General features: G+C 73.7%; 45 protein-coding genes and 2 pseudogenes. 16 read left to right on the top strand and 31 right to left on the bottom strand.

Annotated features, from left to right (window positions below):
* The first annotated feature begins 106 nt into the window (after positions 1 to 106).
* Positions 107 to 946, top strand: coding sequence for a GntR family transcriptional regulator (locus tag HCJ92_RS03690; protein WP_167931930.1), 840 nt, complete (start codon positions 107 to 109; stop codon positions 944 to 946).
* A gap of 44 nt (positions 947 to 990) precedes the next feature.
* Here the strand turns inward: HCJ92_RS03690 and HCJ92_RS03685 are convergent, their stop codons facing one another.
* The 7 genes from HCJ92_RS03685 to HCJ92_RS03655 all read right to left on the bottom strand — a co-directional run bounded on the left by HCJ92_RS03685 (position 991) and on the right by HCJ92_RS03655 (position 6,852).
* Positions 991 to 1,425, bottom strand: a complete 435-nt coding sequence (locus tag HCJ92_RS03685) for a DUF6278 family protein (protein ID WP_245240546.1) — start codon at positions 1,423 to 1,425, stop codon at positions 991 to 993.
* A gap of 63 nt (positions 1,426 to 1,488) precedes the next feature.
* A complete protein-coding gene (locus tag HCJ92_RS03680) occupies positions 1,489 to 2,280 on the bottom strand; it encodes an exodeoxyribonuclease III (RefSeq protein ID WP_167931929.1) in 792 nt (263 codons plus the stop codon).
* 73 nt (positions 2,281 to 2,353) lie between these two features.
* Positions 2,354 to 2,998 (bottom strand): MBL fold metallo-hydrolase, encoded by a 645-nt coding sequence (locus HCJ92_RS03675; protein ID WP_167931928.1) that lies wholly within the window; start codon positions 2,996 to 2,998, stop codon positions 2,354 to 2,356.
* Positions 2,999 to 3,167: 169 nt separating this feature from the next.
* Complete coding sequence (gene pssA, locus HCJ92_RS03670) at positions 3,168 to 4,016, bottom strand: CDP-diacylglycerol--serine O-phosphatidyltransferase (RefSeq protein WP_209310682.1); 849 nt, start codon at positions 4,014 to 4,016, stop codon at positions 3,168 to 3,170.
* On the bottom strand, positions 4,003 to 4,650 hold the full coding sequence (locus HCJ92_RS03665) for a phosphatidylserine decarboxylase (protein ID WP_167931927.1): 648 nt from the start codon (positions 4,648 to 4,650) through the stop codon (positions 4,003 to 4,005). The genes pssA and HCJ92_RS03665 overlap by 14 nt, the downstream gene beginning before the upstream one ends.
* A 337-nt stretch (positions 4,651 to 4,987) precedes the next feature.
* On the bottom strand, positions 4,988 to 5,980 hold the full coding sequence (locus tag HCJ92_RS03660) for an aldolase/citrate lyase family protein (protein ID WP_167931926.1): 993 nt from the start codon (positions 5,978 to 5,980) through the stop codon (positions 4,988 to 4,990).
* A 107-nt stretch (positions 5,981 to 6,087) separates the two neighbouring features.
* Positions 6,088 to 6,852, bottom strand: a complete 765-nt coding sequence (locus HCJ92_RS03655) for a TetR family transcriptional regulator (RefSeq protein ID WP_209310681.1) — start codon at positions 6,850 to 6,852, stop codon at positions 6,088 to 6,090.
* A 191-nt stretch (positions 6,853 to 7,043) separates the two neighbouring features.
* Between HCJ92_RS03655 and HCJ92_RS03650 the strand changes: the two genes are divergently transcribed.
* The gene (locus tag HCJ92_RS03650) at positions 7,044 to 8,687 is read left to right on the top strand and encodes a peptide chain release factor 3 (protein WP_338054001.1); all 1,644 of its coding nucleotides are present in this window, start codon (positions 7,044 to 7,046) and stop codon (positions 8,685 to 8,687) included.
* A 42-nt stretch (positions 8,688 to 8,729) separates the two neighbouring features.
* Here the strand turns inward: HCJ92_RS03650 and HCJ92_RS03645 are convergent, their stop codons facing one another.
* From HCJ92_RS03645 to HCJ92_RS03635, 3 genes are all read right to left on the bottom strand, one after another.
* A complete protein-coding gene (locus HCJ92_RS03645; protein WP_167931924.1) occupies positions 8,730 to 9,269 on the bottom strand; it encodes a GNAT family N-acetyltransferase in 540 nt (179 codons plus the stop codon).
* A 91-nt stretch (positions 9,270 to 9,360) separates the two neighbouring features.
* Positions 9,361 to 10,191, bottom strand: a complete 831-nt coding sequence (locus HCJ92_RS03640) for an endonuclease/exonuclease/phosphatase family protein (protein WP_338054000.1) — start codon at positions 10,189 to 10,191, stop codon at positions 9,361 to 9,363.
* Positions 10,192 to 10,275: 84 nt separating this feature from the next.
* Positions 10,276 to 11,340 (bottom strand): Rv2578c family radical SAM protein, encoded by a 1,065-nt coding sequence (locus HCJ92_RS03635; RefSeq protein ID WP_167931923.1) that lies wholly within the window; start codon positions 11,338 to 11,340, stop codon positions 10,276 to 10,278.
* A gap of 434 nt (positions 11,341 to 11,774) precedes the next feature.
* Between HCJ92_RS03635 and HCJ92_RS03630 the strand changes: the two genes are divergently transcribed.
* The 8 genes from HCJ92_RS03630 (at position 11,775) to HCJ92_RS03595 (ending at position 20,848) form a co-directional block, all read left to right on the top strand.
* Complete coding sequence (locus HCJ92_RS03630; protein WP_167931922.1) at positions 11,775 to 13,049, top strand: carboxypeptidase regulatory-like domain-containing protein; 1,275 nt, start codon at positions 11,775 to 11,777, stop codon at positions 13,047 to 13,049.
* A gap of 397 nt (positions 13,050 to 13,446) precedes the next feature.
* On the top strand, positions 13,447 to 14,088 hold the full coding sequence (locus tag HCJ92_RS03625; RefSeq protein ID WP_167931921.1) for a hypothetical protein: 642 nt from the start codon (positions 13,447 to 13,449) through the stop codon (positions 14,086 to 14,088).
* Positions 14,089 to 14,098: 10 nt separating this feature from the next.
* Positions 14,099 to 14,932, top strand: a complete 834-nt coding sequence (locus HCJ92_RS03620; protein ID WP_167931920.1) for a M55 family metallopeptidase — start codon at positions 14,099 to 14,101, stop codon at positions 14,930 to 14,932.
* 263 nt (positions 14,933 to 15,195) lie between these two features.
* On the top strand, positions 15,196 to 16,575 hold the full coding sequence (locus tag HCJ92_RS03615) for a M20/M25/M40 family metallo-hydrolase (protein WP_167931919.1): 1,380 nt from the start codon (positions 15,196 to 15,198) through the stop codon (positions 16,573 to 16,575).
* 74 nt (positions 16,576 to 16,649) lie between these two features.
* Positions 16,650 to 18,686 carry a prolyl oligopeptidase family serine peptidase gene (locus HCJ92_RS03610; protein WP_167931918.1) on the top strand — a complete coding sequence of 679 codons (2,037 nt, stop codon included), beginning with the start codon at positions 16,650 to 16,652 and terminating at the stop codon, positions 18,684 to 18,686.
* Positions 18,683 to 19,672 (top strand): S66 peptidase family protein, encoded by a 990-nt coding sequence (locus tag HCJ92_RS03605; protein WP_167931917.1) that lies wholly within the window; start codon positions 18,683 to 18,685, stop codon positions 19,670 to 19,672. The genes HCJ92_RS03610 and HCJ92_RS03605 overlap by 4 nt, the downstream gene beginning before the upstream one ends.
* Before the next feature lie 161 nt (positions 19,673 to 19,833).
* Positions 19,834 to 20,262: a CBS domain-containing protein gene (locus HCJ92_RS03600; protein WP_167931916.1), complete on the top strand. Its 429-nt coding sequence runs from the start codon at positions 19,834 to 19,836 to the stop codon at positions 20,260 to 20,262.
* 331 nt (positions 20,263 to 20,593) lie between these two features.
* Positions 20,594 to 20,848 (top strand): DUF1049 domain-containing protein, encoded by a 255-nt coding sequence (locus HCJ92_RS03595; RefSeq protein WP_167931915.1) that lies wholly within the window; start codon positions 20,594 to 20,596, stop codon positions 20,846 to 20,848.
* Positions 20,849 to 20,875: 27 nt separating this feature from the next.
* Here the strand turns inward: HCJ92_RS03595 and HCJ92_RS03590 are convergent, their stop codons facing one another.
* The 6 genes from HCJ92_RS03590 to HCJ92_RS03565 form a co-directional block, all read right to left on the bottom strand.
* Positions 20,876 to 21,691 carry a class I SAM-dependent methyltransferase gene (locus HCJ92_RS03590; RefSeq protein ID WP_167931914.1) on the bottom strand — a complete coding sequence of 272 codons (816 nt, stop codon included), beginning with the start codon at positions 21,689 to 21,691 and terminating at the stop codon, positions 20,876 to 20,878.
* Positions 21,692 to 21,912: 221 nt separating this feature from the next.
* On the bottom strand, positions 21,913 to 23,061 hold the full coding sequence (locus tag HCJ92_RS03585; RefSeq protein WP_167931913.1) for a S1 family peptidase: 1,149 nt from the start codon (positions 23,059 to 23,061) through the stop codon (positions 21,913 to 21,915).
* Positions 23,062 to 23,562: 501 nt separating this feature from the next.
* A complete protein-coding gene (locus HCJ92_RS03580; RefSeq protein ID WP_167931912.1) occupies positions 23,563 to 24,729 on the bottom strand; it encodes a S1 family peptidase in 1,167 nt (388 codons plus the stop codon).
* A gap of 116 nt (positions 24,730 to 24,845) precedes the next feature.
* Positions 24,846 to 25,820, bottom strand: a complete 975-nt coding sequence (locus HCJ92_RS03575) for a LysR family transcriptional regulator (protein WP_167931911.1) — start codon at positions 25,818 to 25,820, stop codon at positions 24,846 to 24,848.
* Between the two features lie 391 nt (positions 25,821 to 26,211).
* The gene (locus HCJ92_RS03570; protein ID WP_167931910.1) at positions 26,212 to 26,898 is read right to left on the bottom strand and encodes a fasciclin domain-containing protein; all 687 of its coding nucleotides are present in this window, start codon (positions 26,896 to 26,898) and stop codon (positions 26,212 to 26,214) included.
* A gap of 88 nt (positions 26,899 to 26,986) precedes the next feature.
* Complete coding sequence (locus tag HCJ92_RS03565) at positions 26,987 to 28,621, bottom strand: molybdopterin-dependent oxidoreductase (protein WP_420824667.1); 1,635 nt, start codon at positions 28,619 to 28,621, stop codon at positions 26,987 to 26,989.
* Between the two features lie 185 nt (positions 28,622 to 28,806).
* Here HCJ92_RS03565 and HCJ92_RS03560 point away from each other — a divergent pair, with 185 nt between their 5' ends.
* From HCJ92_RS03560 to HCJ92_RS03540, 5 genes are all read left to right on the top strand, one after another.
* The gene (locus tag HCJ92_RS03560) at positions 28,807 to 30,084 is read left to right on the top strand and encodes an NAD(P)/FAD-dependent oxidoreductase (protein WP_167931908.1); all 1,278 of its coding nucleotides are present in this window, start codon (positions 28,807 to 28,809) and stop codon (positions 30,082 to 30,084) included.
* Positions 30,085 to 30,152: 68 nt separating this feature from the next.
* Positions 30,153 to 30,875, top strand: a complete 723-nt coding sequence (locus HCJ92_RS03555) for a DUF1365 domain-containing protein (protein WP_338054002.1) — start codon at positions 30,153 to 30,155, stop codon at positions 30,873 to 30,875.
* A 113-nt stretch (positions 30,876 to 30,988) separates the two neighbouring features.
* On the top strand, positions 30,989 to 32,260 hold the full coding sequence (locus HCJ92_RS03550; RefSeq protein WP_167931932.1) for a class I SAM-dependent methyltransferase: 1,272 nt from the start codon (positions 30,989 to 30,991) through the stop codon (positions 32,258 to 32,260).
* Entirely contained in the window at positions 32,257 to 33,576 is a 1,320-nt protein-coding gene (locus HCJ92_RS03545) for a class I SAM-dependent methyltransferase (protein WP_338053999.1), read from the top strand. Before HCJ92_RS03550 ends, HCJ92_RS03545 begins: the two co-directional genes overlap by 4 nt.
* Positions 33,573 to 34,406 (top strand): DUF1295 domain-containing protein, encoded by an 834-nt coding sequence (locus HCJ92_RS03540; RefSeq protein ID WP_167931907.1) that lies wholly within the window; start codon positions 33,573 to 33,575, stop codon positions 34,404 to 34,406. Before HCJ92_RS03545 ends, HCJ92_RS03540 begins: the two co-directional genes overlap by 4 nt.
* A gap of 33 nt (positions 34,407 to 34,439) precedes the next feature.
* On the opposite strand, the gene HCJ92_RS03535 is transcribed toward HCJ92_RS03540, so the two are convergent.
* The 3 genes from HCJ92_RS03535 to HCJ92_RS03525 form a co-directional block, all read right to left on the bottom strand.
* Entirely contained in the window at positions 34,440 to 35,204 is a 765-nt protein-coding gene (locus HCJ92_RS03535; RefSeq protein ID WP_167931906.1) for an anti-sigma factor, read from the bottom strand.
* Positions 35,201 to 35,785, bottom strand: a complete 585-nt coding sequence (locus HCJ92_RS03530) for a sigma-70 family RNA polymerase sigma factor (protein WP_167931905.1) — start codon at positions 35,783 to 35,785, stop codon at positions 35,201 to 35,203. The genes HCJ92_RS03535 and HCJ92_RS03530 overlap by 4 nt, the downstream gene beginning before the upstream one ends.
* A 381-nt stretch (positions 35,786 to 36,166) precedes the next feature.
* The gene (locus tag HCJ92_RS03525) at positions 36,167 to 36,997 is read right to left on the bottom strand and encodes an aldo/keto reductase (protein ID WP_167931904.1); all 831 of its coding nucleotides are present in this window, start codon (positions 36,995 to 36,997) and stop codon (positions 36,167 to 36,169) included.
* Positions 36,998 to 37,443: 446 nt separating this feature from the next.
* Between HCJ92_RS03525 and HCJ92_RS03520 the strand changes: the two genes are divergently transcribed.
* Positions 37,444 to 38,382, top strand: coding sequence for a bile acid:sodium symporter family protein (locus HCJ92_RS03520; protein WP_245240549.1), 939 nt, complete (start codon positions 37,444 to 37,446; stop codon positions 38,380 to 38,382).
* On the opposite strand, the gene fdhD is transcribed toward HCJ92_RS03520, so the two are convergent.
* The 12 genes and pseudogenes from fdhD to HCJ92_RS24645 all read right to left on the bottom strand — a co-directional run.
* Positions 38,352 to 39,197, bottom strand: a complete 846-nt coding sequence (fdhD, locus tag HCJ92_RS03515; protein ID WP_167931902.1) for a formate dehydrogenase accessory sulfurtransferase FdhD — start codon at positions 39,195 to 39,197, stop codon at positions 38,352 to 38,354. The genes HCJ92_RS03520 and fdhD overlap by 31 nt on opposite strands.
* Positions 39,198 to 39,419: 222 nt before the next feature.
* A complete protein-coding gene (locus HCJ92_RS24655) occupies positions 39,420 to 39,941 on the bottom strand; it encodes a zinc-binding dehydrogenase (protein WP_338053997.1) in 522 nt (173 codons plus the stop codon).
* A gap of 130 nt (positions 39,942 to 40,071) precedes the next feature.
* Positions 40,072 to 40,239, bottom strand: a pseudogene (locus HCJ92_RS25515) (alcohol dehydrogenase catalytic domain-containing protein); the annotation flags it as partial.
* Between the two features lie 277 nt (positions 40,240 to 40,516).
* Positions 40,517 to 41,692, bottom strand: coding sequence for an MAB_1171c family putative transporter (locus HCJ92_RS03505; protein ID WP_167931901.1), 1,176 nt, complete (start codon positions 41,690 to 41,692; stop codon positions 40,517 to 40,519).
* Positions 41,689 to 42,216 carry a ParH-like protein gene (locus HCJ92_RS03500; RefSeq protein WP_167931900.1) on the bottom strand — a complete coding sequence of 176 codons (528 nt, stop codon included), beginning with the start codon at positions 42,214 to 42,216 and terminating at the stop codon, positions 41,689 to 41,691. The genes HCJ92_RS03505 and HCJ92_RS03500 overlap by 4 nt, the downstream gene beginning before the upstream one ends.
* A gap of 87 nt (positions 42,217 to 42,303) precedes the next feature.
* Positions 42,304 to 42,741 (bottom strand): XRE family transcriptional regulator, encoded by a 438-nt coding sequence (locus HCJ92_RS03495; protein ID WP_167931899.1) that lies wholly within the window; start codon positions 42,739 to 42,741, stop codon positions 42,304 to 42,306.
* Between the two features lie 232 nt (positions 42,742 to 42,973).
* The gene (locus tag HCJ92_RS03490; RefSeq protein WP_167931898.1) at positions 42,974 to 44,368 is read right to left on the bottom strand and encodes an alkaline phosphatase family protein; all 1,395 of its coding nucleotides are present in this window, start codon (positions 44,366 to 44,368) and stop codon (positions 42,974 to 42,976) included.
* Between the two features lie 109 nt (positions 44,369 to 44,477).
* Positions 44,478 to 45,647, bottom strand: a complete 1,170-nt coding sequence (gene eboE / locus HCJ92_RS03485) for a metabolite traffic protein EboE (protein WP_167931897.1) — start codon at positions 45,645 to 45,647, stop codon at positions 44,478 to 44,480.
* A gap of 5 nt (positions 45,648 to 45,652) precedes the next feature.
* The gene (locus tag HCJ92_RS03480; protein ID WP_167931896.1) at positions 45,653 to 46,531 is read right to left on the bottom strand and encodes a TatD family hydrolase; all 879 of its coding nucleotides are present in this window, start codon (positions 46,529 to 46,531) and stop codon (positions 45,653 to 45,655) included.
* Between the two features lie 184 nt (positions 46,532 to 46,715).
* Positions 46,716 to 47,399 carry an EboA domain-containing protein gene (locus tag HCJ92_RS03475; protein ID WP_167931895.1) on the bottom strand — a complete coding sequence of 228 codons (684 nt, stop codon included), beginning with the start codon at positions 47,397 to 47,399 and terminating at the stop codon, positions 46,716 to 46,718.
* Complete coding sequence (locus HCJ92_RS03470) at positions 47,396 to 48,277, bottom strand: sugar phosphate isomerase/epimerase family protein (RefSeq protein ID WP_167931894.1); 882 nt, start codon at positions 48,275 to 48,277, stop codon at positions 47,396 to 47,398. Before HCJ92_RS03470 ends, HCJ92_RS03475 begins: the two co-directional genes overlap by 4 nt.
* A 182-nt stretch (positions 48,278 to 48,459) precedes the next feature.
* A pseudogene (locus HCJ92_RS24645) lies at positions 48,460 to 48,710 on the bottom strand (SCO3242 family prenyltransferase); the annotation flags it as partial.

Genomic DNA, 48,710 nt, shown 5'->3' with positions numbered 1-48,710 from the left:
GCGCGGCGGGCTCACGACGAGTAAGGGGGCCTGACGGCCCGTAACGTACGCTGACTCCTCGGTCGGCCCGCGGCCGGCGCGTCGCCGAGAGTGTGCGAGGAGCAGCATGACGGACGCCCGCCCCGTCTACCAACGGATCGCAGACGACCTGCGCCGCAGGATCGACGACGGCACTCTCCCCGTCGGGTCGCGCATCCCCTCGCGCTCCGAGCTCCGGCGCGCCTACGACGCCAGTGACCAGACGGTCGACCGCGCGGTCCGCGTCCTGAAGGCGGCCGGCTACGCCCACGGCCAGTTCGGTCGGGGCGTCTTCGTCAGCGACCGCGTGCCCATCGGCGCGCTGGTGAGGGCGCCGCACTCCGTGGACACCCCGCTCGCCGCCCGCCTGGTGCTGGCCTGCGGGGTGAGCGACACCGGGGACGACGCCCTGCAGCCGCCGACCGGCGGCCCGTCCGGGCCGCCGGAGGCCACCCCGCATCTGGCGTGGGAGGCCACCTCGACCACCGGTAACGCCCCACCGCTCGTCGCCGAGCGCCTCGCACTCGGGGCCGGGGCGCCCGTCGTCCGCACCGCGTACGAGTTCCTCGCCGACCGGCGCCCGCTCCAGCTCTCCGTCAGCTGGGAGCCCCTCGCCCTGACCGGCGGCACCGAGGTGGAACTGCCCGATCGTGGCCCCTATGCCCGCTGCGGGGTCCCGGGGCGCTTCGCCGCCATCGGGATCCGGGTGGTGCGGGCCAGGGAGGCGGTGGGCTCCCGCCCCGCGTCGCCCACCGAGGCGGAGGCGCTCGGCTGCTCCCCCGGCCAGTCCCTGACCGTCGTGGAACGAACCCACTACGACGACCACCGGCGCCCCGTGGAGACCTCTGACACCGTGGTCCGGGGCGACCGCTGGCGGCTGGAGTACCCGATCGACCTCGCGGCGCCCCACCCCGCCGTCGCCCGCTGACCCCCGCTTGCTGCCCCCGCCCGCCCGGTCCGATGCCGGCTGCGTCAGCCGTCCCTGCCACGGTGTTCCGCGGCCTCCGCGTGGACCTGCGCCAGCCCCGGGCTGCCGTGCTCCGCCCAGAGCCGCCCGCAGCCGACCACGTCCACCTCCCGGCCGGTGGCGAGGACCACCACCGGCAGCCCGGCGTCGTCGCGCCCCCAGCGGGCGCCCGCGACGCTGCGCACCACCACCGTGCCCAGGCAGAGCCCGGCGTCCGTGCCGAGCTCCTCGCGCTCCGCGGGATCCTCGCGCCAGCGCGGCGGCAGCTGGTCGAGCGCGCCCAGGGACCCGGGGCCGTCGTCCATGACGACCCCGGCCGCAGCCGCGTACTCGCGCAGCAGCTCGCACTCGGCGAGCAGCTCCGTGACGCCGCTCTCGTCCGGCCACCGGCGACCGTGCGCCCGGTCGGGGCCCGGCCGGCGGTGTCGTGACAACCTCATCGGCCCAGCGTGGCACCGGCCGCCCCCCGGCGCTCACCGGGAGGCCGCGCGCGGCTCCGTCGATCAGCCGGCGGTCTCGACGTCGAGATCCACCACGACGGGGGCGTGGTCCGAGGCGCCCTTGCCCTTCCGCTCCTCGCGGTCCACGTAGGCGTCCGACACGGCCCCCGCGAAGGGCGCGTTGCCGTACACGAGGTCGATCCGCATGCCCTTGTTCTTCGGGAAGCCCAGCATGCGGTAGTCCCAGTAGGTGAAGGGGTGGTCGTACTTGAGCGGCCGGGGCACGACGTCCCGCAGTCCGGTCTCCCGCAGCGCCGCCAACGCGGCGCGCTCGGCCTCCGTGACATGCGTGGCGTCCGTGAACTGCGCGATGTCCCACACGTCCTCGTCGGCGGGGGCGATGTTGAAGTCCCCGAGCACGGCGAACGGCCGCCCGCCTGCCGCGTCGGCGGCGACCGCCGTGCGCAGTGCGGCCAGCCACTCCAGCTTGTAGGTGTAGTGGGGGTGGTCGACCTCGCGGCCGTTGGGGACGTACACCGACCAGACCCGCACGCCCCCGCAGACCGCGCTGACGGCACGCGGCTCGACCGCGCCGTCGTACTCGGGCCCGCCGGGGAGCCCCGTGCGGACCTCGCTCAGCCCGACGCGGGAGATGACCGCCACCCCGTTCCAGCGGCCCGTGCCGTGGGACGCCGCCTCGTAGCCGAGGTCGCGCAGCGGGCCGCTCGGGAACGCCTCGTCCCCGCACTTCAGCTCCTGGACGCACAGCACGTCGGTACCCGAGGACTCCAACCAGGCCAACAGCCGCGGCAGACGGGAGGTGATGGAGTTGACGTTCCAGGTGGCGATACGCATGGCTTCTCTTCCTCGGACGTGCGGGGAGCGGACGTGCGGTGTGCGGGCGGCGGGGCCGGGGCCGGGGCCGGGGTCAGAGAGTGAGCGTGCCGCCCGGGATGAGGCGCGTGTACTCCGCGCCGCCCAGCCCCGGCCCCGCAGGACCGAGCTGGCGGCCGTAGACCGCGTGCCCCGGTTCCGCCAGCAGCCCGTCGTGTACCGCGAGGGCCCGGGTGGGGGAGACCTCCCGAACGTAGTCGACGACCTCGGAGAACTTGTTCCACGGCGCGTGGACGGGAAGCAGCAGGTTCTCGACGGGGCGGCCCGGGACGGTGAGGGCGTCACCCGGGTGGAAGAGCGAACCGTCCACCAGGAACCCGATGTTGGTGACGCGGGGGATGTCGGGGTGGATCACCGCGTGCAGCTCGCCGTGCACCTCGACCGAGAAGCCGGCGGCCTCGAAGGTGTCGCCGTTGCCCACGGTACGGATCCGCCCCGGGTACGCGGCGGCGAGCTGCTCGGCGACGCTGCGCAGCGTCCAGACGGTGACCGCCGGATCGGCGTCCAGCGCCGCGCGCAGCCTGCCCTCGTCGAAGTGGTCCGGGTGCTCGTGCGTGACGAGCACCGCCTCCGCCCCCAGCGCCGCGTCGGGCTCGCTGAAGGCCCCCGGATCGACGACCAGGCTGCGACCGGCCCGGCTCAGCCGTACGGACGAGTGCCCCTGCTTGGTGAACTCCATGCGGGCCATTGTGCCCCGCGCCGCCCCCGGCCGGGGGACGCCGGAGCAGCTCGGGCCGCGCGTCCCGGGCCCGTCGCCCCGGGACGGTCGCCGCACGCGCGAGGGGCGGTGGGAGTCTCCTCCCACCGCCCCTCGTCGGCGCGGCCCGCGGTGTCACCGGGCTGCGGTGTCACTGGGCTGCGGCGCGCGCCTCCCGGCGGTCCTCACGGAAGGCGTACACGCGGCGCGCGGTCGCGAACAGCGGGATGACCGCCGCGAGCACCACCTGCATCGAGCAGGCGGTCTGGAGCATCAGCTCGCCGCCGGGGGCGTCGAAGGCCCAGGCGGTCAGCATGCCCATGCACAGGGTGATCCACGCGAGCATCGCGCCGGCCAGCGGGCCGCGCGGCTTGGGGTACTCGACACGGCTCACCATCAGCCACGCCACGCCGACGATCGCCAGCAGCGTCGGCACGAACGGCAGCTCCAGCAGGACGATCGAGACCACGGTCAGCGCGCCGAACGGGCACGGCATGCCCTGGAAGACGCCGTCGGGCATCGACACGCACGAGAAGCGGGCGAGCCGCAGGATCACCGCCAGCAGCACCACGATCGCGGCCAGCGCCGACAGCGGCTCGTGGATGTCACCGACGACCATGCCCCACACCAGCACGAAGTAGGCGGGCGCCAGGCCGAAGCTGATCAGGTCCGAGAGGTTGTCGAGCTCCGCGCCCATGGGGGAGCTGCGCAGCTTGCGCGCCACCAGGCCGTCGAAGAGGTCGAAGATCGACGCGAGCAGCATCAGCAGTACGGCGGTCGCGGCGTTGTTGCGCACGACGCCCACGTCACCGGTGCCCGTCAGGTGCGGGATCAGCACCCCGGAGGTGGTGAAGTAGACGGCCAGGAAGCCACAGGTCGCGTTGGCCAGCGTCAGTGCGTCGGCGATCGACAGCCGCAGCGACAGCGGCATGTCGTCGTCATCGTCCGTGTCGTCCTCGGGAACCCAGGTGCCCTGGGACTTGCGGTCAATCACGGTCAAGGCGAGTCACCCCCGCGGTGGTGGGCTGACCGACCTCGACGGCCGGGTCGATGCCCTCGGGCAGGTAGACGTCCACACGTGAACCGAAGCGGATCAGGCCGATGCGCTCACCCTGCTCGACCTTGCACCCCTGCGGCACGTACGGAACGATCCGGCGTGCCACCGTACCCGCGATCTGCACCATCTCGATGTCGCCCAGCTCACTGTCGAAGTGCCAGACCACCCGCTCGTTGTTCTCGCTCTCCTTGTTGAACGCGGGAACGTAACCGCCCGGAACGTGCTCCAGCGAACGGACGGTGCCCGCCACCGGGGCACGGTTGACGTGCACGTTCAGCGGGCTCATGAAGATCGCGACCCGGGTCCGCCCGTCCGCCCACGGCATGATCGACTGCACCACTCCGTCGGCCGGGGAGATCACCCGGCCGGTCGCGATCTCCCGGTCGGGGTCGCGGAAGAACCACAGCATGCCGGCCGCGAGCACCGTCGTCGGCACGGCCACGGCGGCCCAGCGGCCGGAGTGACGGGCCTTCGCGAGGCTCAGCGCGGCGGTGGCGACGGTCGGCACCACCCACGGGGAGGCACCGCGCGCGAAACGCACTCGGCCGGGTTCTTCGGAGAGAGAGCGGTGGGGCATGGGAGACCATTCGTAGCGGGAGGAGATCGCGCCGAGAGAACGGGCGATTACCAGGAATGCTATCGGCTGTCAGGGGTAACGGAGCAAGCCGCCGCGGGGCATGGCGCCGTCATCGCAGGCCTGGCTGTGCACTTTTCGCCACTCGGGACGTTCGGATGGGGCCCTTCGGCCCGGTTCGCGGCTCTCCTGTGCTCCGTACCCGGCCATGATCACATCCAATCGTCGACTCTCGGACAGTCGCGGGTGGTTACCGCCCGGTGACGGGGCCGGGTGCCGGCCAGTCGGCCCCGTACCCGGGCCGTGTCACCCGCCGTCCTCGGCCTTCGCCCAGCCGTCCTCAGCGCGACGCGGGCGGCTCGAACCGGGACGTGCGGCGCAGCCCGGCGGCGCGCCCCTTGCCGGAGACCACCAGCGCCATCTTGCGGCTCGCCTCGTCGATCATCTCGTCACCCAGCATCACCGAGCCCTTGGCGCCGCCCGCGACCGAGGTGTGGTGCGCGTAGGCGTCCAGGATCAGCTCCGCGTGGTCGAAGTCCTCCTGCGTCGGGGAGTAGATCTCGTTGGCCGCGTCGATCTGCGCGGGGTGCAGCACCCACTTGCCGTCGAAGCCGAGCGCCGCGGTGCGGCCGGCCGCCAGGCGGAACCGTTCGGTGTCGCGCACCGCGAGGTAGGGGCCGTCGATCGGCTGGAGGTCGTTGGCCCGCGCGGCCATCAGGATGCGCATCAGGATGTAGTGGTAGGCGTCGGCCGGGTAGCCGGGGGGCTGCTCGCCCACCACCAGCGACTTCATGTTCACCGAGGCCATCAGGTCCGCCGGCCCGTAGACCAGCGTCTCCAGCCGAGGGGAGGACGCCGCGATCGCGTCCACCGCCACCAGGCCCCGGGCGTCCTCGATCTGCGCCTCGATCCCGATGCCGCCGACCCGCAGACCGAGTCCCTTCTCGATCTGCGTCAGCAGCATGTCCAGGGCTGAGACCTGCCGGGGGTCGCTCACTTTCGGCAGGATCAGGCAGTCCAGGTGCTCACCCGCGCCCTCCACCACGGTGATGACGTCGCGGTACGCCCAGTGGGTGGTCCAGTCGTTGATCCGCACGGTGCGGGTACGGTCCGCCCAGTCTCCCTCGTTGAGGGCGGTCACCGCCGCGAGGCGGGCGTCCTCCTTGACCGGGGGGGCGCAGGCGTCCTCCAGGTCGAGGAAGAAGTGGTCGGAGGGGAGTGTCTGCGCCTTCTCCACGAACCGCGGGTTGGACGCCGGGACGGCCAGACAGGAACGGCGCGCGCGGCGGGGCGAGGCCGCGGCGGGCGGGGTTTCCTCGGGGACGACTGGCACGGGGTTCCTCCGTCGTGGTGGTGCGGTGCCCCGCCGTCACGGTCGGTGGACGGCGGGTGGGTCACAGGGTCGCAGGGCGGGCGGGACGCCGCGGGAGCGGGGCGTGGTCAGCCGTGCTGCTGGAGCGCGCGTTCGATGGTCCGCATCAGCTCCGGGAGTGGCGCGTCGGTGGTGGCGACCGTGACGAGGACCTGGCCGGCGCCCGCCGGGGCCCGTTCCGGCGCCGCGCCGGGGGCGCGTCCGGTGAAGGCGGGCAGTGTGCCGAAGGTGCGCCGCACGATCGCGAAGGCGTGGTCGAGTTCGGCGGCGACGTCCCCCTCGCCGCCGCCGCGGAGCCACCGCCGCAGTACGTGGTTGTGCGCGGTCACCACGGAGGAGGCCGCGACCTCGGCGAGCAGCGGCTCGTCGCCGTTGGGGGAGTCCTCGTCGAACCGGCTGAGGAGGTAGCGGGTGAACAGCCGCTCGTAGCGGGCGACCGAGGCGATCTCCCGCTCCCGGAGTGCCGGCACCTCGCGGGTCAGCCGGTAGCGCTCGACGGACACCGAGGGGGAGGCGGTGTACATCCGCATGACCTCCTTGATGCCGCGGCAGATGGTGTCCACCGGGTTCTCGCCGGGGGTCGCGGCCTCCAGGACGGCGCGGGCGCGCTCCAGGGTGTCGTCGTGGTCCGGGAAGATCGCCTCCTCCTTGGACCGGAAGTGCCGGAAGAAGGTCCGCCGGGCGACGCCGGCGGCAGCGGCGATCTCGTCGACCGTGGTGGCCTCGTAGCCTCTGGTGGTGAACAGCTCCATGGCGGCGGCCGCGAGCTGTCGGCGCACCTTGAGGCGCTGAGCGGCGGGCTGCGGGCGCGGGGACTTCACCGGATGGGCCATGGAGCGAACGTACTGTATCGGCGTCGCCGCCCGTGGTGGTGTCCGTCCGGTCCGCCGAGCCGGGGCGACGGACGCCCGGTCGGGCGTGCGGGGCGCCGTCCGGTCCTCCCCTGCCCGCGGGAGCCGCCCGCGGTTTTCCGCCGGGGCGGGGCGCCCGGTAGATTTGCCGCCGGTCCGGACGGGCCGGTCGCGTGGCCCGATGCCCTGCGCGGGGCGGATACGGCGGAGTGGTGAGTTCTCGGACAACTGCGGCACAGGAGGCCGCGAGGCGGCGGACGTTCGCGGTGATCTCGCACCCGGACGCGGGCAAGTCGACGCTGACGGAGGCGCTGGCGCTCCACGCGCGGGCGATCACCTCGGCGGGAGCGGTCCACGGCAAGGGCGATCGGCGGGGCGTGACCTCCGACTGGATGGCGATGGAGCAGGCCCGGGGCATCTCGGTGACCTCCGCGGTCCTCCAGTTCGACTACCGGGAGAACGTCCTCAACCTGCTGGACACCCCCGGGCACGCCGACTTCTCCGAGGACACCTACCGCGTGCTGGCGGCGGTCGACTGCGCGGTCATGCTGATCGACGCGGCGAAGGGCCTGGAGGAGCAGACCCGCAAGCTGTTCGACGTCTGCCGCCACCGGGGCGTCCCGGTCATCACCTTCGTCAACAAGTGGGACCGGCCCGGGCGCGAGGCGCTGGAGCTGATGGACGAGATCGAGCGCGAGTTCCGGTTGCGGCCGACCCCGGTGACCTGGCCGATCGGCATCGCCGGTGAGATGCGCGGCACGTTGGACGCCCGGGAGCCGGACGCCGCGTTGCGCTACACCCGCGCGCCGGGCGGGGAGAAGGCCGCCGCGGAGGAGCGGTTGGACGTCGGGGCCGCCCGCGAGGTCTTCGGCGACGACTACGACCGGGCCGTGGAAGAGCTGGAACTGCTGACCGAGACCGGCGGCGGCCACGACCCCGAGGACTTCCTCGCGGGGCGCTCCACCCCCGTCTTCTTCGGCGCGGCGCTCTCCAACATCGGGGTGCGGGTGCTGCTGGACGCCGTGGTGGACCTGGCGCCCCCGCCGGCCTCCCGACGGCTGGCGGACGGCGGCGAGCGGCCGGTGGACGCGGAGTTCTCCGGGCTGGTTTTCAAGATGCAGGCCAACATGGACCCCTCCCACCGCGACCGCATCGCCTTCCTGCGGGTCTGCTCCGGCGTCTTCGAGCGGGGCATGACGGTCACCCGCGCGGCCTCGGGGCGCCCGTTCGCCACCAAGTACGCGCACAGCGTCTTCGGTCAGGACCGGACATCGGTGGAGCTGGCGTACCCGGGCGACGTGGTGGGGCTGGTCAACGCGGCACAGCTCCGGGTGGGGGACACCCTCCACACCGGGAAGCGGGTGGAGTTCCCGCCGATGCCGACGTTCGCACCCGAGCACTTCGCCATCGTCCGGCCCACCGACATCGCGAAGTCCAAGCAGTTCCGCCGCGGCATCGCCCAGCTCGACGAGGAGGGCGTGGTGCAGGTGCTCGTCTCCGACATCCGGGGCGAGCAGGCGCCGGTGCTGGCGGCCGTCGGTCCGATGCAGTTCGACGTGGTGCGCCACCGGATGGAGCACGAGTTCTCCTCCCCCGTGCGGTTGGAGACGCTGCCCTACCACCTCGCCCGCGCCACCGACCCCGCCGGCGGCGAGGCGCTCAACCGGTCCCGGTTGGTGCACGGCGAGGCGATGCTGCGCGTCAAGGACAAGGTGACGCTGGCGCTGTTCCCCAGCCGCTGGCACGTCGGCTCCTTCGAGCGGGAGTTCCCCGACTCGCCGCTGGAGCCGCTGATCGCCGCGCACGAGCAGGACTGACGCGTCCCGGCGGGGTCCGCGCCCGGCCTGCCGGGCGCGGACTCACCAGGGGTCGCCCGCCCGCGCGTCGCAGACGAGTCGGCCCTGCGGTTCCAGCCGTACGCCGACCGGGAGGACGAACACCCCGTCGTCGTCGTCCGGGGTCCGTTCCGCGCCGTGCGGCGTGAGGACGGCAGTGGTCCCCTCCCAGCGCAGCCACCCCCGCTTCGCGTAGAACGGCAGCGCCGCGGTGGTCGAGGAAAGCGCACCGAGCTCGTACCCGTCACGGATCAGCCGTTCGGCCTCCGCGACCAGCTCCCCGCCGTGGCCCCGGCCGCGGTGGCGGGCCGCCACCGCGACGCCCTCCAGGTACCCGGTGCGCAGCGTCCGGCCCCGGTGGAACAAGCGGCGGGGCACGACGGCCGCGTGCCCGATCAGCTCGTCGGCGTCGTGGAGCATCACGTGGACGCCGCCCAGGCAGTGGTCCCAGTCGGTGGCGTCCGCGTCGGGGCCGAAGGCCGATGCGAACAGGGCGTGGGCCGCCGCCAGGTCGGCGGGAGTCAGCTCCGCGGTGGCCACCGTGCGCAGGGCTGGTGAGCTCATGGCGCTCATCATGGCAGCCGGCGGACGGCACGCTCCGGCACCCGGGAGTGCGTGCCGAACGCCCGCGGTCCGGCCCCTCGTCGGCGCGGGGTCAGGGGGCCAGCGGCGAGATGAGGTCGGCGACCACCGCGAAGTGGTCCGAGGGCCAGACCCCGTCCACCGGGCGGTCACCGGCGACCCGGACATCCCGTACTCCGAAGGGGCCGGGCGTGCCCAGCGGCGGCATCGAGAGGTGGATGTAGTCGATGCGGGCGTCCACATCCATCGGATGACGGACGTAGGGATTGGCGCCGCTCCAGGTGGCCGACGGCGCGTCCGCCGCGGCGTGCCGCCACACGTCGATCATCGCCTGACCCGGGATGACGGGGGCAGTGCGGACCCCGGCGAACAGCCGCATCTCGTCGGAGTCCGACTCGGAGTTGAAGTCACCCGTCACCACCGTCGGGAAGTCCCCGGCGGGCCTGATCTCCGCCACCAGGCGGGCCAGTTCGCCCACCTGCGCCATGCGCACCGCGGAGCCCGCGGGGGCCGCGTGCAGGTGGGTGGTGATCACGGGGAACCGGGCCGTACCGGCGTCGACGAGCGCGTGGACCGCGACCCGGCCCTCCGGAAGGCCGTCACCGTGCGGCAGCGCCCGGACGCCGGAGTGGGTCAGGGGCCAGCGGCTGAGGATCGCGTTGCCGACCCCGACGGAGGGATCGGTGTGCCCCTGCCAGTACGGCGGAACCCCGGCGGGGCCGAAGACGCACTCCATGCCCAACTGGTCCGCGATCACCGCGGCCAGGTTCTCGGAGCCGGCCGACCAGACCTCCTGCAGGGCGACGACATCGGGGTCCAGTTCCCGCAGCGTGGCGATGATCGCCTGCTGCCGCTCCTTCCACGGTCCGAACCGCCACCACAGATTCCACGTCACTATGCGCACGGCCACGATGGTACGTTCGCCGCGGCCTCGGGCGTGAACCCGTCGGTGTCCGGCGCACGGCGCGCCCGACCTGTGCGACGGAGGTCAGAGCAGGGTCAGCTGGATGGCGGTCGGTCCGTTCTGCCCCGCGGCCTGGCCCGCGCTCCGGTCCGGCGTCTCCCGGGAGCCGCGGAACCGCCGGGACCGGTGGGCGCCGGGACGCGGAAGCGGGCCGATGCCGTACTCGGCCGCGAGCTCGTGGACCTGTCCGGTGACGCGTCGCTGGTACCAGCGCGGCGCGTAGGCGCCGTCGCCGTAGAGCCCGTGGTAGGAGGGCAGCAGCTCGGGGTGGTGGTCGTCGAGCCATTGCAGGAACCACTCCCGGGCCCCGGGACGCAGGTGCAGCGCCAGGGGGGTGACGGAGACGGCGCCCGCGGCGGCGATCGCCCTGACGGTCTCCCGCAGCTGGTCCGGCGCGTCCCCCAGGAACGGGACGACCGGTGCCATCAGCACCCCGACCGGCACGCCCATGCCCGTGAGCGTCCGCACGACGTCGAGTCGCCGCATCGGCGAGGGGGTACCCGGCTCGACGGTGCGCCAGAGGCGCTCGTCGACGAATCCCAGCGACACCGACACCCCCACGTCCCCGGCGTGCGCCGCCCGGGCGATGGCCTCGGCGTCGCGGAGCACCAGCGTGCCCTTGGTGAGAATCGAGAACGGGTTGCCGTGCTCGGTCAGGGCGTCGATGATCCCCGGCATCAGGCGGTACCGGCCCTCCGCGCGCTGGTAGCAGTCGACGTTGGTGCCCATCGCGATGTGCTGTCCGTGCCACCGGCCGGTGGCGAGCTCCTTGCGCAGCAGCTCGGGGGCGTTCACCTTCACGACGATCTGGCTGTCGAATCCGGTACCGGTGTCGAGGTCGAGGTAGGCGTGCGTGCGGCGTGCGAAGCAGTAGACACAGGCGTGCGAGCAGCCGCGGTAGGGGTTGACGGTCCACTCGAACGGCATGCGCGACGCTCCGGGGACCCGGTTGACGAGTGAGCGCGCCCGGACCTCGTGGAACGTGATGCCGCGGAACTCCGGGGTGTCCACGGTGCGGGTGACCACATCCGTCCCGAACAGGCCGGGGGCCGCGTTCCGGTCGTCGTCGCTCAGGTTGTTCCAGCGCATATGTCCTCCTCCGTCCCGACGAGAATAGAACACGTGTTCGTTTGCGTCGAGGGTGGCGGGTCGGGTGTGCGTCGCCGTGGGTCAACGGGCCCGGTGGGGTGCCCTGTTCATCCGACCGGCGCAACGGGGTGGGCGGCCGTTCGAGTGGATTCCACCCACCGTCCGCCGGCCGCGCCCCCGACCCGGTCGGAGCGGGAACCGTTGCGGGGCAAGCGCCGAGGGCGCGCGGTCACGACCGCCGCCGGTTCCGGGCGCCGCGACGCGGGCGTCGCGTGGCTTGCCCCGCTCCGACGCGGCTGCCAGTAATAGGCGCCGACGAGGATCGGCGCCCGCAGGTGGGGCGCGAGGGCGAGAGGGCGGCGGAGATGAGCGTCGACACCGGCCGGCCCGGCTCGGGGCCGCGATCCGCCGGGGATCCGGCGGATCCGCCTGCCGTGGCGGATGGTGCGCGCGTCGTGCTGGTGGTGGCGCCTCCGCTGGTCCCCGCCCCGCGGGGCGGGGCCGACGGCTCGGCGCGACCGGTGCCCGCCCGCCGGGTCGCAGCGGCGGTGCCGGTGCGGGGCGTCGCCCGGTCCGGGGTCCGACCGGCGCACCGCCCGCACGACGGAGCCGGCCGACCCGGCACCCACGGTCGCGTCCCGCCCCGCCGTCGTCCGGAACGCCCGCTCCGCTCCGCTCCGACACGGCGCCGGTGCGCCCGCCTCGCCGCGCTGGTGCCGGCGGCCTCCCTCGCTCTCACCGCCGACGCGCCGACCCCCTCCCCACTGGTTCCGGTACCCCTCTCCACCTGGCACGACGCCTCGGCCGCCCTCTTCCCGGCGCTCCTGCCGCCGGCGGTCGTCGCGCTGCTCGGACTGCTCATCGCCGCCCTGTTCAAGGAGTCCCCGGTGTCCGACCTGACCCCCGTGCCCCCGGCCCGCAACGGCGAGGCCACCTACACCACCGGCGTCGCGCTGCTGGGATCGGTGCGCTCGGCCGGTGGCGCCGCCGTACCCCACGCCGTGCTCACACTCGTCGACTCCGCCGGGCGTCAGTGCGGCCGTGCGGACTCGGGTGAGGACGGCCGCTTCACCCTGACCGGGCCCGGCCCCGGCGGGTACATGCTCATCGCCGCAGCCACCGGTCACCAGCCCCGTGCTGTCGGCCTCACCCTCGCCGAGCGCACCCCCGAACTCGACCTGCTGCTGGGAGGGACCGGACGGCTCGGCGGCAGGGTCCGCACCCCGGACGGCGACGCCGTCGCGGACGCCGTCGTCACCCTCACCGACGCACGTGGCGACGTCGTCGCCACCACCAGGACCGCCGCGCACGGCGGCTACCGGCTCGACGGCCTCGTCACCGGCGAGCACACGCTCGCGGCGAGCGCTCCCGGCCGGCGGCCCGGAGCCGTCCCCGTCACCGTCGCGGGCGGCGAGCAGGCGGACCACGACATCGAGCTCACCGGCGGCGCGGTGCTGCGCGGCGCGGTCAACAACGACGCCGGCAGGCCGGTTCCCGACGCGCGTGTCACCCTCACCGACTCTCTCGGCGAGGTCGCCGGCACGACGCTCACCGGCACCGACGGCCGGTTCGTCTTCGCCGACCTGGCGCCGGGGGAGTACACCGTGGTGGCTGCCGGCTACCCGCCCGCCGCCACCGCCCTGCGGCTCGCCGGAGGCGAGCAGGGCGAGCGCGATCTGCGGCTGAGTCACGACACCGGCTCCGGGTGACCCGCCGCCGGCGCCCAGGCGACGCGCCCGTGCGGGCCGCCCACCGGCGCACGGCAGCGCGTCCGCAGCGCCCGTTGTCCCCGGCGCGCCCCCGCGCCCGTGCCGGGCGGCAGCTGTGCTGCCCCGAACGGAGGGAAGCTCCCGACCGCGCCGGGTGTTCCGTTTTCCGTCCCCGCCCGCTTCCTTACGGTGCGACATGGCTCCGATCAGCGCGGACGGAGTCGCCCGGCCCGCTCCGGTCGCGTCGAAGCCCCGGAAACACCCCAGGGGTGACCGGTTCGTGCCCAAGTGTCGGACAGGGGCGCACGAATGCGCCGGGCGCGGTTCTTCTCGTACCGGTTCGCCACCGGTACCCGAAGGCGTACGGTGGAGCGAACCGGCAGGAGAAGGAGCAACCGTGGTTCCCCAGCCCCTGATCCCCCAGCGTGGCCCCGCCGAACCCGGGCGCATTCCGCTCGCCGTCGTGACGGTCGACGGGCTCGGCGCGGTGACCTCCTGGGCCGGCGGCGCGCACCGGCTCTTCGGGCTGCGGCGCGAGGAGGCTCTCGGGCGACCCGCGGCGGCCCTGCTCCCGGTGTCCGGTGTGATCGACGTGGTCGGCGACGGCGACTCCCTCGGCTCGGCCTACGCGGACGTGCCCGTGTCGCCCGGCGAGGAGCTCCCCACCTCCGGCAGGTTCTGGGGCGGCTGCGACGGCCGCGGCAGCGAGGACGTCCTCTGGTGGGCCTGGCCGCTCACCGGCCCCGGCCTGCTGCGACTTCTCGTCCTGGCCACCGACGGCGCCCGGCTCCACCAAGCCTCCGGCGGCGTCCAGATCTCCGCCGGGTTCGCGCCCCACTCCGCACTGCCGGACCCGGCCGGGCGTGCCGACGCCCTCGCCGCCGCTCTCGGGGGCCTCGACGGCGTCGAGGCCGCCGACATCACCGCGCAGCTGCTGCGCGGCGGCCACCCCATGCTGGAGTCGGCCACCGGCGAACGGGTGCCGGTCCTGCCGCGCACCCCCGGTGTCGCCTTCCCGCAGGCGGGGGCCAGGGCGTAGCCTGCGCGCCATGAAGATCCTGATCAGCGCGGACATGGAGGGGGCCACCGGCGTCACCTGGCCCGCGGACTGCCTCCCCGGCACACCGCAGTGGGAGCGCTGCCGACGGCTCTTCACCTCCGACGTCAACGCGGCCGTCGTCGGTTTCTTCGACGGCGGTGCCGACGAAGTGCTGGTCAACGAGGCGCACATGACGATGCGCAACCTCCTGTTGGAGGAGATGGACGACCGGGTGCAGATGCTGACCGGGCGGCACAAGGCCCTCTCCATGGTCGAGGGCGTCCAGCACGGCGACGCGGACGGCATCGCGTTCGTCGGCTACCACACCGGAGCCGGCGATGAAGGAGTGCTCGCCCACACCTACCTGGGCAACTCCGTCACCGGGGTCTTCGTGGACGGCGTGCGCGCCAGCGAGGGCCTGCTGAACTCGCTGGTGGTGGCGGAGTACGGCACCCCCGTCGTCCTGGTCACCGGAGACGACCGCGCCTGCGAGGACGCCCAGGGGTACGCGCCCCGGGCGCGGACCGTCGCGGTGAAGGACTACGTCTCCCGCTACGCCGCCGTCTGCCGACCGCCGGCGCGAACCGCCGCTGCCATCCGCGCCGCCGCCGCGGAGTCCGTCTCGCTCGCCGTCCGCCACGCCCCGGCCGGGCCGCGGGAGCGCCGAATCGAGGTCGAGTTCGACGCCGAGCACCTCGCCGGCGCGGCGGCCGTCGTCCCCGGCGTGGAGCAGGTCGGCGAGCGCCGCGTCGCCTACACCGCTCCCGACATGTACGAGGGCATCCGCTGCTTCAAGGCCGTCACGACCCTGGTCTCGGCGGCAGTGGAGGAGTGGTACGGCTGAGGAGGCGCCCCGGCGCCCCGGCGCGACCGTCCGCCGACCACCGCGGGGCTCGTGCCGGCCGGCGCACGGGTGGTCGGCGCCGGCCGTGAGGAGCCGCCCAATGGTGACGCGATGTCACCGATGCGGCGTAGCGGACATCCACGCCGGGGCGTCGTCACTGGTCCGACCGGTGCCGACGGCCGCAACGCTTCCCGACGGGGCGCACGCCGCGTAACGTGGCCCGGCATGAAGATCTTCCGTAGCACGCCGGTTCCGGGGCCGGTATGACCGAGGGCACGACCGCGACCGACGCCGCGCCCGGCTCACCGGCCATCGACGCGCAGGCCCTGGACGAGTCGGTCGCCTTCACCTCCGAACTGATCCGCATCGACACCACCAACCACGGGCAGGGCGACGGCGTGGAGCGCGCCGCGGCCGAGTACGTGGCGGAACGCCTCGCCGAGGTGGGCATCGAGCCGCTCCTGCTGGAGAAGGCACCCGACCGCACCAACGTGGTGGCACGGGTGCCCGGCACCGACCCCTCCGCGGGCGCGCTGCTCGTCCACGGCCACCTCGACGTGGTCCCGGCGCACGCCGAGGAGTGGAGCGTCCACCCGTTCTCCGGCGAGGTCCGGGACGGCGTGGTGTGGGGCCGGGGCGCGGTGGACATGAAGAACGCCGACGCGATGGTGCTCGCCGTGGTGCGGGCATGGGCACGGCACGGGGTGCGCCCCCGCCGGGACATCGTCCTCGCCTTCACCGCCGACGAGGAGGACAGCGCCCAGTACGGCTCCGGGTTCCTCGCCGACCAGCACCCCGAGCTGTTCGAGGGCTGTACCGAGGGCATCAGCGAGTCGGGCGCCTATACCTTCCACGCGGGGGGCGGTCGGCGGATCTATCCGCTGGCAGCCGGCGAGCGCGGTACCGCCTGGCTCCGGCTGACCGCCGGCGGGCGGGCGGGCCACGGCTCCAAGGTCAACGAGGAGAACGCGGTCAGCCGGCTCGCCGCCGCCGTGACCCGCATCGGCGACCACCGGTGGCCGATCCGGCTGGCGCCCACCGTCCGCGCCGCGCTCACCGAGATGGCGGCGCTGTACGGGCTCGACCGACCGGTGCTCGACGACTCCGACCCCGAGGCGCTCGCCGCGGAGGTGGAGCAGCTGCTGACCGCGTTCGGCCGGGCGGCCACCCTCGTGCGACCGGTGGTGCGGAACAGCTCCAACCCCACCATGCTGGACGCCGGGTACAAGGTGAACGTCATTCCCGGCAGCGCGACCGGCCACATCGACGGCCGCATGGTCCCCGGCGCGGAGGAGGAGTTCTCCCGCGAGATGGACCGGTTGACCGGCCCGGACGTCGCCTGGGAGTTCCAGCACCGGGAGATCCCGCTTCAGGCGCCGGTCGACTCGCGCACCTACGGCGTGCTGCGCTCCGCCCTCGAACACTTCGACCCGGACGCCCACGTGGTGCCCTACTGCATGTCCGGCGGGACGGACGCCAAGCAGTTCTCGCGCCTGGGCATCACGGGGTACGGCTTCACCCCGTTGAAGCTCCCGGAGGGATTCGACTACAACGCCATGTTCCACGGAGTCGACGAGCGGGTACCGGTGGAGGCGCTGCACTTCGGTACCCGGGTACTGGACCGGGCGTTGCGCGCCCTGTGACCGGTGGGCGGGTCCGCGGTCGGACCCGCCCATCCGGCCGCGGCGGCGGACGCGGAAGAAGGAGACACTCCCAGATGACGCACGAGCCCCGCCCCGCCCCCTGCGGGACATGGTCCTCACCCATCGACGCCGGAACGGTGGCCGCCCACGACGGCCGCGCCGACCATGTCGGCGCCGTGGGCGAGGAGTTGTGGTGGACCAGCGCACGGCCGAGTGAGGGCGGGCGCCGCGCGCTGATGCGACTCCGCGGCGACGGCGGCCCGCCGGAGGTGGCCCTGCCGCCGCCGTGGGACGCCAGGAACCGGGTGATGGAGTACGGGGGGCTGCCCTGGGCCGGCACCCCGCGCCCCACGGGCGGGCCGCTGATCGTCTTCACCCACTGCGTCGACCAGCGGCTCTACTCGCTGGAGCCCGACGCGCCCGAGGGCGCCGTGCCGCGGCCGTTGACCCCGGTCTCCGCGGTCGGGGGCGGGCTGCGGTTCGCCGACGCCGTGCTGATGCCGGAGCACGGCGAGGTCTGGTGCGTCATGGAGGAGTTCACCGGCGAGGGCCCCACCGACCTCCGCCGGTTGCTGGTCGCCGTGCCGCTCTCCGGCGCGGCGGCCGAGGACCGTGCCGTCCTGCGGGAACTCACCGACGACACGCACCGGTTCCTCACCGGGCCGAGGCCGTCCCCGGACGGTCGCCATCTGGCGTGGATCACCTGGGACCACCCCCGGATGCCCTGGGACGGCACGGAGCTGCGGCTCGCCGGGCTCGCCGGGAACGGGGAGGTCGGGCCCCCGGTGGTGATCGCCGGCGGGCCGACGGAGTCCATCGCCCAGGTCGAGTGGGGCGCCAGGGGCGAGGTGCTGTACTCCTCGGACCGCACGGGCTGGTGGAACCTGTACCGGACCGCCCTCACCGACTCCCGGGACGCGGGGCCGCCGGCGGTCGGCCCGGCAGAGGCGCTCCACACAGCCGAGGAGGAGTTCGCCGACGCGCTGTGGAAGATCGGCATGCGCTGGTTCGCGCCGCTGGCGGACGGCCTGGTGGCCGTGGTGCACGGCCGCGGCGGCAAGCGGTTGGGACTGCTCGACCCGGACCGGGGCGTCCTGACCGACGCTCCGGGCCCGAGGACGGAATGGGCGCCCGCACTGGCCGTGCGGGGGACCCGGGTCACCGGGATCGCCGCCTCGCCGCTGCGCGGGTACGAACTGGTGGAACTCGACACCGCGACCGGATACAGCCGGGTCGTCGCCGCCCACCACCGCGACGCCGTTCCCGCCGACCACCTGCCGGTCCCCGAGTCCCGGACGTTCACCGGCCCGGACGGCCGCGAGGTCCACGCGCACGTGTACCCGCCCACCTCGCCGGACCACCGGCCCGAGCCCGGCGAGCTCCCCCCGTACGTGATCCGCGCCCATGGCGGCCCCACCGGCCGGGCGCCGATGGTCCTCGACCTGGAGATCGCCTACTTCACCTCCCGCGGCATCGGCGTCGCCGACGTCGACTACGGCGGCTCCACCGGCTACGGTCGCGCCTACCGGAACCGGCTGCGGGGACGCTGGGGCCAGGTCGACGTCGAGGACTGCGCCGCCGTCGCCGCCGCGCTCGCAGCCGAGGGGACGGCCGACCCGGACCGCCTGGCGGTGCGCGGCGGCAGCGCGGGCGGCTGGACCGCGGCGGCATCCTTGGCCGACCCCGAACGGACGGGAGGCGTGTACGCCTGCGGCGCGATCAGCTACCCCGTCCTCGACCCGGTCGGCTGGGCGGCGAGCGGCACCCACGACTTCGAGTCCCGGTACCTCGACTCGCTGATCGGGCCGTTCGACGAGGAGCTGTACCGCGAGCGCTCGCCGCTGCACCACGCCGGGCGGATCACCGCGCCCTTCCTGCTGCTCCAGGGGTTGGACGATCCGATCTGCCCGCCGGCCCAGAGCGAGCGGCTGCTTGCCGCGCTCGCCGGGAGCACGGTGCCGCACCGCTACCTGCCCTTCCCCGGAGAAGGGCACGGCTTCCGCCGTGCCGCGACCATTGCCCGGGCCGTGGAGGCGGAACTGGCGCTCTACCGGGAGACCTTCGGCATCGAGGCCGACCGGAGCGAGACACTGGAGACGGAGACGCGATGAACCGCCACTTCCCCACCCCCGGCGCGGCCCACGGGACCTCGCACGCCTCGGTCGCGCCCGTACCGACCCTCACCCGCCCCTCCCGGCTGCGACCGGGCGACAAGGTCGCGGTCGTGGCGACCAGTTCGCCCGTGGAGCGGGAGATGCTCGAAGCGGGCCTCGCGGTGCTGCGCGACTGGGGACTGGAGGTCGTGGTGGGCGACCACGTCCTCGACGTCCACCCCGAACTCGACTACCTCGCCGGGCGGGACGAGGACCGTGCGGGCGATCTGCAGGCGGCCTGGTGCGACCCGGACGTCGCCGCGGTCGTCTGCGCGCGCGGCGGGTACGGCGCGCACCGGGTCACCGGCCTCCTCGACTGGTCCGCGATGCGGGCCGCCGGACCGAAGATCCTGCTGGGGTACAGCGATATCACCGTGCTCCACGAGGCGTTCGCCTCCCGACTGCACCTGTCGACGCTCCACGGGCCCATGCCCGCCACCGAGGGGTTCGCGCGTGACCGGGCAGCCCAGGAGCACCTGCGGCGGACCCTCTTCGAGCCCGAGTCCGTGACCACGGTGAGCGGCCCCGGTGCGGCGACGCTGGTGCCGGGCCGCGCGCAGGGCGTCACCCTCGGCGGCTGCGCGAGCCTCCTCGCCGACAACCTCGGCAGCCCGACCTCCCGGCACTCGGCGGCCGGGGGCATTCTGCTGCTGGAGGACGTCGGTGAGCGCGCGTACCGGCTCGACCGGTGCCTGAGCCAGCTGCTCAACGCCGGGTGGCTGGACGGCGTCGCCGGGATCGTCCTGGGTTCGTGGCAGGACAGTGAGCCGTACGAGCGGATCCGCACGGTGCTGCTGGACCGCCTCGGCCCCCTCGGCGTGCCGATGGTGGAGGAGATGGGGTTCGGCCACTGCCCCGACCCGCTGACCCTGGGCCTCGGCCGTTCCGCCGTGCTCGACGCGGACGCCGCGACGCTCCGGTACACCTCTCCGGTGCTCGAATAGCGGGGCCGCCGCCTGCCTCCCTGCCTCCCGCCGCGTGCGGTGGCGGGGAAGGGCGGGGCGCGTTCCCCTGGAAGGAGTACGCACCGACGCGTGCTCCGTGTGGACGCGCCCGCACCCGCTCGCCCGTCCCCGGCCAGGAAGACCCTCGTAGGAGGCCAGTGATGACCACCGCCGCCGACATCATGCACCCGGGCGCCCAGTGGCTGCCCGCCACCGAGACCTTGGACCGCGCGGCGCAGCTGATGCGTGAGATGGACGTCGGGGCGCTCCCGGTCAGCGACACCGACGACAGGATGTGCGGCATCCTCACCGACCGCGACATCGTGCTGAAGTGCGTCGCGGCCGGGCACGACCCGGCACGGGTCACCGCCGGCGAGCTGTGCGAGGGCACACCTCGCTGGATACCCACCGACGCCGACGTCTCCGACGTCCTGGAGGAGATGGAGGGGCATCGCATCCGGCGGCTGCCGGTGGTGGACGGCGACAAGCGGCTGGTCGGGATGATCAGCGAGGCCGACCTCGCCCGCCACCTCAGCGAGGAGCAGATCGCCGGGTTCGTCGAGCGCGTCTACGCGGGCGTCACCCGCTAGCTGTATTGACCTGGAGCGTTGTTGACGCGGCTGATCGGTGGGTGGCCGCCGAGTGCGGTGGATCGCTCGCACGGCGGAGCATCGCAGTTCTTACTCGTCGTACCCGCCCGATGTTCGACGCGGTGAGATGCCGTGACGGGCTCGGCCCGGCAGCGGTCCGGCAACGCCCGGACGCAGCGTCGGGCAGCGACCGGCGCACGGCGGTGGGGGCGAGAAATCGCCCCCACCGCCGTGCGCGTTCCGGCCCGTGCCCGTCGCCGCGGGTCTCCCGGTACCGTGCCGCCTCACGGCTGCGCGTGCGCCCGCCGGGCGGCGGGGCCATGCTGGATCCATGGATGCCGAGCCCGGTGGACGCGGCGGGCGGCTGCGGGAGTTCCTCACCCCCGGCCGTGTCGTCTTCGCGATCGCAGCCGTTCTGACCCTCGTCTTCGTCTTCGAGAACACCCGGCAGACCCGTATCCGGGTGCTGGTTCCGGAAGTGACCATGCCGTTGTGGGCCGCGCTCCTCGCCGCCCTCGTGCTGGGGGTCGCCGGCGGCTTCTACCTCGGGCGCCGCCGCCCGCACCGCGGACGCCGGGCACGGTGACCGCGGCGGCGGGTCGCCCGGCTGTTCTCAGCGGCGGCAGAGCACCTCGCCGTGCAGCACCGCGAACCACCCGTCCTCGGCGCGGGCCAACGTGCGCCAGCCCTCCGCCGCCTCGTTGAGTTCGGCGGCCTCGGCGTGGCCGCCCTCGACCGCCATCCGGGCGTAGTCGGGGGAGAGGGCCCGCTCCGCCCAGAGCCCGCCCCACCACTCCCGCTCCGGCGGGGTGGCGAAGCACCAGGTGGAGGCGGAGGGGACGACATCGCAGAACCCCGCGGCCCGGGCCCAGGAGAGCACCCTGCGCCCGGCGTCCGGCTCGGCGCCGTTGCCGCGCGCCACGTTGCGGTAGACACGGAGCCACGTGTCCAGTCCCGGCGGGCGCGGCCACCACGTCATCGCTGAGTAGTCGGCGTCGCGTGCCGCGACCGTCCCGCCGGGGCGGCAGACCCGGCGCATCTCGCGGAGCGCCGCCACCGGGTCGCCGAGGTGCTGGAGCACCTGGTGGGCGTGGACCACGTCGAAGCCGTCGTCGTCACCGCCGTCCGGAAGGTCGAGGGAGGTCACGTCGCCGACGGTGAAGTCGACCGAGTTCGCGCCGGCCGCCGCACAGGCCGCGCGTGCGTCGTCCAGGACACCGGGGGCGCTGTCCAGGGCGGTGACCGGGCCGGGAGCGACCGCGCGGGCCAGCCCGGCGGTGATGGTGCCGGGCCCGCACCCCACGTCGAGCAGCGAGAGTCCGGGGCGCAGCCGCGGCAGCAGGTAGCCCGCGGAGTCCTCCGCCGTGCGGCGCCGGTGCGAGCGGAGTACCGGCTCCTGGTGGCCGTGGGTGTAGACGGTGTCGGACATGGGGTCTCCTCTCGGCGTGCGCCAAGCGTGCGCCGGTCGCCGCCCGCGGGGCAACGGGGGTCCGCCATCCGAGAGCTGCCCGCGCCCGCCCCGTGCCGTAGGGCGGGCGGCCGGGCATGCGGGAGGGCCCGCACGATCCGGGGATCGTGCGGGCCCTCCGGGGGCGTCACGCGCGGTGTGGGGGAGTGGGGGTGCGCGTCACGCGGGGGTGGTTCTCACCGTCAGCCGGTCACCAGGTCAAGGCCGTAGGCCGAGAGCAGCGGGTTGATGGGCTGGTGGTAGGTGGTGCCGCCGGAGGTGCAGTTGCCGGAGCCACCGGAGGTCACACCCTGGGCCTGGCTGCCCGAGATGTAGGAGCCGCCGGAGTCACCGGGCTCGGCGCAGACCGAGGTACGGGTGACACCGGTGATGGTGCCCTCCGGGTAGGTCACCGAGGTGTTGTGCTGCTGGATCGTGCCGCAGTGCCAGCCGGTCGTGGAACCGGAGCGGCAGATGGAGGCGCCGACGGCACCCTCGGTGGAGCCGGAGACCGTCACCTCGCCTTCGTTCACGGTCGGGGTGGTGTTCCAGTCGCTGTTGACCGACACCCAGGCCATGTCGTCACCGGGGAACGAGGACTCCTCGAAGGTGCCCTGCGCCGCCTGGTTGTAGCCCGTGGTGCTGGTGCCGACGGTGCCGCAGTGGCCGGCCGTCGCGAAGCCCGGGGTCGAGCCCTGGGTCACGGAGAAGCCGACCGAGCAGCGTCCGCCGCCCATGTAGTAGGCGTCGCCGCCGACCAGGTCGTAGAACGCCTGGGGCTGCTCGTCGGAGGTCTGGATGTCGACCGCGGCGGAGTTCACCCCGGCTGCCTCGACGAAGCTCTCGGCCTCGGCGACGTCGGAGGTCAGGAGGACGACGCCGTTGGTCGTGACGTCGACGTACCAGACCGGCGCGTCGGTGGTGTCGTGGGACTCGGCGGCCTTGTCGAGTGCGTCCTTGACGCTGTCTAGCTCGGCCAGCGTGTGGTCGACGACCTCGGCCGTGGCGCCGGCCTCGGTGATCTCGGCGGCCTCGGTCGTGCTGGTGGTGGCGACCACCAGCTCCGTTCCCTCCGCGAGCCAGGAACCGGCGAAGGCGTCGAGGTCGGCGGAGAGGGATTCGGTGAGCAGCGAGGCGTCATGCTCCGCCACCAGCTGGAGGCCCGCCTCCTGCTCACTCAGACCCAGGTCACGCTCCATGGCGTCAAGCACACCGGCGGGAAGGTCGGCGACTGCTGCCTCGGCCCGCTCGGACAGGGTGTCGTTCGCGGAGGCCTGGCTGGGGACCAGCGCGAATGCGAGCGCGGAGGCGGCTATCGCGGCGCCGATGGCGTTACGGCCTGTGTGACGCATGCAGTTCTCCTTGCACTTGCTTGTGGGGGTAAGCAGAACGTAGCCGCCGGGTGATGGGGTGTGTACCTGCCAAGGAATACCTCTTGTGATGCGATGGATTGCCCGAACGTGCCAGGCGACCCGTGAAGCAGCAGGTCAGCGCGGTGTGTTGACACTGCATCAACGGTGGCCGCAGGGTCCTTGCGCGGTTGTGAGGGTAGTTTCACGAGTTGCACGTTGCATGCACAACGTGACTGCGCTGCGCCGCCGTTGTCGTTCTGTTACCTGTTCTCGGTGGTCGGGGCGGTGCGCGGATGTGGCGTGGCGCACACATCCGCTCGATGCGCCCCTTCGTGCTCTGGTCGCTCATCCCTCGCGCGCGGAGCTGGTTCGCGCTCCCCGGTGGCCGGATCCGTGGCGAGCGTGGTCGAGGCGCCGGTCGAACGCGGACGGCCCGCCCCGCGCGATGCGCGGGACGGGCCGTCTGTGAGGGGGCGTGGTGGGCGGGGTGCCGCCCTCGGATCAGCTTCGGACGAGGGTGAGGCCGTACTGGGACAGGATCGGGTTGACCGGCTGGTGGAAGGTGGTGCCGCCGATCGAGCAGTTGCCCGAGCCGCCGGAGGTCACGCCCTGGGCCTGGGTGCCGGAGATGAAGGAGCCGCCGGAGTCACCGGGCTGGGCGCACGCGGAGGTGCGGGTCACGCCGGTGATGGTGCCCTGGGGGTAGGTGACGGAGGTGTTGTGCTGCTGGATGGTGCCGCAGCGCCAGCCGGTGGTGGAGCCGGAGCGGCAGATGGAGGAGCCGACGGTCGCCTGGGTCGAGCCGGTGACGCGCACGCCCGAGCCGGAGTTGCGGACGAGGGAGGTGGGCGTCCAGTTGCTGTTCACCGCGACCCAGGCCATGTCGCGGCCGGGGAACCAGGAGCCGCGGAAGGTGCCCTGGCTGACGCGGTTGAAGCCGGTGGTGGCGTTGCCCACGCTGCCGCAGTGGCCGGCGGTGACGAAGCCGGGGGTGGAGCCCTGGCGGACCGAGAAGCCGATCGAGCAGCGTCCGCCGCCGATGTAGTAGGCGTCGCCGCCGACCAGGTCGTAGAAGGGCTGGGGGGACTCGTCGGAGCGCTCGACGCGCACGGTGGAGGCGTCGGCGCCGCTGGCCTCGACGAACGCCTCGGCGGCGGGAACGTCGGAGGCGAGGACCACGACCTCGTTGGTGGTGACGTCCACGTACCAGACCGGGGCGGCGGAGTCCGGGTTGGTGGTGGCGGCCTCGTCGAGGATGTCCTTGACGGCCTCGAGGTCGGCGAGGCTGTGCTCGACCACCGTGGCGGTGGCGCCCGCCGCGGTGATCTCGGCGGCCTCGGCCCGGTCGGTCGTGGCGACCACGTGCTCGGTGGTGCCTTCCACGAGCCAGGAGCCCGCGTAGCCGGAGAGTTCCTCGCTGAGGGACTCCTCCAGGACGGCGGCCTCGTGCTCGGCTATCAGCTGGGTGCCGACCTCGGCGGCGGGTACGCCCAGGTCGCGCTCCATGGCGTCGACCATGCCGGCCGGCAGCTGCTCGACGAGGGCGTCCGCCTTGGCGGTCTCGGCGGAGGGAAGCTCCGAGGAGGCGTTGGCCGGCACCAGGCTCAGTGCGAGGGCGGAGGCCGCCAGCGCTGAACCGATGGCAACAGTACGTCCCTTGAGGCGCATTCTGTTCTCCTTGTGTTGTGAGGGTGACCAGAATGTAGACGGCGCGTGATCGGGTGTGTACCTGTCAACCGATACCTCTTGCCATGCGATGGATTGCGCGAACGCGCCACGCCCGTTTACGGGTTGGGGTGGTCCGGGGTCGTGCCGAAGTGCGCGTTCGCTGCCAGCCACTGCGTGTACCGCGGGTTGCGACGCGCGGCTTCCCGGTGGGCCTGACGTGCGCGGATGAGGACCGCGGGCGCGGCGCCGGCCGCGGCGGAGGCGGGGTGCCAGGCGAGCAGATGGTGCCAGGAGAGCGGGTTGCCGATCAGGGGGAGGGTCACGACCCCGGGGGTGGGCGGGAAGGTCGCCTTGCACGGCGCCACCGCCCGCCCCGCCTGCACCAGATGGACACAGGCCGTGGTGTCCAGCTCGTACACCGAGGTCGGTGTGAAGCCCGCGCGTGCGCAGGCGGTGGAGAAGCAGTCCCCGAAGCAGCCGTCGCCGGGGGCGTCCACCCACTGTTCGCCCGACAGGTCGGCGAGGTCCAACTCGTGCCGGTCGGCGAGCGGGTGCTGCTCGGAGAGCATCACGAAGATCGGGTCCCGGCCCACCGTGTGCCACGTCAGCTGGTCCGGCGCCGGGGGAGTCGCCTCGCCGCAGGCCCCGGCGAGTGCGAAGTCCAGCCGCCCGGAGACGACCAGTTCGCTCAACTCCTCGATGGACCAGCTGGTCAGGGTGGATATCGCCGCCTGCGGGTGGAGCAGGGAGAGTTGGTCCACCAGTCCGCCGAGCATCGGCCCCGGGGTCCCGGCGAGTCGGAACCGCGGCAGGTCCTCCAGGGTGTTGGCGAACCGTACGGCCTCCTCCTGGAGCTCCCGCATCGCCGGGAGCAGGACCCGGGCCCGGTCTAGGACCAGCTCGCCGAGGGGGGTCGGTTGCGCCCCGTGCCTGCCCCGCTCGAAGAGGGCACCGCCGAGCGCCCGTTCGATGCGTTTGAGTTGGGCACTGAGTGCCGACTGCGCCAACCCGAGAGAAGTGGCCGCCCGGGTGAGGCTGCCGGCCTCGTCTATCGCGCGGATGATCTTGAGGTGGCGTAGCTCCAGGTCCATAACCGGAAGCTACGGCCCAGTATCGCGAGTGACAAGCGTCGACCGGTGCGTGCTGGCGCGGTGGATCACCGAGGGGGTGCCAAGTCCGGCCGGTGTCACCACTGTTCGTGGCGTGTGCACGCCATGTGTGGTGAAAGTGCAGTTCACTGGGGGGTTGTGGCCGCTCGGGCGCGCGGTGCGACCGAGCGCGCCCCGCCTTCCGTGCCCGTTCCCGACGGGCACGGAAGGGTGCGGGTTCGCGCGACACACGGCCGGACCGGCTCCCGCCCGGAGGTTGGTGAGCGGGAACCGGTCCGTGTCCGTGGTGGCTTCCGGAACCCGCACGAGGGCGGGCCCGGTCACCCGGGGGCTCGGTGCGTCAGGACGCCGTGAGCCCCCGTCCGGGGGTGGTTCAGGGCATCAGCACGCCGTCGATGATGTAGACGGTGGCGTTGGCGGTCTGGACGTTGCCGCAGACGACGGTCGCGTCGTCGTTGACCGTGAAGTCCTCGTCCGAGCCCGCGACGGTGACGGTGTCGCCCTGGAGGGTGGTGTGCTCGCCATCCAGGTCCTCCGGCGCCAGGCGCTCGCCCACGACGTGGTAGGTCAGGACGTCGGTGAGGGCGTCCTGGTCCTCCAGCAGCCCGTTGAGGTCCTCCTCCGGGATCTCGGCGAACGCGGCGTCGGCCGGGGCGAAGACGGTCAGCTCGGGGGCGTCGTTCAGGGTGTCGACCAGGCCGGCTGCGGTCACGGCGGCGACCAGGGTGGAGAGGTCCGGGTTGTTGGACGCGGCGGTGGCGACCGGGTCCTGGGCCATGCCCTCGAAGCTGCCCGGGCCGTCGGTCGGCACGCCGGAACAGGCAGGGCCGAACGGCGCGGCGACGGCGTCGGTCTCGCCCGCGTCGTCACCGTCCATGTCGTCCATGTCGTCCATGCCGTCGGTGTCGTCCTGGTCGGTGCCGCCACCGTTGTCCTGGCCGGTCTCCGCGGCGTCCGAACCGTTGTCGTCGTCGCTGTCGGAGGAGCAGGCGGCCAGCGAGAACGGCAGGATGGCGGCGGTGGCGACGGCGACGGCGGTGCGGCGGATACGGGTGTTCATGTGATCTCTCCTTGAAGGTCGGGCACACGGTCGTGGGCCCTGCGGGGAAGGTGTTCAGGTCTGTTGTGACGGCGGTGGTGGTGGGCGGTCAGTCCACGGTGACCACCACCGAGTGCCAGCCGGTGGCGCCGTCGGGCACCGTGCCGACACGTTCCTCGGTCTGGGTCTCGCCGGAGCTGTCCGTGGCGCGGACCTCCAGCCGGTGGGAGCCGGGCTCGGCCTCCCAGTCCCAGACCCACTGGCGCCAGGTGTCCTCACTGGGCGCCGGGGCGAGACGCGCCTCGCGCCACTCGCCGCCGTCCACCCGGACCTCGACACCGTCGATGCCTGTGTGCTGCGCCCACGCCACCCCGGCGACCGGAACGGTGCCGGCGGGGATCGTCGCGAACCCGCGGGGGGTGTCGATCCGCGACATGGTCTTGATGGGGCCGCGGGCCGCCCAGTCACGCTCCACCCAGTAGACGTCGAAGTCGTCGAAGGTGGTGAGCTCGATCTCGGACAGCCACTTGCAAGCCGACACATACCCGTACAAACCAGGTACAACCATCCGGACCGGAAAACCGTTGCGGAAAGGCAGCGGCTCCCCGTTCATGCCGACCGCGAGCATGGCGTCCCGGCCGTCCATGACGGTGTCGACCGGGCTGCCCAGGGTCATCCCCTCGACGGATCGGGCGACCAACTGGTCCGCCGGACCGCCCTCCGAGGGCGGGCGTACCCCCGCTTCGCGGAGCAGCGGCGCCAACGGCACACCGATCCAGCGGGCGTTGCCCACGTAGGGGCCACCGACCTGGTTGGAGACGCAGGTCAGGGTGATGTCCCGCTCGACCAGCTCACGATCCAGCAGATCCCGGTAGGTCAGCTCCAGTTCGCGGTCCACGCCCCGGCCGAAGATCCTCATGCGCCACTCGGCGGCGTCCAGGCGCGGCACCCGCAGTGCGGTGTCGACCCGGTAGAAGTCCTTGTTCGGGGTGGTGAACGGCGCAAGGCCGTCGATCTCCAGATCGGCGCCGGGCGGCAGTGGCGGTGCCGGATCGCCCGGCCGGGGAATCGTCAGGGAGTCACGCGCCGCCTCCGCCTCCGCGTCCCCGCTGCTCAGCAGCCGGTTGCCCAGCAACCCGGAGCCGGCGGACGCTGCCGCCGCCACCGAGGCCGCGCGTAGGAAGCGACGGCGGTCCAGCGAGGAGAGCACCCCGGCGGCGGCCGGGGCCTCCGTCGCCTCGGCGGTGTCCGTCGGCTCTGCCGCGTCCGTCGCGGAGCGGCGTCCCGGCCGCAGCGTCCGGACGAGCAGCACGACCACCGCCACCGCGGCGACACCCCCGACCAGCGAGGGCACCGCGTCGGGCGCGCTGCCTCCCGGACGTCCGGCGGCGGTGACCGCGCCGAACACTCCGAAGAGAGCGGCCCCCACGGCGCCGGCCCGCAGGCTGCGCAGCGCGATCAGGCCGACGGCCACGGCGAAGAGGGTGAGCAGCGTCAGGATGCCGATCTGCAGCACCAGTTTGTCCGCGGTGCCGAAGGTGCGGATCGCCCAGTCCTTGACGGCGATCGGCGTGCGGTCGATGATCGCCCCGCCGACCGCGGTGACCGGTCGCGCCTCCGGTCGCACGAGCGCGGCGCACAACTCCGCCACGGCGAGCGCCGCCACGGCGGCGAGGACGCCGCTGCCCGCTGCGAACAGGCGTCGCTCCCACCGCCCGGCGCCACGGCCGGCGGCGGGCGCCACGTCTGTCTCCTCGGTCTCACTCACGACCGGTATTCGGTGAGGTGGCTGCTCCGGATGGGTCCATCACTCGATCGAATTATCTTGGCGCCACGACCCATCCATTCGGCCCACAGCACCGAATACCTCTCGACAGTGGTGACACCAGGCCCCCGCGGGGGCTGACGGCGAGCGTCGGAGGCAGTCGAATGACACGGGAAAAGCCCAGGTCAGCAGTGGTGGGCAGTGGTGTGTCGGGGTTGACCGCCGCCTACGTGCTGCGCCAGGACCATCGGGTGACCCTGTACGAGGCCGACGACAGGCTCGGCGGCCACGCCCACACCCACGACGTCGACACCGGCGCGGGGTTCGAGCGGATCGACTCCGGGTTCATCGTCCACAACGAGCGCACCTATCCGCGGCTGCTGCGGCTCTTCGACGAACTCGGCGTCGAGACGCAGGAGTCCGAGATGAGCATGTCCGTCCGGTGCGAGGGGTGCGGCCTGGAGTACGCGGGGGCCCGCGGCGCGCGCGGGCTCCTCGCCCGCCCCGCCTCCGTCGCCGACCCCCGCTACCTGCGGATGCTGGCGCAGGTGCCGCGCTTCCACCGCCAGGCCCGCCGGCTGCTCGCCGCCGACGACTCCCGGTCCCAGGACACCACGCTCGGCGAGTTCCTGGCCGCCGGCCGGTACTCGTCGTACTTCACCAGCCACTTCATGGCGCCCGTCGTCTCCGCGGTCTGGTCGTGCGACCCCGTCACCGCGCTGCGCTACCCCGCCCGCTACCTGTTCCGCTTCCTCGACCACCACGGGATGCTCGCCGTGTCGGGTTCGCCGACCTGGCGCACCGTCACCGGCGGCTCCCGCTCCTACGTGGAGCGCGTCGCGAAGTACATCCCGGAGATCCGCACCGGGACACCGGTGCGCGGCATCCGCCGGCTCGGCGGTGGCGCCGGCGTCGAGATCACCGACGCGGCAGGGGTGACCGAGCACTACGACTCCGTCGTCGTCGCCTGCCACGCGGACCAGGCACTGGAGCTGCTCAGCGACCCGACCGACGACGAACGCCGCGTCCTCGGAGCCTTCCGCTACTCCCGCAACCCCACCCTGCTGCACACCGACACCTCGCTGCTGCCCCGCCACAGCGGTGCCCGGGCTTCCTGGAACTACCAACTGCCCTCCTGCGACAGCCCCGCCGGCGAGGTCCGCATCAGCTACGACATGACGCGGCTGCAGCGGCTCCCCGGGCCCGGCACCCATGTGGTCACCCTCAACGGCGAGGAGCGGGTCGACTCCGACCGTGTGCTGGCCCGCATGGTCTACCACCACCCCGTCTACACGCCCGAGTCCGTGGCGGCCCAGCGCGAGCTGCCCTCGCTGAGCGGCCGGGTCACCTCCTTCGCCGGTGCGCACCACGGTTGGGGGTTCCACGAGGACGGCTGCGCCTCCGGCGTCGCGGCGGCAGAGGCCCTGGGGGTGACCTGGTGAACCCCGTGCCCGGGCCCGCCCCCGGACCCGCGCCCGACGCCGCCGCACGGTCAGCGGACGCCGGCACCATCCCCCGGCTCTACCGCTGCGAGGTCCGCCACGCCCGCACCGGCCCCGTCCGGTACCGGCTTCGGCACCGCACCTACATGTGGCTCGTCGACCTCGACCACCTGCCGCGGCTGCCGCTCGCCCTGCGGCCCCTCGCCCGCTTCGACCCCCGTGACCACTTCGGCGGCACCGCCCCCACTCTCCGCGCGGGGCTGGAGCGGTTCCTCGTCGCCCACGGCGAGGATGCCCCCGGCGGCCCGGTGCTGATGCTCACCCACGCCCGCGTCCTCGGCCATGTCTTCAACCCGTTGACCCTCTACTGGTGCCACCGGGCGGACGGCACGACCGCCTGCGTCGTGGCCGAGGTGCACAACACCTACGGCGAGCGCCACGCCTACCTGCTGCACCCCGACGCACACCACCGCGCCACCACCCCCAAGAAGTTCTACGTCTCCCCCTTCAACCCCGTGGACGGCGACTACCGGATGAGACTCCCCGAACCGGGGGAACGACTCGACGTCACCGTCCGGTTGGACCGGCCCGACGGCAAGCCGTTCGTCGCCACCCTGCGCGGCAGCCCCGGACCCGGCGGCCCCGTCGGCCTGCTGCGCGCAGCGGCGCGGCACCCGTGGGCCCCGCTGGCCGCGTCGGCCGCCATCCGTCTCCACGGCATCCGCCTCTATCTCAAGGGCCTGCCGGTACAGCGCCGGCCCCGGAACCACCAGCAGGAAGGTATGCAGTGACCACGCCCCGAACCCCCGCAGCGCCCGCGCAGCCCGAGCGGACGCCCCTCGCCGCCCAGCCGCACCCCGCCCGGTCGGCCGCCGCGGCGGGCGACTCCCGCACGCCTGCTCAGATCCGGGCGGCTGTCGACCCCGGCCGGTGGCCCGGCGTGGCCCACGTGCCCACCTGCTCGCGCGCCCACCGCGCCGTCGCCCGGCGGATCCTGGAGGCGGCGCTGCGACGCCTGCCGCTGCACACCCGCTTCCCCGACGGTCGAAGACTGGGAACGGGCGGGCCGGTGCTGGAGATCCGCGACCCCGACGCCTTCCTCCGCCGGGTCGGCACCTCCGGCACGATCGGCTTCGGCGAGTCCTACATGGCAGGTGAGTGGGACGCCCCCGACCTCGTCGGCGTGCTCACCGTCATCGCCGACCACGCGGCCACCCTGGTGCCGGGGCCGCTCCAGCGACTGCGCCGACTCTGGGCGCCCGGCCAGCCGGCCGCCGGCCGGAACACCCCCGCCGCCTCCCGCGAGAACATCGGCCGCCACTACGACCTCTCCAACGACCTGTTCGGCCTCTTCCTCGACGAGACCCTCAGCTACTCGTCCGCCGTCTTCCGCGGCTTCCCCGCCGAGTGGTCGCTGCTGACCGCCGCCCAGCACCGCAAGATCGACCGCGTACTGGACCTGGCGGGCGTCACCGAGGGCACCCGGGTGCTGGAGATCGGCACCGGCTGGGGCGAGCTGTCGCTGCGCGCGGCGCGACGCGGGGCGGAGGTCGTCAGCGTCACGCTCTCCGTCGAGCAGGCGCAACTGGCGCGCGAGCGCGTGCGTGAGGCCGACCTGTCGGACCGCGTCGAGATCCGTGTCGAGGACTACCGCTCCGTCGAGGGAACCTACGACGCCGTCGTGAGCGTCGAGATGATCGAGGCGGTCGGCGCCGAGTTCTGGGGAACCTACTTCGCGACCCTCGACCGGCTCACCGCCCCCGGCGGGCGGGTCGCGCTCCAGGCCATCACCATGCCGCACGACCGGCTCGTCGCCAGCCGCCGCACCTACACCTGGATCCAGAAGTACATCTTCCCCGGCGGCCTGCTGCCCTCCACCGAGGTGGTGCGCCGCCTCACCGCCGAGAACACCCGGCTCGACGTCGCCCGCGCCGACCGCTACGGGCCGCACTACGCCGAGACACTCCGCCTGTGGCGGGAGCGCTTCACCGAGCGCGCCGCGGACGTCGACGCCCTCGGCTTCGACGAGACCTTCCGCCGCATGTGGGTCCTCTACCTCGCCTACTCCGAGGCCGGGTTCCGCTCCGGCTACCTCGACGTCCAGCAGTTCCTGCTCGCTCCCCGCCCCGACACCGCCACCCCGGCCGACACCCGCCCGAAGGACGTTCCCCAGTGACACCAGCCCTGCCGACGACAACCGCACGAGGTGCGGCCTCCCAGCTGATCCAGCTCCTCCAGCAGTACCTGCAGGGGCCGTCGCCGGTCCGGGTACGGACCTGGGACGGCAGCGAGGCCGGACCCGCGGACGCACCGCTGGTGGTCCTGCGTTCCCGCCGGGCGCTGCGCCATCTGCTGTGGCAGCCGGGTGAGCTCGGCCTGGCCCGCGCCTACGTCACCGGGGAGCTCGACGTCCACGGCGACCTGCGCGAGGGGCTCTCCGCGGCGCTGCGCACCGTCCGCGAGTCCGGCTCCGCCCCCGCGCCCACCCTCGCCGACAAGGCGGCGGCACTCCGTGTCCTCGCCCGGCTCGGGGCGGTCGGCCCCAAACCGCAGGCGCCCGCCGGCGAGGTCCGCCTCAACGGCGCCCTGCACAGCCGCGGCCGGGACCGCAAGGCGATCAGCCACCACTACGACCTCCCCCCGGAGTTCTACGCGCTGCTGCTCGATCCCGCGATGGCGTACTCCTGCGGTTACTGGACCCGCCCGCCGGGCGAGCGCGGCTACGGGCTGCCGGAGGCCCAGCGCGACAAGCTGGAGCTGGTCTGCCGCAAGCTCGGCCTGCGGCCGGGCACCCGGCTGCTGGACGTGGGCTGCGGCTGGGGCTCGCTCTCGCTGTACGCCGCCGAGCGGCACGGCGCCAAGGTCACCTCGGTGACCCTCGCCCGTGAACAGGCCGAGTACGTGCGCGAACAGGTCCGCGAGCGGAAGCTGGAGGACCTCGTCGAGGTCCAGCTCTGCGACTACCGCGACATCCCCGGCGGCTGGTACGAGGCCGCCGTCTCCTTGGAGATGGGCGAGCACGTCGGGGACGCCGAGTACCCGGGCTTCGCCGCCATGATGCACCGCATGCTCCGCCCCCGCGGCCGGCTGCTGATCCAGCAGATGTCCCGCGGGGCCATCGCCCCCGGCGGCGGCGCGTTCATCGAGGCGTACATCGCCGCCGACATGCACATGCGGCCCGTCGGTGAGACCGTCGGACTCCTGGAGGGCGCCGGACTGGAGGTCCGCTCGGTGGACTCCATGCGCGAGCACTACGTCCACACCATCGCGGCGTGGGCGGAGGCGCTGGAGGCCAACTGGGACGAGATCGTCTCGCTCACCGGGACGGAGACCGCGCGCGTCTGGCGCCTCTACCTCGCGGGGTCCGGTCTCGCCTTCCAGGAACGCCGCATGGGCGTGGACCAGATCCTCGCGGTCCGCCCCGACGGTGACGGAGGCAGCGGCCTGACCGGGACGCTGCGCGACTGGTACCCGGAGTGTGCTGCCTCGTGACCGACTACCCCTGGGGATCCCTCGGGCTCAACCTCGCGCTGAGCGCCGGCGCGGCGCTGCTCGTGCTGCTGGTGACCTTCGCGGTCGCCGTCGTACGGGGCGGACGCCACCGCACGGTGGACATCGCGTGGGGGCTGGGCTTCGCCGCGGTCGCCCTCACCACCTTCGCCGCCTCGGCGGGGGAGGGCGACACCGCGCGCCGCACGCTCATCGCGATCCTCACCGCGGTGTGGGGCGTGCGGCTGGCAGGCCACGTGACGTGGCGCAGCTGGGGCAAGGGCGAGGACCCGCGCTACGAGCGGATGCTCGCCAAGGCTCCGGGCCATCCGCAGCTGTACGCCCTGCGCATGGTCTACCTGCTCCAGGCGGCTCTGGTCTGGCTGATCTCGCTGCCGCTCCAGTTCGGTGCCTACCTGCCGGGCCCGCTCGGGTGGGTCGTGGTGGTGGGCATCGCCTGCTGGGCGGTCGGGCTCTTCTTCGAGGCCGTCGGCGACTGGCAGATGCACCGCTTCAAGTCCGACCCCGCCAACCGGGGGAAGATCATGGATCGCGGTCTGTGGTCGCTGACACGCCACCCGAACTACTTCGGGGACTTCATGGTGTGGTGGGGACTGTTCCTCGTGGCGGCCGGCAGTTGGCAGGTCGCCGCCATGACCGTCGTCTCACCGCTGGTGATGAGCTTCCTTCTGATCTTCGGGAGCGGTAAGCGGCTCACCGAGAAGACCATGGCGCAGCGCGACGGGTTCGATCGGTACGCCGCCCGGACCAGCGGCTTCTTCCCGCTGCCACCCCGTCGCAACGCCGGTCCCGAGGACGGCCCCCGGCCCTGACGACGTACGCGCCCGCTCATGTGCGCCTCTCGGTCAGCCGGCTTCGGGGAACGCCATCACCAGCAGCGGGTCGGAGGTGGGCTGCGGCGAGCCCCCCGCCGGCTCCAGGGTGATGCCCATGCCGCCCGCGCCGTTGACCGGGCCGTCCATCAGCACCGCGCTGCCGGTCGGACCGTCCGCGGGGTCCATCAGACCGCCGGGTCGCATCGTGCCGTCGTCGTCGAACCAGAGCTGGTAGACCATGCCCGCGGGCGGTTCCGCCATCCCTGAGGCCACGAACACCGCGCGGTCCCGCTCGGCGGAGACCAGCACCGTGCCGGTGGCGCCGTCGTCGAGGCCGGTGCTCTCCACCACGACGTCCGGCGAGGTCAGCACGCCCATGAGCTCGTCGTTGGAGCGCTCCGCGAGCTGCGCCTGGTCACGGGCGTCCCGCGCCTCCTGGTACTGCCAAGCCGCCACGCCGCCCCCGAGGAGCGCCCCGGCGACGCACGCTGCCAGCACCAGCCGGGGGATCACCCCGCCGATCCGGCGGGTACGGACCCGCCCGGCGCGCTCCGGCGGCACCTCCGGGGGCTCCTGCCGCACGGTGGCGATCTGCCGCAGCACCCGGACCCGCATCTCCGGCGGTGGGGCGGTGGCGACCGCGGCACCCAGCCGCTGCGTTGTTGCGGCCAGCTCGCGGACCTCCAGCGCGCAGGAGTCGCAGTCGGAGAGATGGCGTTCGAACTCGGCCAGCTCCTCCGGCGACAGCGCGTGCAGGACGTAGGCCCCGGCGAGCGTGTGCAGGTCGGCGGTCATGCGGTCACCCCCAGGCAGTCGCGCAGCCGGATCAGACCGTCGCGCATACGGGTCTTCACGGTGCCGAGCGGCAGCGCCAGCAGCTCGGCCACCTCGCGGTAGGTCAGCCCCCGGTAGTAGGCCAGCGTCACGGACTGGCGCTGGAGCTCGGTCAGGGTGCGCAGGCACCGCCGCACCTGCTCGCGTTCCAGCCTGGTCTCGACCTGTTCGGTCACCTCGTCGAACGCGGGGGTGTGCTCCAGGAGCGCGGCCCGCTGCTCCCGGTCGCTGGACGCCTGCGCGGACCGGACCCGGTCCACCGCCCGTCGGTGCGCCAACGTCATCGTCCACGCCATGGCGCTGCCCTTCTCCGGGCGGTAGCGCGCGGCGTTCCGCCAGACCTCGACCATGACCTCCTGCGCCACCTCCTCGGACTGCGCCGGGTCGCGGAGGATGCTGCGCACCAGTCCGAACACCGGGCCGGACATGGCGTCGTAGACGCTGCCGAATGCCTCGTGGTCGCCCTGGGCGACCCGCACCAGCAACTCCGAGAGGTCGGGCGCGGTCGAGGGGTTCTCCCCGATGTACACCGGCTCCTTCATGCCCGGGCACCCCCCGTCGGGTGGGCACGGCGGGGCCGGCGTCGGAAGCCGGACGGTGGCAGCGGCATGGATCATCCTCCGGAACTTGGAACAGCGGCAGGCGGCGGGTGGCCGGCCGCGTCGAGGGGGCGCGCCCTCGAACTGCGGGCTCGCCGACTATTCGTAGCCGGCGACGCAGCGGATGGGTGCGCCGAGCCGTGGCGGGAAATCCAAGGCGCGCTCCGCCCCTGCCCCGTGGCGGGCGTTTCATTCACCCGTTCGCGGCGGCCCGGCGGCCCGGCGCTGCTCGGGCGGGGTGGGGCGGTGCGGGCCGCTCTCACACGGCGGCGCCCGCACCGCTCGCCGCCGGGGCGAATGGTGCGGGCGCGGGTGCCGGGAAGGTCAGGCGCCGACGTGGTCCGGGTGGCTGCCCAGCCGGGTGTCGGTGTCCAGCTCCGCCAGGGCTTCGAGATCGGCGTCGTCCAGCTCGAAGCCGAAGACGTCGATGTTCTCCTTGATCCGGCTCGGAGTCACCGACTTCGGGATCACGATGTTGCCGAGCTGGAGGTGCCAGCGCAGTACCACCTGCGCCGCCGTCGCCCCGTGCTTGGCGGCGATCCGCGCGAGCTCCTCGTCGTCCAGCAGCCCCTTGCCCTGGCCCAGCGGCGACCACGCCTCGGTGTGGATGTCGTGCGAGGAGTGGAACGCACGCTGCTCGGCCTGGGGGAAGTTGGGGTGCAGCTCGATCTGGTTGAGGACGGGGACGACGTCCGTCTCCTCCAGCAGCCGGCGCAGGTGCGCGGTGGTGAAGTTGGAGACGCCGATGGCCTTCGCGCGACCGTCGGCGTGGATCTTCTCCAGTGCCTTGTACGACTCGATGTACAGGTCCTTGGAGGGCACCGGCCAGTGGATGAGGTACAGGTCGACGTAGTCGAGACCCAGCTTCTCCAACGACACGTCGAAGGCCCGGAGGGTCGCGTCGTGACCCTGGTCGCCGTTCCACAGCTTGGTGGTGACGAACAGCTCCTCCCGCGGCAGGCCGGACGCGGCCAGCGCACGGCCGGTGCCCTCCTCGTTGCCGTACACGGCCGCGGTGTCGATGCTGCGGTACCCGGCGTCGAGGGCGTGGCCGACGGCCTCCGTCGCCTGGTCGTCCGGGACCTGCCACACGCCGAAGCCCAGCTGGGGCATCCGGAGGCCGTTGTTGAGCGTCACGAAGGGAACTGTGCTCACGAGGAAGCGGTCCTTACTTTCGGTGGACGGGTATCCCATCATCAACGATGGTTTCCGGCCGCCCATTCCCGGTACCCGCCAGCCGCCGGCGGTGGGGTGCCGTTCGGCGCGGTACCGCTCCAGGTGCTCGCGGCACGCCCAGAGCGTGTACCCGGGCCGGATGCCTGCTCCACCGCCCCCGACCACCACCGGTGCGCCGACCGGATGCCTGCCCGCGTCCGCGCGCGACGGGCAGGTCACGACAGCCATCGCCCGCCCCGGCGCCATCCGGTGCGCCGACGCCTCGGCGTCAGCCAGGCGGTGGCAGCACGCCCGGACCGGGCGGACACCTCCCGGTACCCGCCACCACCCCGCCCACCGGCCTGCGGGCGGGGCGGGGGAGACTGGCGGACGTGTCACGAGCCCTCCGATTCCTCGATCCGTACCTGCTGCTGCTGGTCGCGACCATGGGTCTCGCCGCGCTGCTGCCCGCGGGCGGCGCGGCTGCCGACGTCGTGGACACCGTCTCCGTCGTGGCGATCGGCCTGCTGTTCTTCCTCTACGGCGCGCGGCTCTCCACCCGCGAGGTCGGCGACGGCGTCCGCCACTGGCGACTGCACCTGACGATCCTGGCCTGCACCTTCGTGGTGTTCCCGCTGCTCGGGATCGCGGCGGGCGCACTGGCGCCGTGGCTGCTCACCGACCAGCTGGCGCTCGGGGTGCTCTTCCTCTGCCTCGTCCCGTCCACCGTGCAGTCCTCGATCGCCTTCACCTCGATCGCGCGCGGCAACGTCGCGGGAGCCATCGCGGCGGGCTCGTTCTCCAGCCTCATCGGCGTGGTGCTCACCCCGCTGCTCGCCGGGCTCCTCATCGGGGGCGGCGCGGGGATCTCGGTGGACTCCCTGCTGAGGATCGCGCTGCAACTCCTGCTGCCGTTCGTGGTCGGCCAGCTGCTGCACCGCTGGCTCGGCGCGGTCGTGGTCCGCCACCGGACCGCGCTGTCGTACTTCGAGCGGGGGTCGGTGCTGATCGTCGTCTACGCCGCCTTCAGCGAGGGCGTGCGGGAGGGGGTCTTCGGACAGGTCAGCTGGCAGCGGCTGCTGGCGCTGCTCGGGGTCGTCGTGGTGCTGCTGGCGTTGATGCTGCTGATCACCGGGCAGGGGGCGCGGCGCCTGGGGTTCGGGCGCGAGGATCGCATCGCGGTGGTGTTCGCCGGCTCCAAGAAGTCGCTGGCGGTCGGGTTGCCGATGTCCAGCGTCCTGTTCGGCGCCGACGCGGCGGTCACGGTGCTGCCGCTGATGCTCTTCCACCAGGTGCAGCTCATCGTGTGCGCGGTACTCGCACGGCGCTGGGCCGCGCAGGCGCCACCGGAGGATCAGGAGTCCTCCGGCAGCACCACCCGCTGAGCACCGGCGTACACGTTCATCGAGTCGCCGCGCAGGAAGCCGACCAGGGTCACGCCCGCCTCCTCGGCCAGGTCGACCGCCAGCGACGACGGGGCCGAGACTGCGGCGAGCACCGGGACACCGGCCATCACCGCCTTCTGGACCAGTTCGAACGAGGCCCGGCCCGACACCATCAGCACGGTTCCGTCCAGCGGCAGCGCCCCGTCGAGCAGCGCCCGGCCCACCACCTTGTCCACCGCGTTGTGCCGCCCGACGTCCTCCCGCAGGTCGAGCAGGGTGCCGTCCGCCGCGAACAGCGCGGCGGCGTGCAGCCCACCGGTCCGGTCGAAGACCTTCTGCCCGGCACGCAGCCGTTCCGGGAGCTCCGAGAGCAACGTCGGCGTGAGCTCCGGGCCGGCCGAGAGCGGGCGGCGAACCGTGGTGCGCACGGCGTCGATGCTGGTCCGGCCGCACATGCCGCAGGACGAGGAGACGTAGACGTTGCGTGCCACAGACGGGGCGGGAGGCGGTACTCCGTCCGCCAGGACCACGTCCACCACGTTGTAGGAGTTGGCGCCGCGCCCGCCCGTGCCGTCCTCGGCGCCCGCGCAGTAGACCACCCGCGCCACCTGGTCGCCGGAGTGCACCACACCCTCGCTGACCAGGAACCCGGCGGCGAGTGCGAAGTCGTCGCCGGGGGTGCGCATCGTGATCGCCAAGGGGGCACCGCCGACGCGGATCTCCATCGGTTCCTCGCCTGCCAGGGTGTCGGACCGCTCCGTGGCCCGTCCGCCGCGGATGCGCACCACGCGGCGCCGTTCGGTGACCCGTCCCATGCTCTCCGCTCCCGTCCGTGCCGACCGCCGACCGCCGACCGCCGACCGCCGACCGCTTCGCGCTCCGCGCCGGTCACCGGGCGGGACCTCGGTACCGGCGCCGGGACATCGTGCCACGGCGGGTGCACGGACGCGGTCACCGCGCTGCGGGCGGCGGAACTCCACCGCGACGTGCCCGCCGCGCTGCCGAAGCGGGCTGCCTCCGGCGGGGTCCGGGTCGGCTCAGTCGACCAGCAGCACGACCTTGCCACAGCCGTGGCCCGACTCGACGTCCCGATGCGCCGCTGCCGCGTCCTCCAGCGACCAGGTGGCCCGCACGTGGACGCGCAGGGCTCCCCGCGACCACAGGGCGACGAGCGCCTCCAGCCGCTCCGCGGAGCGCCGGGAGGCGATCCAGCGGGCACCGAGTCGTTCGTACGCCTCGACGGCGGCGAGGGTACCCACCCTGTCCTTGTCCCGTACCACTTCGACCGCGGCCCGCGGCCCGAGGCCGTCGGCGCTCGCCGCGTCGAGCGCCGCGTCCACCCCCTGCGGCGCCAGCCGCCGCACCCGCTCGACGAGGCCGTCCCCGTCCACGACGGGGATCGCGCCGAGCTGACGCAGATAGGCGTGGTTCGCCTCGCTCGCGGTGCCGACCACCGTCGCCCCCACCGCTCGGGCGAGCTGGACCGCGATCGTTCCCACCCCGCCGGCGGCGCCGTTCACCAGGAAGGTGTCGCCGTACCCGACCCGCAGGGCCTCCACCGCGGTGTGCGCCGCCTGCCCCGCCCCGGGGAGAACCTGCCGCGACCTCCCACGGCATGGAGGCCGGCTTGCAGACCACCTGGTCGGCGGGGGCCACGACGTGCTCCGCGTAGCAGTGCTGCGTGCGGAAGCCCAGCACCTCGGCGCCGACCTCGACGCCCTCGGCCCCGCCACCGACCTGGTCGACCACCCCCGCGAACTCACCTCCGGTGATGTGCGGCATCTCGATCGCGAAGCCGGGCGCTCGGCGGCCGGAACGGACCGCGCAGTCGATCGGCTGGACCCCGGAGGCCCGCACCCTGACCCGCACCTCCCCCGGCCCCGCCTCGGGCGCCGGGACGGAGACCGCTCTGAGGACCTCGGGGCCGCCGAAGGAGGAGAACGCAACTGCTCGCACGGAAGGCGACCTCTCTCGCAGGTGCTGCCGGTCACGGCAGCGGGGTTGCCAATCCTGCAGCCTCAGCCGCGGTTGAGGTCAAACGACAGGACCACCCGGAGCGAACCGCGCGTCTCCCGGCTTCCCCGTCTCCCCTTCTCGCCTTCTCCGAGCGGCGCTTCGACGAGCCCGCCGCCTCTCATCCGCCGGCCCGGGCCCGGGGGCCGGGAGTGTTCCGTGCCCGTGTGAACTCCTGGGTGACGCGCAGCAGATGGGCCACCTCGTCCTCCAGGGTGTCGCCGCCCGGCGGGGGAGTGGGTGGCCCGGCCGCTCCGCCGGGTGCGACGCCCCGCCTGCGGTTCTCCAACGCCCGTGAGATGCGCGCCGCGTCGGCCGCCGCGGCGCCCGGTGCCACGGTCGGGCCCTCGGGCGGATACGCGGCGTCCGTCGGGAAGTGGGGCCGCAGGAGGAGCAGGCCGTCGTGGATCTCGATGACCCGCCGGTACAGCGCGAACTCCGCCGTGCGCCAACCGGGGCGGAGCCGGTCGGAGGCCGGGGCGAGGGCGATCTCCGGCGTCGCTTCGTGGAGGGCTCGCCACAGCGGCCCCAGCGCGCGGTGGCGCCGCCGCGCCCGCAGCCGTCGTCCGGGCGCCGCCAGCGGACCGCCCCACAGGGTGACGGTCGTGCCCGCCAGCACCAGCAGCGCCGTCACCGCGCTCAGCAGCGTCGCGACCGGGTGCTCCCCCAGCGGTTGGCGGCCGGTGCCTGCGGTCGAGACGATGTCCGACAGCCCCCAGCCGGTCCAGACCGCGCCGACCGCGCCGGCGAGGGTGAGGATGCGCAGCCCCGCACGCAGCCGCCCGGGGCCGACCGCCGCCGCACGGCGGAGCAGCGCGACGCAGAGCAGCGCCAGGCAGCCGACGCCGTAGAGCACGAACAACGCGGTGTACACCAGGAACAGCGCGACGCTGCCCTCCACGACGACGGCCCCGGGCACCACCCGGACCCCGGACGCGGCGAACAGGGCCGCCGCGACCAGCTGGAAGAGCAGCGCGCCGACGTGGTGCCGGCGGGCCCGCCGGCCCGACTCCCGCCGGTCGTCGCTGCCGAGCGAGACGGCGAGCAGGGCGAGGAACGTGAGGGCGTATGCCTTGAGCGCCCGGGTGGCCCAGATGACGGGTTCGGTGGCGACCACCGGTTCGAGTACCCGGAGGGTGGGAGGGGCGTTGACCAGCAGCGCCAGCCCGCTGCACGCGGCGAAGCCGCAGATGGCGCGCTGCACCGGGTCGGTACGTGCCCCGCTGGACAGCGCGAGGCGGAATCCCGCGAAGCCGAGGAAGATCATGGGCGCCAGATAGGCGACCGCGGCGCTCACCGCTGTTCCCCGGGGCGCGCCTGGGGGGAGCCGGGCTCGAAGATCGAGCGGAGCTCCCCGGTGGGCGTCTGGCCCCGCTTTCTCCGGGTGACGCGGGTGAGGATCAGGGAGGCCACCAGCTCGGCCTCCCGCTCCTGCGGGTCGGTGTACACGGTGCGCCCCAGAACGCGCCGCACCAGCGTGCCGTCCAGATGCGGCAGCAGCGTACTCGCCGCAGCCAGGTCCGCCCCGCCCGTGGCGCGGTGCCCGCAGAGCAGGTGGGCGGCCTCGTGCAGCAGGATGTGCTGACGGTGCAGCGGGGCGGTGTCCGCCGAGTAGGCGATGTAGTCGGCGCGTTCGGTGGTCACGAGGAGCCCGCAGGGGAGGTCGTGGCGACCGCGGAGCGGGAGGAGTTCCACCGCCCGGCCGCGCGCGGCGCCCAGGCCCGTCACGAACACGGCCGCGTCGAACGGGTCCGGGAGCTCCACCGCCGCGGCGACACGCCGGCAGTGCTGCCACAGTCGCCGTGCGGAGCGGTCAGCCACCGACTCCCCTCCTTCGCGTGTCGGGCCCTGCCGGACCGCCCGTCCCCGCACCTGTGCCCGGGGGCCGGGGCCGCCCCCGGCCTCCGCTCAGTGCGGGTCCGGCCCGCTCTGGGCCGCCTCACGGCGGGCGATGACGTCGATCATGTCGCTGATGGTGCCGACGCCCTCCGGGGAGAGGTTCACCGCCCGCAGGGCGACACTGCGCACCCCCGCCTCGCGCAGCGCGCCGAGGAGTTCGAGCTCCTGCGCGATCTCGCGGCCCTCCTCGTCGTCGAAGAAGTAGGCGACGGGCACCTGGAAGAACCCGGCGAGCGCCTCCAGGTGGCGTTTGGTCGGGTTGTTGCGGCGGCCGGTCCGCAGCTGCCAGAGGTAGGTGGCGGAGAAACTTTCGCCCGTGGCCTCGCGGCAGGAGCGTGCGACCTCCTCGTGGCTGAACTGCTCGCGGTTCGGCCGGCAGACCACCCGGAAGAGGGCGTCGATCTTCTCCGCCAGTGTCGATGGTGCGGTGCGCTTCTCCGACTGCATTCCGCCCGTCCTCCGTCCAGACGTCCACCTCGCGCCCGCATCGTCCCACGTGGCCGGTGGGCAGGTGCGGAAACCGGGGGATCGCGCCCATGCTAGCCGACCCCGCGGGGCGGCACGATCCGGGATATACATCGCTTCTCGCTCGCAACATCCGCTCTGGGCAGTCCAGTTGTGACCCGACCGGGCGACCGGACCGACCGACCGCCCGGTCGGTCCGGTCGGCCGGTGCCGCTCAGCCCAGGCCGAGCAGCCGCAGCATCAGCTCCTTGACCTCGGTCGCCGCGTACCGGTCGCGGGTCTGCGAGGGGTCGGAGCAGAGCAGCATCGGTCCCTCGGCGTCCGAGTCCGGAAGCCGCCCGTGGCTGCCGCGCACTCCCGAGGGGTCCAGCGGGATCACCGTCAGCGGTGCCCGCATCCCGATCTTCTTCCGTGCCACGGTCAGCGCCGCCCGCGCCTTGACGGCGCTGATGGCGGGGTCGAAGAAGAGCTCCGCCGGGTCGTAGCCCGGTTTGCGGTGGATCTCCACCCCGCGCGCGAAGTCCGGCGCCCGGTCGTCGTCCAGCCAGTAGTAGTAGGTGAACCACGCGTCCGGCTCGGCGACCACCACCAGCTCGCCCGACCGCTCGTGGGCCACGCCCACCGCCTGCTGCTGCTCCCGGTCCCACACCTCGTCCACGCCGGGCAGCGCCGCGAGGACCGACCGCACCCGCTCCATGTCCGAGGGGTCGGCGACGTAGACGTGGGCCACCTGGTGGTCCGCCACCGCGAACGCGCGGGAGGTGTAGGGGTCCAGGTACTCCATGCCCCGCTGGTTGTACACGTTCAGCAGCTTCTCGCGCCGCAGCGCGCGGTTGAGGTCCACCGGCCGCCGGACGGAGGTGATCCCGTACTCGCTCAGCGCGAGCACCGTGTGGCCGCGCGAACGCAGCTCCTCCAACAGCGGGCCCAACGCGGCGTCCGTCTCACGGGCGGCCCGTACCGCCTCGGGGCCGTCGGGCCCGAACCGCTGGAGGTCGTAGTCGAGATGGGGGACGTAGACCAGCGTGAGGTCGGGGTCGCGCTCCTCCACCACCACGCGTGTGGCGTCCGCGACCCAGCGCGTCGAGCGGATCGATGCGGTGGGCCCCCAGTAGTGGAACAGCGGGAACTCGCCCAGCCGTTCGGTGAGGGTGTGCCGCAGCTCGGCCGGGGCGGTGTAGCAGTCGGGCTGTTTGCGGCCGTCGTAGCGGTAGACCGGCCGCGGGGTGAGAACGGTGTCGACCTCCGCCCCCATCGCCCACCACCAGCACAGGTACGCCGAGGTCAGCCCGGGGGAACGCTCGCGCGCGGCGTGCCACACCTTCTCGCCGTGCACCAGCTTGTTGTGCTGCCGCCAGAAGTGGATCTCGCCGTGGTCGCGCCAGTACCAGCCGTTGGCCACGGCGCCGTGCCCCGCCGGGGTCAGCCCGGTGGTGAACGTCGCCTGGACCGTGCTGGTGACGGCGGGGAAGACGGTGTCGAGGGGCGCGGTGAAACCCTCCTCCCCGATGGCGCGCAGGCGGGGCATGTGCTCCAGCAGAGCGGGGGTCAGTCCGACGGTGCACAGCACCGCGAGCTTGCGGCGGCCTCTCGGCGCGGTCGATGACATGGGGCCCTTCCTGCTTCCTGGTCGGTGCGGGTTGTCGGGGCCCGCCGCGGGGCGGGGGCCGGTGAGGCCGTGTGCGGGACCGCACGGGCCGTCGGGGCGTCGCGCGGGGTCAGCCCGGTCGCAGGCCGAGCGAGACGAGCTCGTCCCGGCACCACGCGAGCTCCGCGGCGATGCCGTCGACCAGCCCCTCCGGGCCTTCGGGACGGTGCTTCTCCGGCAGCACGCTCCAGGTGTACGTCTCGACCTCGACGTGGTCGGTGACCGGGTGCGGACCGCCGAACAGCGCCCCCAGCGTGCGGGAGAGCAGCGGGCGGCTGCTGCGCAGCGGCGGGTCGGGCTCCCGGTGCAGTGGTACGTGGAAGTGCACCCGCCAGGCGGAGTCGCCCGGCAGGCCGTCCCGGTCGGCGAACGCCGGGCCCAGATCGTCCCGGCCGTGCACCTCTCCCGACACCGCCTCCCGGACCTGGTGGAGGAAGCGCGGCTCGTCGAACGGTTCGAGGGCGGCCCGGCCCGCCGCGCCGCGCGGGTCGTCCGCGATCAGCGCGGCCGACGCCTGCGTCTTCACGATCGGCACCCCGGCCGCTACCGCGGTCGCCACGGCCGCCTCGGGTTCCTCGTGGGCGACGGCGAGATGGCACGCGTCCAGGCAGATGCCGAGGTACCGGGGGTCGGTGCCGGCGAGCGCCGCGACCGCCTGCGGCACGGTCTCCGCGACGCAGCCCGGCTCCGGCTCCAGACCGACGCGGATGACCCGGCCGGTCTCCCGCGCCAGGGCGTCGAGCCCCTGGGCCAGCTCGTCCAGCCGTCGCCGCGCGGCGTCGCGGGACGCGGTGTCCCACGGCTCGCGCCACGCCAGCGGCAGCGTGGAGACGCTGCCCCGGGTGACGTCCTCGGGCAGCAGATGCGCCAGCACCCTCGCCAACCGCAGCGTGTACGCCGGACGTTGCGGGCCGGTCCAGTCCGGGTGGTAGACGGCCTGCTTGACGACCGGGTCGTGGAATCCGCGATAGGGGAAGCCGTTGAGGGTGACGGTCTCCAGCCCGTGGTCGGCCAGCCGCTGCCGCAGTTCGGCGAGATCGGCGGGGGAGTCGGCGAGCAGTTCGGCCGTGGCCGCCGGCAGCCACAGCCCCAGCCCGACCGGACCCGAGCCGAGTCGGTCGCGGACGGGCCCGGCGTAGCGGTCGAGCTGCTCCAGGATGCCGGCGGGAGTCTCCGCCGGGTGGACGTTGGTGCAGTAGGCGAGGTGGACGGGGGACCCGTCGGGGTGGGTCAGGCGCACACCGTTCACCCGCCCCCGCGCAGCAGGGAGTTGCCTGCGTAGCTGCCCGGCGGGGGGCCGGGCTCGGCCGTCGTCTCCGCTGTCGCCGCGTCGTCCAGTTCCAACCGGCCGCTCTGACCGTAGAACTCCACCGGGTTGCGCCACAGCACCCGGTCCACGTCGTCCGCGTCGAACCCTGCCGCCAGCATCGCCTCGCCCGTGGCGCGGGTCAGCAGTGGGTCGCTGTGGCCCCAGTCGGCCGCGGAGTTGACCAGCATCCGCTCGGTCCCGTACTCGCGGAGGATGCGCACCATGCGGTCGGGGTCCATCTTGGTGTCCGGGTAGATGGAGAAGCCCATCCAGCAGCCGGCGTCCGCCGCACGGCGCACCGTGACCTCGTTCAGGTGGTCCAGCACCACCATGCCCGGGTCGATCCCGGACTCCTCGATCACCGCGATCGACCGTGCGGTGCCGCCGGCCTTGTCGCGGTGCGGGGTGTGCACCATGGCCGGCAGCTCGTGCTCCACGGCGAGCTGGAGCTGCACCGCGAAGGCGTGCTCCTCCTCGGGGGTGGCCGAGTCGAAGCCGATCTCCCCGACGGCGACCACGCGGTCCTTGACCAGGTAGCGGGGCAGCAGCTCCAGCACCGGGACGCACCGCGGGTCGTTCGCCTCCTTCGGGTTGAGGGCGATCGTGCAGTGGTGGCTGATGCCGTACTGCGAGGCGCGGAACGGTTCCCAGCCGAGCAGGCCGTCGAAGTAGTCGGCGAAGCTCTCCGGCGAGGTGCGCGGCTGGCCGAGCCAGAACGCGGGTTCCACGACGGCGGTCACGCCCGCCGCGCGCATCGCGCGGTAGTCGGCAGTGGTGCGGGAGGTCATGTGGATGTGCGGGTCGAAGATACGCATCGGAGGCTGGCCTTTCTGCTGCTCTGCTGCGGTGGGGCCCGCGTCGGACCGACCGCGGGCGCCGGCACCGTGCCACGGCGGTGGCAGGGCGCGGGCGCGGTGACGCGACGGGCGCCCGCGGGCACCGGTCGAGGGGAAGCGGGTCGACGGGGCAGGGGAGGGAGGAGCGGCTCGGGTGGGTCCGTCAGCCCGGGGCGATCAGGGCCAGGTCCGCGGGGACGGCGCGTCCCGCGGCGAGTCGTTCGGCGGCCAACCCCTCGGCGAGCGAGACCAGCTCCGCGTCCCGCCGCTCCGCGAGACCGGCCACCGCGCGCAGCGGCACCTCGACGAAGAGGCACTTCAGGACGGCCTGCCGCCACGCGGGCTGGTCCAGGTGACGTGCGGCGTAGGGACCGACCGCCGCCTCGACGAGCCTCGGGTCGTTGGCACGGAGGGCGTCGCGCACCAGCTCCAGCGCGCCGTCGCCGACCGGTAGATGGGGCAGTGCCCGGAGCACCCCGCGTCGCTCGGCCGCGTCCCCCTGGCGGTAGAGCAGACCGGCCAGCGCGGTGACCTCACCCGGTGGTGCCTGGAGCAGCAGCAGGGTCCGGACCGCGTCCTCCACCCGCCAGCCGGCGGGCCCGCCGGGCAGCGGCCCCCGCCCGTACCGGCGTCCCGCCGCCGGGAACCGACGCCCCAGCGCCGACGGGTCCGCGGCCTCGCGGAGTTCGACGGACAGCCGCTCGGCCAGGGGGGCGTCGAGTGCGCCGTCCAGCGCCTCGCGCAGTGCGGTCGTCTCCCCGGGCGCTGCCACGGCGTCACCGGTCGGGGTCGAGGGCGGTCCGCTGTCGGCGGGGTCGTGACTCTGCGGATCTGGTGTCGTCGTCATGGGCGGGACGCCTCCGTTCCCGGACCGGGGCCCGCCGCGCGTGCCGCGGCCTCCGCCGCGCGGAGGAAGCCGATGGAGTGTCGTGCGGTGGCCGTGGCGGCGTGGCTGTGGCGGGGGAGCTCCACGGTGACGAGGCCGCCGTAGCGTGCGTCGGAGAGCGCCGCCAGCAGTGGCGGGAAGTCCATCTCCCCTTCGCCGAAGGGCAGGTGCTCGTGGACGCCACGCCGCATGTCCTCGATCTGCACGTGGGCCAGTTCCGACACCACGTCGGCGACGCACTGCTCCGGGGCGCGGTCCTCCAGGCAGTGGCAGTGACCCACGTCCAGCGTCAGCCGCAGCGCTGCCGGGGACCCCAGCGCGTCGCGCAGCCGGGCCCAGTCGGCCAGTGAGGCGACCAGCATGCCCGGTTCCGGCTCGAAGGCCAGGGTCACCCCCGCCGCCTCGGCGCGCGGGAGCAGTTCGGCGACGCCGGAGACCAGCCGCTCCCAGGCCAGCTCGTGGGAGACCTCCGGCGGCGGGGTGCCGCTCCACAGGTGCGTGACGGTCGCGCCGAGGTCGCGGGTGACGTCGACGGCCCGGCGCATCAGGTCCAGCCGGAGCTCCCGGCCCTCGGAGGAGAGCAGCGTCGGTCGGTGCTTGTGCCAGGGGTCCAGCAGGTAGCGGGCGCCGGTCTCCACCGCGACGTCGAGGCCGTTGCGGTCCAGCGCCTGCCGAACTTCGGCCACGCGCCGCGCCAGGCCGGGGGCGAACGGGTCGAGGTGCTGGTGGTCGAGGGTCAGCGCGACCCCGTCGTAGCCGAGGCCGGAGATGACCCGCAGCGCGTCGGTGAGGCGGTGGTCCGCGAATCCGTTGGTGGAGTAGGCGAGACGGAGCGGCATGAGGAACCTTCCCGGTGGGGGGCGGGGTGCTGCTCATGTGCGGGACCACCCGGAGAGGTCGCCCGCTGGCGCGCCGGCGTCGGTGCCGGGCGGGCCCGGTGCTCATAAGGCTGCGGAGTCGCCGCCCGGCCCCGGACGGTGCGGGTGCCGACGCCGTCCGCGGCCCCGGCACGCGGGCACGGTCATGTCGGGGAGACCCTGCGCGAGAGACGCCGTGCGAGTGGCAGCGCCGCCGCGAGCGGCAGCGCTGCGCGCACGGCGCCCGCACGGGCGGCGAGTGCGGCCTGGAGCGGCAGCAGGCCGTGGATGCCGGCTCCCACGGCGGCCTGCACCCGTTCCGGACGGGGGTCCCGGCGTGCTCGGAGCTGCGCGCGGAGACACCAGCCCGCGTAGCCGGCGGCTCCGGCGGCAGCGGCGGCACGAGCCCGCGGCG

Source organism: Streptomyces spiramenti (assembly GCF_012034385.1).
GTDB classification, from domain to species: Bacteria; Actinomycetota; Actinomycetes; order Streptomycetales; family Streptomycetaceae; genus Streptomyces; species Streptomyces spiramenti.
Note: the sequence above shows the minus strand (reverse complement) of the source record. Positions and strands in the feature narration are given on the sequence as shown.

Bases quoted from the DNA above. Each gene is read 5' to 3' on its own strand.
- HCJ92_RS03685 (WP_245240546.1), bottom strand. From the start codon at position 1,425: ATGAGGTTGTCACGACACCGCCGGCCGGGCCCCGACCGGGCGCACGGT.
- HCJ92_RS03690 (WP_167931930.1), top strand. From the start codon at position 107: ATGACGGACGCCCGCCCCGTCTACCAACGGATCGCAGACGACCTGCGC.
- HCJ92_RS03590 (WP_167931914.1), bottom strand. From the start codon at position 21,691: ATGTCCGACACCGTCTACACCCACGGCCACCAGGAGCCGGTACTCCGC.
- HCJ92_RS03520 (WP_245240549.1), top strand. From the start codon at position 37,444: ATGGGTCTCGCCGCGCTGCTGCCCGCGGGCGGCGCGGCTGCCGACGTC.
- HCJ92_RS03495 (WP_167931899.1), bottom strand. From the start codon at position 42,741: ATGCAGTCGGAGAAGCGCACCGCACCATCGACACTGGCGGAGAAGATC.
- HCJ92_RS03470 (WP_167931894.1), bottom strand. From the start codon at position 48,277: ATGCCGCTCCGTCTCGCCTACTCCACCAACGGATTCGCGGACCACCGC.
- HCJ92_RS03600 (WP_167931916.1), top strand. From the start codon at position 19,834: ATGACCACCGCCGCCGACATCATGCACCCGGGCGCCCAGTGGCTGCCC.
- HCJ92_RS03595 (WP_167931915.1), top strand. From the start codon at position 20,594: ATGGATGCCGAGCCCGGTGGACGCGGCGGGCGGCTGCGGGAGTTCCTC.
- HCJ92_RS03645 (WP_167931924.1), bottom strand. From the start codon at position 9,269: ATGAGCTCACCAGCCCTGCGCACGGTGGCCACCGCGGAGCTGACTCCC.
- HCJ92_RS03610 (WP_167931918.1), top strand. From the start codon at position 16,650: ATGACGCACGAGCCCCGCCCCGCCCCCTGCGGGACATGGTCCTCACCC.
- HCJ92_RS03635 (WP_167931923.1), bottom strand. From the start codon at position 11,340: ATGCGCTGGAACAACCTGAGCGACGACGACCGGAACGCGGCCCCCGGC.
- HCJ92_RS03570 (WP_167931910.1), bottom strand. From the start codon at position 26,898: ATGAACACCCGTATCCGCCGCACCGCCGTCGCCGTCGCCACCGCCGCC.
- HCJ92_RS03535 (WP_167931906.1), bottom strand. From the start codon at position 35,204: ATGACCGCCGACCTGCACACGCTCGCCGGGGCCTACGTCCTGCACGCG.
- HCJ92_RS03490 (WP_167931898.1), bottom strand. From the start codon at position 44,368: ATGTCATCGACCGCGCCGAGAGGCCGCCGCAAGCTCGCGGTGCTGTGC.
- HCJ92_RS03620 (WP_167931920.1), top strand. From the start codon at position 14,099: ATGAAGATCCTGATCAGCGCGGACATGGAGGGGGCCACCGGCGTCACC.
- HCJ92_RS03605 (WP_167931917.1), top strand. From the start codon at position 18,683: ATGAACCGCCACTTCCCCACCCCCGGCGCGGCCCACGGGACCTCGCAC.
- HCJ92_RS03680 (WP_167931929.1), bottom strand. From the start codon at position 2,280: ATGCGTATCGCCACCTGGAACGTCAACTCCATCACCTCCCGTCTGCCG.
- HCJ92_RS03475 (WP_167931895.1), bottom strand. From the start codon at position 47,399: ATGACGACGACACCAGATCCGCAGAGTCACGACCCCGCCGACAGCGGA.
- HCJ92_RS03480 (WP_167931896.1), bottom strand. From the start codon at position 46,531: ATGCGTATCTTCGACCCGCACATCCACATGACCTCCCGCACCACTGCC.
- HCJ92_RS03675 (WP_167931928.1), bottom strand. From the start codon at position 2,998: ATGGAGTTCACCAAGCAGGGGCACTCGTCCGTACGGCTGAGCCGGGCC.
- HCJ92_RS03580 (WP_167931912.1), bottom strand. From the start codon at position 24,729: ATGCGCCTCAAGGGACGTACTGTTGCCATCGGTTCAGCGCTGGCGGCC.
- HCJ92_RS03615 (WP_167931919.1), top strand. From the start codon at position 15,196: ATGACCGAGGGCACGACCGCGACCGACGCCGCGCCCGGCTCACCGGCC.
- HCJ92_RS03575 (WP_167931911.1), bottom strand. From the start codon at position 25,820: ATGGACCTGGAGCTACGCCACCTCAAGATCATCCGCGCGATAGACGAG.
- fdhD (WP_167931902.1), bottom strand. From the start codon at position 39,197: ATGGGACGGGTCACCGAACGGCGCCGCGTGGTGCGCATCCGCGGCGGA.
- HCJ92_RS03560 (WP_167931908.1), top strand. From the start codon at position 28,807: ATGACACGGGAAAAGCCCAGGTCAGCAGTGGTGGGCAGTGGTGTGTCG.
- HCJ92_RS03530 (WP_167931905.1), bottom strand. From the start codon at position 35,785: ATGAAGGAGCCGGTGTACATCGGGGAGAACCCCTCGACCGCGCCCGAC.
- HCJ92_RS03655 (WP_209310681.1), bottom strand. From the start codon at position 6,852: ATGGCCCATCCGGTGAAGTCCCCGCGCCCGCAGCCCGCCGCTCAGCGC.
- HCJ92_RS03585 (WP_167931913.1), bottom strand. From the start codon at position 23,061: ATGCGTCACACAGGCCGTAACGCCATCGGCGCCGCGATAGCCGCCTCC.
- HCJ92_RS03665 (WP_167931927.1), bottom strand. From the start codon at position 4,650: ATGCCCCACCGCTCTCTCTCCGAAGAACCCGGCCGAGTGCGTTTCGCG.